This is a genomic window from Spirosoma endbachense, from assembly GCF_010233585.1.
Taxonomy (GTDB): domain Bacteria; phylum Bacteroidota; class Bacteroidia; order Cytophagales; family Spirosomataceae; genus Spirosoma; species Spirosoma endbachense.
The window spans coordinates 1222915-1280585 of record NZ_CP045997.1 but is presented as its reverse complement, the minus strand read 5'-3'; the positions used below and the strand labels follow the sequence as shown (position 1 = coordinate 1280585).

48 protein-coding genes (2 of these 48 only partly in view) are annotated in these 57671 nt (G+C 48.9%); 30 read left to right on the top strand and 18 right to left on the bottom strand.

The annotated features are described in order from the left end of the window. Positions 1–516, top strand: partial view of an acyl-ACP desaturase gene (locus tag GJR95_RS05130; protein ID WP_162384857.1) — the 3' portion only. 429 nt of this gene lie to the left of the window's left edge; only the last 516 of its 945 coding nucleotides appear in the window; the start codon falls outside the window, past its left edge; its stop codon occupies positions 514–516. Positions 517–519: 3 nt separating this feature from the next. After that, positions 520–1902, top strand: a complete 1383-nt coding sequence (locus tag GJR95_RS05125) for a sensor histidine kinase (RefSeq protein ID WP_162384856.1) — start codon at positions 520–522, stop codon at positions 1900–1902. 142 nt (positions 1903–2044) lie between these two features. Here GJR95_RS05125 and GJR95_RS05120 read toward each other — a convergent pair whose 3' ends face one another. The 3 genes from GJR95_RS05120 to GJR95_RS05110 all read right to left on the bottom strand — a co-directional run bounded on the left by GJR95_RS05120 (position 2045) and on the right by GJR95_RS05110 (position 8402). Next, entirely contained in the window at positions 2045–3427 is a 1383-nt protein-coding gene (locus GJR95_RS05120; protein WP_162384855.1) for a RagB/SusD family nutrient uptake outer membrane protein, read from the bottom strand. 7 nt (positions 3428–3434) lie between these two features. After that, positions 3435–6635 (bottom strand): SusC/RagA family TonB-linked outer membrane protein, encoded by a 3201-nt coding sequence (locus GJR95_RS05115; RefSeq protein WP_162384854.1) that lies wholly within the window; start codon positions 6633–6635, stop codon positions 3435–3437. 363 nt (positions 6636–6998) lie between these two features. Beyond that, entirely contained in the window at positions 6999–8402 is a 1404-nt protein-coding gene (locus GJR95_RS05110) for an MATE family efflux transporter (RefSeq protein WP_162384853.1), read from the bottom strand. Between the two features lie 115 nt (positions 8403–8517). Here GJR95_RS05110 and GJR95_RS05105 point away from each other — a divergent pair, with 115 nt between their 5' ends. The 3 genes from GJR95_RS05105 to GJR95_RS05095 all read left to right on the top strand — a co-directional run bounded on the left by GJR95_RS05105 (position 8518) and on the right by GJR95_RS05095 (position 11302). Further along, positions 8518–9327 (top strand): DUF4290 domain-containing protein, encoded by an 810-nt coding sequence (locus GJR95_RS05105; RefSeq protein ID WP_162384852.1) that lies wholly within the window; start codon positions 8518–8520, stop codon positions 9325–9327. Positions 9328–9412: 85 nt separating this feature from the next. Continuing rightward, on the top strand, positions 9413–10720 hold the full coding sequence (gene murA, locus GJR95_RS05100; protein ID WP_162384851.1) for a UDP-N-acetylglucosamine 1-carboxyvinyltransferase: 1308 nt from the start codon (positions 9413–9415) through the stop codon (positions 10718–10720). 126 nt (positions 10721–10846) lie between these two features. After that, positions 10847–11302 carry a ferritin-like domain-containing protein gene (locus GJR95_RS05095; protein ID WP_162384850.1) on the top strand — a complete coding sequence of 152 codons (456 nt, stop codon included), beginning with the start codon at positions 10847–10849 and terminating at the stop codon, positions 11300–11302. A 77-nt stretch (positions 11303–11379) separates the two neighbouring features. Here the strand turns inward: GJR95_RS05095 and GJR95_RS05090 are convergent, their stop codons facing one another. From GJR95_RS05090 to GJR95_RS05080, 3 genes are all read right to left on the bottom strand, one after another. Then, positions 11380–11727, bottom strand: a complete 348-nt coding sequence (locus GJR95_RS05090; RefSeq protein ID WP_162384849.1) for a hypothetical protein — start codon at positions 11725–11727, stop codon at positions 11380–11382. Between the two features lie 70 nt (positions 11728–11797). Continuing rightward, positions 11798–12658 carry an aldo/keto reductase gene (locus tag GJR95_RS05085; protein WP_162384848.1) on the bottom strand — a complete coding sequence of 287 codons (861 nt, stop codon included), beginning with the start codon at positions 12656–12658 and terminating at the stop codon, positions 11798–11800. A 145-nt stretch (positions 12659–12803) separates the two neighbouring features. Beyond that, a complete protein-coding gene (locus GJR95_RS05080) occupies positions 12804–13427 on the bottom strand; it encodes a TetR/AcrR family transcriptional regulator (RefSeq protein ID WP_162384847.1) in 624 nt (207 codons plus the stop codon). A gap of 69 nt (positions 13428–13496) precedes the next feature. Between GJR95_RS05080 and GJR95_RS05075 the strand changes: the two genes are divergently transcribed. Continuing rightward, positions 13497–14699, top strand: a complete 1203-nt coding sequence (locus GJR95_RS05075) for an FAD-dependent monooxygenase (RefSeq protein WP_162384846.1) — start codon at positions 13497–13499, stop codon at positions 14697–14699. Here the strand turns inward: GJR95_RS05075 and GJR95_RS05070 are convergent. The 4 genes from GJR95_RS05070 to GJR95_RS05055 form a co-directional block, all read right to left on the bottom strand. Next, positions 14662–15519, bottom strand: a complete 858-nt coding sequence (locus GJR95_RS05070) for a prephenate dehydrogenase (RefSeq protein WP_162384845.1) — start codon at positions 15517–15519, stop codon at positions 14662–14664. The two genes, GJR95_RS05075 and GJR95_RS05070, sit on opposite strands and share 38 nt — an antisense overlap. Continuing rightward, a complete protein-coding gene (locus GJR95_RS05065; protein ID WP_317167046.1) occupies positions 15516–15953 on the bottom strand; it encodes a GxxExxY protein in 438 nt (145 codons plus the stop codon). The genes GJR95_RS05070 and GJR95_RS05065 overlap by 4 nt, the downstream gene beginning before the upstream one ends. Before the next feature lie 121 nt (positions 15954–16074). Further along, entirely contained in the window at positions 16075–17232 is a 1158-nt protein-coding gene (locus tag GJR95_RS05060) for a pyridoxal phosphate-dependent aminotransferase (protein WP_162391582.1), read from the bottom strand. 123 nt (positions 17233–17355) lie between these two features. After that, complete coding sequence (locus GJR95_RS05055; protein WP_162384843.1) at positions 17356–17907, bottom strand: NUDIX hydrolase; 552 nt, start codon at positions 17905–17907, stop codon at positions 17356–17358. A 454-nt stretch (positions 17908–18361) separates the two neighbouring features. On the opposite strand from GJR95_RS05055, the gene GJR95_RS05050 reads away from it, so the two are divergent. Beyond that, complete coding sequence (locus GJR95_RS05050; protein ID WP_162384842.1) at positions 18362–18949, top strand: hypothetical protein; 588 nt, start codon at positions 18362–18364, stop codon at positions 18947–18949. 59 nt (positions 18950–19008) lie between these two features. On the opposite strand, the gene GJR95_RS05045 is transcribed toward GJR95_RS05050, so the two are convergent. Further along, the gene (locus GJR95_RS05045) at positions 19009–19947 is read right to left on the bottom strand and encodes a nucleoside hydrolase (RefSeq protein WP_162384841.1); all 939 of its coding nucleotides are present in this window, start codon (positions 19945–19947) and stop codon (positions 19009–19011) included. Between the two features lie 212 nt (positions 19948–20159). Between GJR95_RS05045 and GJR95_RS05040 the strand changes: the two genes are divergently transcribed. Beyond that, a complete protein-coding gene (locus GJR95_RS05040; protein ID WP_162384840.1) occupies positions 20160–21824 on the top strand; it encodes a M28 family metallopeptidase in 1665 nt (554 codons plus the stop codon). Positions 21825–21935: 111 nt separating this feature from the next. Here GJR95_RS05040 and GJR95_RS05035 read toward each other — a convergent pair whose 3' ends face one another. Then, complete coding sequence (locus GJR95_RS05035) at positions 21936–22556, bottom strand: thioredoxin family protein (RefSeq protein WP_174260188.1); 621 nt, start codon at positions 22554–22556, stop codon at positions 21936–21938. Between the two features lie 5 nt (positions 22557–22561). Next, positions 22562–23050, bottom strand: coding sequence for a TlpA disulfide reductase family protein (locus GJR95_RS05030; protein WP_162384839.1), 489 nt, complete (start codon positions 23048–23050; stop codon positions 22562–22564). 265 nt (positions 23051–23315) lie between these two features. Between GJR95_RS05030 and GJR95_RS05025 the strand changes: the two genes are divergently transcribed. The 10 genes from GJR95_RS05025 (at position 23316) to GJR95_RS04980 (ending at position 36961) form a co-directional block, all read left to right on the top strand. Beyond that, a complete protein-coding gene (locus tag GJR95_RS05025; RefSeq protein WP_162384838.1) occupies positions 23316–24656 on the top strand; it encodes a sigma-54-dependent transcriptional regulator in 1341 nt (446 codons plus the stop codon). Between the two features lie 284 nt (positions 24657–24940). Beyond that, positions 24941–25558: a hypothetical protein gene (locus tag GJR95_RS05020; protein ID WP_162384837.1), complete on the top strand. Its 618-nt coding sequence runs from the start codon at positions 24941–24943 to the stop codon at positions 25556–25558. Positions 25559–26157: 599 nt separating this feature from the next. Further along, a complete protein-coding gene (locus tag GJR95_RS42645) occupies positions 26158–26310 on the top strand; it encodes a potassium-transporting ATPase subunit F (protein ID WP_317167045.1) in 153 nt (50 codons plus the stop codon). Between the two features lie 41 nt (positions 26311–26351). Next, on the top strand, positions 26352–28070 hold the full coding sequence (gene kdpA, locus GJR95_RS05010; protein ID WP_162384836.1) for a potassium-transporting ATPase subunit KdpA: 1719 nt from the start codon (positions 26352–26354) through the stop codon (positions 28068–28070). Between the two features lie 72 nt (positions 28071–28142). After that, a complete protein-coding gene (kdpB, locus tag GJR95_RS05005) occupies positions 28143–30212 on the top strand; it encodes a potassium-transporting ATPase subunit KdpB (RefSeq protein WP_162384835.1) in 2070 nt (689 codons plus the stop codon). Positions 30213–30263: 51 nt separating this feature from the next. Then, entirely contained in the window at positions 30264–30827 is a 564-nt protein-coding gene (locus tag GJR95_RS05000; protein ID WP_162384834.1) for a K(+)-transporting ATPase subunit C, read from the top strand. Between the two features lie 61 nt (positions 30828–30888). Continuing rightward, complete coding sequence (locus GJR95_RS04995; RefSeq protein ID WP_162384833.1) at positions 30889–32016, top strand: porin; 1128 nt, start codon at positions 30889–30891, stop codon at positions 32014–32016. Positions 32017–32067: 51 nt separating this feature from the next. Continuing rightward, a complete protein-coding gene (locus GJR95_RS04990) occupies positions 32068–33192 on the top strand; it encodes a sensor protein KdpD (protein WP_162384832.1) in 1125 nt (374 codons plus the stop codon). Then, on the top strand, positions 33189–34982 hold the full coding sequence (locus tag GJR95_RS04985) for a sensor histidine kinase (protein ID WP_162384831.1): 1794 nt from the start codon (positions 33189–33191) through the stop codon (positions 34980–34982). The genes GJR95_RS04990 and GJR95_RS04985 overlap by 4 nt, the downstream gene beginning before the upstream one ends. A gap of 29 nt (positions 34983–35011) precedes the next feature. Next, on the top strand, positions 35012–36961 hold the full coding sequence (locus GJR95_RS04980) for a KUP/HAK/KT family potassium transporter (protein WP_162384830.1): 1950 nt from the start codon (positions 35012–35014) through the stop codon (positions 36959–36961). Positions 36962–37180: 219 nt separating this feature from the next. Here GJR95_RS04980 and GJR95_RS04975 read toward each other — a convergent pair whose 3' ends face one another. Then, the gene (locus tag GJR95_RS04975; RefSeq protein WP_162384829.1) at positions 37181–38350 is read right to left on the bottom strand and encodes a threonine aldolase family protein; all 1170 of its coding nucleotides are present in this window, start codon (positions 38348–38350) and stop codon (positions 37181–37183) included. Between the two features lie 258 nt (positions 38351–38608). Here GJR95_RS04975 and GJR95_RS04970 point away from each other — a divergent pair, with 258 nt between their 5' ends. The 4 genes from GJR95_RS04970 (at position 38609) to GJR95_RS04955 (ending at position 44842) form a co-directional block, all read left to right on the top strand. Beyond that, positions 38609–39781 carry a DUF4856 domain-containing protein gene (locus GJR95_RS04970; RefSeq protein ID WP_162384828.1) on the top strand — a complete coding sequence of 391 codons (1173 nt, stop codon included), beginning with the start codon at positions 38609–38611 and terminating at the stop codon, positions 39779–39781. Between the two features lie 72 nt (positions 39782–39853). Continuing rightward, positions 39854–41008, top strand: coding sequence for an imelysin family protein (locus tag GJR95_RS04965; protein ID WP_162384827.1), 1155 nt, complete (start codon positions 39854–39856; stop codon positions 41006–41008). A gap of 86 nt (positions 41009–41094) precedes the next feature. Continuing rightward, positions 41095–42444, top strand: a complete 1350-nt coding sequence (locus GJR95_RS04960) for an HTTM domain-containing protein (RefSeq protein ID WP_162384826.1) — start codon at positions 41095–41097, stop codon at positions 42442–42444. Beyond that, on the top strand, positions 42422–44842 hold the full coding sequence (locus GJR95_RS04955) for a TonB-dependent receptor domain-containing protein (RefSeq protein ID WP_162384825.1): 2421 nt from the start codon (positions 42422–42424) through the stop codon (positions 44840–44842). The genes GJR95_RS04960 and GJR95_RS04955 overlap by 23 nt, the downstream gene beginning before the upstream one ends. Before the next feature lie 89 nt (positions 44843–44931). Here GJR95_RS04955 and GJR95_RS04950 read toward each other — a convergent pair whose 3' ends face one another. The 4 genes from GJR95_RS04950 to GJR95_RS04935 all read right to left on the bottom strand — a co-directional run bounded on the left by GJR95_RS04950 (position 44932) and on the right by GJR95_RS04935 (position 49061). Beyond that, positions 44932–46551: a SulP family inorganic anion transporter gene (locus GJR95_RS04950; protein ID WP_162384824.1), complete on the bottom strand. Its 1620-nt coding sequence runs from the start codon at positions 46549–46551 to the stop codon at positions 44932–44934. Positions 46552–46592: 41 nt separating this feature from the next. Then, entirely contained in the window at positions 46593–46880 is a 288-nt protein-coding gene (locus GJR95_RS04945) for a hypothetical protein (protein WP_162384823.1), read from the bottom strand. A gap of 126 nt (positions 46881–47006) precedes the next feature. Continuing rightward, on the bottom strand, positions 47007–48374 hold the full coding sequence (locus tag GJR95_RS04940; RefSeq protein WP_162384822.1) for a HAMP domain-containing sensor histidine kinase: 1368 nt from the start codon (positions 48372–48374) through the stop codon (positions 47007–47009). A gap of 3 nt (positions 48375–48377) precedes the next feature. Next, complete coding sequence (locus GJR95_RS04935) at positions 48378–49061, bottom strand: response regulator transcription factor (RefSeq protein WP_162384821.1); 684 nt, start codon at positions 49059–49061, stop codon at positions 48378–48380. A 369-nt stretch (positions 49062–49430) separates the two neighbouring features. Between GJR95_RS04935 and GJR95_RS04930 the strand changes: the two genes are divergently transcribed. The 8 genes from GJR95_RS04930 to GJR95_RS04895 form a co-directional block, all read left to right on the top strand. Beyond that, positions 49431–52112: a M14 family zinc carboxypeptidase gene (locus GJR95_RS04930; protein ID WP_162384820.1), complete on the top strand. Its 2682-nt coding sequence runs from the start codon at positions 49431–49433 to the stop codon at positions 52110–52112. A gap of 67 nt (positions 52113–52179) precedes the next feature. After that, complete coding sequence (locus GJR95_RS04925) at positions 52180–53394, top strand: sterol desaturase family protein (RefSeq protein ID WP_162384819.1); 1215 nt, start codon at positions 52180–52182, stop codon at positions 53392–53394. Between the two features lie 87 nt (positions 53395–53481). After that, on the top strand, positions 53482–54450 hold the full coding sequence (locus tag GJR95_RS04920) for a DUF1684 domain-containing protein (RefSeq protein WP_232541086.1): 969 nt from the start codon (positions 53482–53484) through the stop codon (positions 54448–54450). 15 nt (positions 54451–54465) lie between these two features. After that, positions 54466–54741: a hypothetical protein gene (locus GJR95_RS04915; RefSeq protein ID WP_162384818.1), complete on the top strand. Its 276-nt coding sequence runs from the start codon at positions 54466–54468 to the stop codon at positions 54739–54741. Positions 54742–54762: 21 nt separating this feature from the next. Then, positions 54763–55923 (top strand): methionine aminotransferase, encoded by a 1161-nt coding sequence (locus tag GJR95_RS04910; RefSeq protein WP_162384817.1) that lies wholly within the window; start codon positions 54763–54765, stop codon positions 55921–55923. Between the two features lie 12 nt (positions 55924–55935). Further along, a complete protein-coding gene (locus GJR95_RS04905) occupies positions 55936–56421 on the top strand; it encodes a DUF4395 domain-containing protein (RefSeq protein WP_162384816.1) in 486 nt (161 codons plus the stop codon). A gap of 9 nt (positions 56422–56430) precedes the next feature. After that, positions 56431–56979 carry a carboxymuconolactone decarboxylase family protein gene (locus GJR95_RS04900; RefSeq protein ID WP_162384815.1) on the top strand — a complete coding sequence of 183 codons (549 nt, stop codon included), beginning with the start codon at positions 56431–56433 and terminating at the stop codon, positions 56977–56979. 3 nt (positions 56980–56982) lie between these two features. After that, positions 56983–57671: the 5' portion of a mycofactocin-coupled SDR family oxidoreductase gene (locus GJR95_RS04895; protein WP_162384814.1), read on the top strand. It continues 115 nt past the right edge of the window; 689 of the gene's 804 nt are visible here — the first part of the coding sequence; its start codon is at positions 56983–56985; its stop codon lies off the right edge, out of view.

Sequence of the window (57671 nt, the reverse complement as noted above, 5' to 3'; positions counted from 1 at the left end):
TACCGCAATTTTGTGTATACCTCGTTTCAGGAACTGGCAACCAATATATCGCACCGTCGAACTGCCACGTTGGCCAAGCAGACTGGCTGCCCCCAGTTGTCTAAAATATGTGGCGTGATTGCTTCCGACGAAATGCGTCATGCTAAAGCCTATAAGGCATTTGTCGGTCAGATTTTTGAAGTCGATCCGTCGGAAATGATGCTCGCATTTGAAGACATGATGCGCAAAAAGATTGTGATGCCTGCTCACTTCCTGCGCGAAACCGGCGTTAAAATTGGCCAGACGTTCAGTCACTTTTCCGATGCGGCTCAGCGGCTTGGGGTTTATACAACATACGATTATATCGATATTCTGGATAATTTGCTGACCGACTGGAATATTGGAGCTATCACGGATCTCGACGATGCTGGTCAACGTGCCCGTGATTACCTGATGGCGCTTCCTAATCGACTGCGCCGGATAGCAGAGCGGACCAAAGTACCTGCACTTGAGTACCCGTTCAGCTGGATTGCATAACTCATGGATCGTTTCGCCATAGGCATTGGCTGGCGCATTGTTGTCGTGGTCATTCTGACCGTTGCGCTTACTTATTTTTACCTTCAGGGTAGCAATGGTTTGTTGCTCTTCCCGTTGTTTATTGCCCATCTGGTCATAACCATAAACCTGTATCGATTCGTCACCAGCCTGAATCGTAAACTGACACGGTTTCTGGAATCGGTACGCTATTCTGATTTCGCAGTTGCCTTCAGGGCCGATAGTAATCTCGGCCCTTCTTTCCATGAGCTAAATGATCAGTTCAACGAGGTGCTGGACGCATTTCGGCAGGCAAGGGCAGAGAAAGAAGCGAATCTGCACTATGTGAATACCATTGTTCAGCATGTTAGTGTTGGCTTGCTAACGTTCGATGCCGCCGGACAGGTCGAGCTGGTGAACCAGACGGCCCTTCGGTTATTGGGTACGTATCGGCTTCGTACACTCAGCGATCTGAACGCAACCCATGCCGATCTGGTAAACGTACTTAAATCATCTACAGCTTCTTCTACACCCGTTTCGTATCAAACCGGTACTGACGGGGAATTGTCGGTACGCTGTACGGTCGTTCGATTACGGGGTCGGTTAGTGACAGTGGCATCCCTGCAAAATATTCGCACGGAGTTGCAACAGCGTGAACTTGATGCGTGGCAAAACCTGACCAAAGTGCTGCGTCACGAAATCATGAATTCAATTACGCCTATTGTGTCACTGGCAGGAACGATGCGTGATATTGTAGAGACCGATCTGGTACCCATTGTCGAAGCCGGAATGTCTTCAGGGGTCGATACAACTGAACTTCTTTCTTCATCGTTGTTTGCCTCCTCGGTTACTGATCTTCGGGATGCGCTAACCACGATCGAACAGCGCGGGGCGGGTGTTATGCGGTTTGTGGATGCTTATCGGCATTTTACAACGATTCCTCAACCAAGTTTTGCTGAAGTCCCGGTGGATCAGCTTATGAAGCACGTTGTTCAGCTTACACAGGCCAACAATCAGAAACAACCGGTCAAAATCACAACGAAGACTACGTTGCCCAATCTGGCCATCCGTGCCGATATTGACCAGATTGAAATGGTGCTTATCAATTTGCTCAAGAATGCCGTAGAAAGCTTAGAAAAAACCCCCAACCCAACGATTCATCTGGAGGCTATGGCCGATGGACCACGCGTGATCATCAGCGTGGCTGACAACGGCCCTGGTATTGAACCAGAAGCACTGGAGCAGATTTTTATTCCGTTTTATACGACAAAAAAAACGGGATCGGGCATTGGTTTAAGTTTATCCCGCCAAATTATGCAGTTGCACGGTGGTCAGTTAACTGCCACATCAACACCGGGTACCGGCAGCACATTTAATCTGGTATTTTGACGGCTACACGTATTTAGTTATCAAAATAAAATGCACTTATACTAACCTTTTAAGTCCTTAATCGAACATATATTCTATCAACCAAAACCCCCTGACTGAAGATAATTCCAGTCAGGGGGTTTCAGTTGATAGTTCCTTCAAATCAATAACCGTCGTTTTGAGGAAACGTGGTTTTATTGTTATACACATCAATTTCAGACTGGGGCACTGGATAGACCGTACGGTAAGGGGGCATCGTAATGCCGGTCACTTTTATAGCATCCACAGCGGCTCCTGTTCGAATCAGATCGAACCACCGGTCACTTTCCAGAGCTAGTTCCAGCCGCCGTTCATTGATAATGGCTGTCCGGAAAGCTTCTTTAGTTGCCAGTTGAGCAGCTGTATAGTTTGCCACGCCCGCCCGCGTGCGAACCCGATTTAGGGCTTTGAATGCATCACCGTCTGCCTGGTAACCTACCTCATTTAAGGCTTCGGCATAGAGCAGAATCACATCGGCAAACCGCAATACCGGGAAATCATTACCGACATCGTTTGTCCCTGACAGTTCATCGTAATACTTCCTCGGTACAGCGTTGATACTGGTAGGTACCGGAATCATAACCGTTAGTGGAAGTCGTTTATCGCCCGCCGGATAGGCGGTCCGCAACGACGGTTCAATGGGGTCGCCAATGCTGGTACCAAACCAAGAACCATGCCCTTCGCCCAATAAACCACCCTTCTTGAATTTTACAGCAAATAAAAGTTCTGCATTGTTTTTGTTCGTGACCAGAAACACATCGGCAATATTGGGCAGCAACTGATAGGTCGTTCCGTTCACCAGATCCCTTAGGAGAGGAACGGCCAGATCATATTTCTTTTCCGTCACATACACTTTACCCAGCAAGCCTTTAGCCGAACCCGTTGTTGCGCGGCCAATATCATTACCCGTATAGCTTACCGGCAAACCAGCGGCTGCGGCTGTCAAATCCTTTTCAATAGCGGCATAAATATCAGCTACTTCGTTGCGTGAAAAGGATCGGGCTTCGGTGGTTGTTCCGGCCGTTAAAACGAGTGGCACTTTACCCCACAACCGCACTAGATTGAAGTACGACAGAGCCCGGATAAACTGTGCTTCCCCTTTATAACGTGCCTTCAAAGTCGCGTCCATCGTTACACCGTCGATCTTATCCAGTATCAGGTTGCAACGATTGATGCCCGTATACAAACTCCCCCACGTATCGCGCAGAACTGTGTTTGTGGTTGGTTCAATGAAACGGTCTATGTTGTAACGCAGACCGGAACCCGAGGATGGGTCATTATCAAGTACATTATCGCCACGCGCTTCAATCAATGTATTGAAGTCGCCCCCATACTGATTGGCACTTTGCAACGCATCATAAGCACCATTGACAGCATTTCCAAAATCGTTTGCCGTTTTGTAGAAGTTGTCTACGTTTGGCTGCGACAAAGGTTTTAAGTCCAGAAAATCCTTCTGGCAAGCCGAGAGGCTAATTAGTGAAATAAAAAGTAAGGTTATCTTTTTCATGGCCATGTCAGAATGAGAGGTTAATACCAACCGATGTTGTGCGGGGTAATGGATAAGTTCCGTAATCTTCACCCGATGAAAGCGCACTGTCTGGACGGCTATTCACCTCTGGATTAAAGCCAAGGTATTTGGTAAATGTGAATGGATTCTGCGTTGTCACGTAGACACGCGCCCGGCTAACATGCAACCGATTCAGTAGCGTAGTGGGCAATGTATACCCCAGTGTAATGGTACGGATACGCACATACGAACCATCTTCAATATGCCAGGTCGAAATTTCCCCGTTCGAACCTGATGCCAGCCGATTGGCACGGTTAACCAACCCATTGCCGGGGTTCTCAGGCGACTGCCAGCGGTCCAGCGCTCCTTTAAACAGATTACCGTTTCCTTCCATATTGTAGATATACCGACGGATCAGGTTCAGAATTTTATGTCCCTGAACGCCCTGCACAGCAATGCCCAGATCAAATCCAGCATAAGCCAGATTCGTATTAAACCCAAACGTATATTTCGGAAAATAGCTGCCCGTAACGGCCCGGTCGCTGCTGAAGTCAATTTTACCGTCTTTATTCATATCGATGAATTTGAAATCGCCGGGGCGGGTCGTGGTCGTATGTGGATACGCATCGATCTCAGCCTGATTTTTAAACACACCATCGTAAATCATGGTATAGTATTCGCCAATCGGACGCCCGATTTGTGTGATGAACTGCGCTCCGGCCACACCACCCGCCACAATGATTGGATCACCGGCGGGTCCGAGTGCTTTCACCTTGTTTCGGTTAGCGGCAATGTTAGCACTGGCATCCCAGCGAAACCGACCGAACGTCTGATGTGTGCCGAGCGTAAATTCCAGCCCCTGATTATTTACTTTGCCAATGTTCTGCAATTCGGTGCTGAATCCCGACGCGCGTGGAACCGGCACATTGAGCAGCAGATCAGAGGTATTGGCATTGTAATAATCGACGGTCAGATTCAGCTTATTGCGAAAAAAGCTTGCATCGAACCCTATATCAAACATGGCTGTTTTCTCCCATCTCAGCTTGGGGTTCGCCGAATTACTGGGTGCCAGACCACTTACGATTGTTTCAGGCCCAAGAATGTAGTTTGAGTAGCTCAGCAAGCTGATCGACCCATAATTCGGAATCTGGAAATTACCCGTCAGCCCGTAGCTGGCGCGAAGTTTCAGATCACTCAACCACGTCGCCGATTTCAGGAACGACTCCTGCGACACGTTCCAGCCTCCAGAAACGGAAGGAAAATAACCCCAGCGATTGTCGCTTCCGAAACGGGAGGAACCATCAGCCCGGACAGCTGCCGACAACAGGTATTTTCCGTTGTAATCATATTGAACACGACCCAGATACGATAACAATGACCACTCCTGAATGTCGGAGCTACCCGACGACACTTGTCCTGCGTTGAGTGTGTAAACCAAATCGTTCGGATAGTTTGTGGCCGTCAGTTCATTGGCAACCCGGCGGTCTTTCTGCGATGTGAAACCCGCCAGTGCCGATACGTTATGCGCTCCGAAAGAATGGCTATAATTCAGGGTATTTTCGACGAGCCAATCCACAAAATTCTGCGCCCGCGAGAAACCTGTCGGTACAGACGCTCCCTTACGGTCGCGGATTTCCAGCGTCGATGGCCGGTAATAATCGCGCTGGAAGCTATTGATGTCGGTGCCAAGGCTGAGTCGATACGACAGGTCTTTTGTGATGTTGTATTGGGCGTAAACATTACCCAGCAGCCGCAACTGGCTCATTTTATCGCTAACCTGATTGGCTATAGCAACCGGATTCAGGATCGATGTAGCCCCGTATCCCCAGGCATTACCGCCCCAGTTATACGAGCCGTCGGCGTTGTAGACCGGGAAGATTGGCGGCATTTGCAAAGCCAGACCTATAACCCCCTCGCCCAGATATGGCCCTTCGGCCTTAATGAGATCATGGTATCCATAAGTCGGATTCAGATTGATTCCAGCCGTCAAATGACCGCTTTTTACTTCAACATTGGCTCGCGCACTGTAGCGTTTGTAGCCGGAGTTGATCACGACACCCCGCTGATTGAGGTAATTACCCGACACATAGAACCGAACATTGTCTTTACCCCCCGAGATGGAAAGTGTATGGTTCTGAATGGTTGCTGACCGGAAAATAGCATCCTGCCAGTCGGTGTTGGTCAATCCTGGCTGATTAGAGAGGTAAGGCACTATTTCAGGTTGAATAAGCGTACTTGGCGCACCTACTCCCTTGTTCCGAGTATCGTTAGAATCGGTTATTTTCCCCGTTGGATTTCGGTCGATATAGGCATTATTTTTTGCTTCAGCGCTTAATTGAGCGTACTCATAGGCGTTGATCATATCGATCTTTTTGGAAACCTGCTGCACCCCAACATAGGAATCATAACTAATGACTGTTTTGCCCTCCTTACCCCGTTTAGTGGTCAGCAACACAACGCCGTTGGAACCGCGCGATCCATAAATAGCTGCAGCCGAAGCATCTTTCAGCACTTCAATACTCTCAATATCATCGGTATTGATCGTGCTGAGTACATTAATAGGATTATCAGGAAACTGGGTATTGGTGCTGCCGGTGGCATATTTGGTATCGCGCGAAAGCGGAATTCCATCAATCACATACAACGGATCATTACCAGCACTGATCGATCCTGTGCCCCTGACCCGCACAGATAGAGCCGCCCCCGGCGCTCCCGATGTCTGTGTCACCTGCACACCCGCGATTTTGGCGGCCAGCGCCTGATCGAAACTGGCAACGGGCTGATTGGCGAGATCTCTTGCTTTTACGGAGCCGATCGCCGTCGTAATGTCACGTCGGTTCTGCACACCATAACCCACCACCACCACTTCGCTGAGTGCATTATCGGAATTGGTCAACTTCACATCAACGACGCTTCGGCTCCCAACTGTAACCTCGGTAGGCTGATACCCGATAAACGAGAATACAAGCACTTTTCCAGTGGCAGGCAGCGAAATCTGATACTGCCCTTTCGCATCGCTCGTTGCACCGACGTTGGTCCCTTTAACCTGAACTGTGGTTCCGGCCAGTACTTCACCGGTGCTTCCGTCGGTAACGGTTCCGGTGATGATTGTCTGAGCGTAGCCGACCGATGAGGCCAGCACAAGTAGGCTCAATAGCCACCACTGCCGAAGTCTTTTTCGCCCATGGTTGAGTAAATAAATAGTCATAGGAACTAGATTTAGAGGTACATGTATTGACTGAGGATTTGACGAAACTATCTACCTGAAAAAGAAAAGACACATTCATCAAATCGATGATGCACAATGATACCTACATCTTCCGATTTTCTAATTATAATGCTAATTCTACCTAGTACAATTCAAATAATATTCTATTTAATCTACCTATACTACCAATTAACTGCCAGACAATCAGAAATGTGTCTAGCTGACAATCACTTGATTATAGGCTTAATCCCTATCGACACTATATGCTATTATAAAATCTATTTACTTATTGGCAATCTTCGTACGGCCAGCAAAAATGCGCAGAGGCCCGATTTCAGAAGCTCGTAAACGGCCAGTTCGTGATCAGCTACTAATACCTCGTGGTATCGATTCAACGGGAACACCATAATTGATGCGGCCCAATCGCCGGAAAAATCGAATAGTCAGTAATATGGCCGCAATGCTCAGTCCTAATAATAGACCAATCCAGACCCCAATGGCATCCATATGAAGTGGGAAAGCCAGTACATAGCTCAAGGGTAAGGCTACTATCCAGTACGAAAAGAGCGTAATGACGGTCGGCACATTGACATCCGACAACCCACGCAAACTACCCAACGCTACTACCTGAATACCGTCGGAAAGTTGAAAGAAGCCGCCAATAATCACCAACGAAGCCGCTATCCGCATAACCTCTGGATTATCGCGGATATACAAAGATACAAGCCAGTCATTCGCCGTGAGAAACAGTACGGCGGCCAAACTCATGAAGCTGATTGACAGCATAAAAGCGGCAACGCCTGCGCGGAAAACGCCTTCACGACTCCCTCGTCCGACCGCTGCGCTCACCCGAATAGCCGCAGCCGATGAAATACCCGTAGCCATCATATACGTTACCGATGCCATATTGATGGCAATCTGGTGGGCAGCGAGTCGATCTTCTCCCAGCCAGCCAACAATTACGACCGCCAGTGAAAACGTAGCGACTTCAAAGAAAAACGTCAATCCTCCCGGTACGCCTAACGCAAGAATTGTCTTCACTTCCTCGCCAGAGGGTAAATGACGAAACGCCTTTTGTAAATAGGGCTGAAATCGGGCTGATCGAAAGATATAGGCAAGCATCGCTCCCGCCATAAACAGCCGGGAAAGTAAAGTAGCTGTTGCCGATCCCATTAGTCCTAATTCAGGAAATGGACCTACTCCCTTGATGAGTACATAATTGAAGAAAGCATTTAGGGCCAATGCCGACATGGTTATCGCCATGGCCACCCGAGGGTGACGTAATCCGTCGGCGAGTTGCCGGGCTGCCACGAATATCAGCAAAGGGAACAGCGACAGGCTCAGAATCAGCATAAAATCCCGCGCTAGTTTGGTCACCTCTGCCGTTTGTCCAAAAAGACTAAAGTTGAACGCTAACAAGGCCGATAGTCCTCCAAATACCAGGCTGAAAAGTATGGCAACACGCAAGCCACCCCGAAATAAACGGTTGATGGCAGCCGCATCATGCTGGCTATGCGCTTTCGATACCAAAGCAGCTACTACCGTCAGTCCGCCAACCCCAATACTCGACATCAGGAATGAGAGCGAATTGGCCAGCCCCGCGGCTCCCAATGGCACAGCCCCCAACAGCCGCCCAACAAACAGATTATCCGTAACGCCCATTAACACAACGCCTAACTGGGCAATGATAATTGGGACGCTTAATCGAAATGTATCAGCGAATTCGGGACGATAGATACCTGGCAAAGAGCGGATCGCAGCAAACATGGGGCGGAGTGCAATTGTCAACAAAGGTAATGCTTCTTTTCTACACTCCCCTGCCCTTTGCTCCCTGCCGCATTCTTTGTACTTTTGTTTTCTTTACACGAATCAGGCAAAGCCCTTGAAAGAATACGGAAGTAGTATCCAGAAGCTGGTTGACAATATGGTCAACATCGAAGATCGGGAAAAACGTACTCGTTACGCGCATATCCTGATTGAGTTGATGCGGCAAATTCACCCTAACATGAAGGATGGTCAGGACTACTACAACAAACTGTGGGATGACCTGTACATCATGTCAGATTTTACTTTAGACGTCGATAGCCCCTACCCACCCCCATCGGAAGAGGCTTTAGGCAAAAAGCCCCAGCGAGTTCCTTATAATACGCACCATCTGAAGTTCAAACACTTTGGCCGAAACGTCGATTTATTAATAGCGAAAGCCATTTCGGTTGAAGATCCTGAAGAAAAACGCGCTTTTGTGTCGTATCTGACCCGATTGATGCGCACTTTTTATCAAGCCTGGAATAAGGAATCTGTTGAGGATGAAACCATCTATCAGAGTCTGCTGGAGCTTTCGAATGGTAAACTCGCCGACGATATCAAGCTAATTCGGGAACAGGGACTGGTTGAGGCAACTCCCCGCGAACGCACCGGCGACCAAACACAACCCCAACGCGTCGGCGGCAACTTCGGTGGTAATCAGAATCGCAATAACCGGGGCGACGGACCAAATCAGGGACGTCAGAATAACCGGAATGAAGGCGGTAACCAGCGTAACTTCGGCCGTAACAACCGGAACGACGGACCTCCGGGTCGCCCCAATAACCGCAACGACGGCGGTAACCCGCGCAACTTTGGTAACCGTGGCGACGGTCAGAATCAGGGCGGGCGGCCAAACAATCGCAACAACGACCGTCGTAGACGCTAATTATCAGTACTCCTAAATGATGGATGATAAATGCCTGTTCGAAAAAGCATTTATTATTCATCATTTATAATTTATCCTCCAATCAATGGCTTCTTTTCAAATTACGGGTGGGCGCAAGCTCAAGGGTGAACTGATTCCTCAAGGGGCAAAAAACGAAGCCCTTCAAATTTTATGTGCCGTTTTGCTGACGAAAGAACCCGTCACAATCCATAACATTCCTAACATCCGCGATGTCAATCAGCTGATCGATCTGCTGGGCGATCTGGGTGTTTGGGTAACAAAAATTGGCGAAAATTCGTATCGTTTCGTTGCGTCAGATGTCAATCTGGATTATCTGGAAAGCGATACTTACAAGCGAAAAGCAGCCGCCCTTCGTGGTTCGGTTATGTTGTTAGGGCCCATGCTTGCCCGTTTCAAAAAAGGCCGGATTCCACGCCCTGGTGGTGATAAAATCGGCCGTCGGCGTCTGGATACTCACTTCCTGGGTTTTGAGAAACTCGGCGCTCAATTTAACTACGATGCCAATGATGGCGGCTATTATCAGGTTGACGCCAGCAACCTGCGCGGTACCTATATGCTGCTCGATGAAGCATCGGTGACGGGTACAGCCAACGTGCTGATGGCGGCCGTGATGGCTGAAGGAACGACCACAATCTACAATGCTGCCTGCGAACCTTACCTACAGCAATTGAGCAAGATGCTTAATTCGATGGGGGCAAAGATTTCTGGCGTTGGCTCCAATTTACTGACGATTGAAGGTGTTTCGGAACTTCAGGGCACCGAACATACGATGCTGCCTGATATGATCGAGATTGGCTCGTTCATTGGTTTGGCCGCTATGACCCAATCGGAAATAACGATCAAAAACTGCCGGATTCCAGAACTTGGGATTATTCCTGATCAATTTCGGCGGCTAGGTATTCAGGTCGACTTCCGGGGTGATGATATTTTTATTCCGGCTCAGGAGCGTTACCAGATCGAAACTTTTCTGGATGGCGGTATGATGACCGTTGCTGATTCGCCCTGGCCTGGCTTTACGCCCGATTTGCTCAGTATTGTGCTCGTTACAGCCGTACAGGCGCAGGGAACGTTGCTGATTCACCAGAAAATGTTTGAAAGTCGGTTGTTCTTCGTTGACAAACTGATCGATATGGGTGCTCAGATTATTCTCTGTGATCCACATCGGGCTACGGTTGTCGGCCTGAACCGCCAATTACCATTGAAAGGTATCCGCATGTCATCGCCCGATATTCGGGCAGGGGTTGCCTTACTCATTGCGGCCATGTCGGCGCAGGGAACCAGCATTATCGACAATATTGAGCAGATTGACCGGGGCTATCAACACATCGATACCCGGCTGAATGCGATCGGTGCGGAAATTATCCGTCTTTGATTAGTCTAAATCGGTTCAAACCGATAAGGTTTTTAAAACCTTATCGGTTTAGAAGTTTATTGATGAACAATTAACCCAAGTCGGGGTTATTAATTGGTAATCCATTAACTATCGAACTCATTTGTTATGATCACGAACAAAGAAATTGTTGATGACCTCAACGATCTGGTTAAAATCAACAACGACCGCATTCACGGCTACGAAGACGCCATTAAAGACAATGAAGATGCTCAGTTAAATGAGCTGTTTCGTCACATGGTTATCCAGAGTGAGCAGTTCCGTAGCCAGTTAGCCGACCATATTGTCCGGATTGATGGTTCGGGCGTGGCTGATATTGATTCAACCGACCTAACCAGCAAACTACACCGCGCCTGGATTGACATTAAATCGGCGGTAACCGGAAAAGAACGGTCAGCGATCCTGAGTTCTGTAGAATTCGGTGAAAACGCAGCCGTAGAAGCCTATGAGGATGCCATTGCGAAAGATCATATTCCAGCGTATATTAAAGAAGATCTGCAGAAGCAGTTGAGCGAGCTAAAGGGCGCTTATGATAAAATTAAGGGCCTGCACGAGACAGCTTAAGTTTAATTGAGCCGTAAAACGAAAAAGGGGAATGCTACAGAGCATTCCCCTTTTTCGTTTTACGAACATGAACCGTACTAACGCGACTGAGCGACTCTGGCCGACAGGTCGTCGAGAACTTCGGCGAGTTGGAGAAGCTGACCTACTAAACCAATATCCGACGACTCATTAGCTGCTCGCCTGGTCAGTTTACTAAGTGTATGCAGCGATCCAGCAATTTTAGGGGCCTTTCCTTCCGTCAGGGCCCGTTTTAGAGAAAACAGTTCATCGGCAACATTTTCCAACGTCTGATTTCCTTCGCCAAGGGCGTTACTCCACTCACTAATCAACTCGTCGACCGGGCTAATATGTTCTGCTCCCTGTTGCAACCGTTGCAAAGTTGTTGCCAGCAGCTGCCCCGTGTCCTGGTTCGTTTGTAGTGCCATGATCGTTTTATTTACGGATTCAGTATTCGATTTACGGTTTATGAATGCTCAGTAAAACCAATTTCAAAGCTTATTTCGGTAACGGCATATCCTGCAAATCTTCGTCAGTTAACCTGATCGTTGCAGCCTGTACATTTTCTTCCAGATGTTTCACCGAAGACGTACCCGCAATGGGCAACATAACAGGTGAAGCAGCCAGTAGCCAGGCGAGTGCAATCTGATACTCAGAGGCATTGTGTCGTTCGGCCACTTTTTTGATCGCTTTTTGAGCCGATATATTACCCGCATTGAGCGGGAACCACGGAATGAAAGCAATATTGTTCTGCTCACAATAACTCAGCACATTATTCCATCGCTGCTCACCAAAATTATACATATTCTGCACAGAAACGACCTCAAAATACTGCTTTGCTTCTTCGATTTGTTTGATACTCACCTCCGATAAACCAATGTGTTTGATTTTTCCCTGCTGCTGAGCTTCCTGCAAAAAGCCCAGGAATTCTTCTGATGGCACTTTGCTATCGAAGCGGTGGAGTTGGTAGAGATCAATCTGATCAAGTTTCAGGCGCTTGAGGCTGCCATTCAACGCTTCTTCCAGGTGTTTCCGGCTCCCATCCACCGGCCATTGATTCGGACCAGTCCGCAGTAATCCGCCTTTGGTGGCAATGACCAACCCTTCCGGATAAGGATAAAGTGCTTCTGCGATTAACTCTTCTGCAACATGAGGACCATAACTATCGGCAGTATCGATGAAGTTGATACCAAGATCGAGGGTACGTTTTAACACACGAATACACTCGTCATGGTCTTTAGGGGGGCCCCAGATACCATCGCCGGTTAGGCGCATAGCTCCATAGGCCATTCGATTGACGGTTAAATCACCAATGGTAATCGTACCAGCCTGTGAGGCTGGCGTTTCTGTAACTTGCATACGTGCTTCTGGTTGTTTGTTTCAAAACAGGATGACAGATCGTGTCCTGTATCCTACTCATAAACCAACAGAAACACTTTTTGTATAAACGCAGTCACGAAGTTTTCCATTTTTGAGGCATGTGCTTACGCAAAGCGTTGAAATTTTAGGGCATTGGCTCAATCGACCGCCACTCAGCCATTCCTTTTTCGGTCAACAATGGAATCAGGAGCGCCAGAAAGATGCGCTGATAGTGACTAAGCTTCTCCTCAATAGGCCCATCCTGAAAAATAGTAGCACTGGATAGCCAGAAATCGCCGACAATGAACAACTGATCCAGCAAATCGTCATCGTGACCCGGATATAGTTCTGCCCGCATTCTGCCCGACGCTCTCAGCTGAATCAGGATTTGCCGGAACACGACCTTGCGTTTTACCACCAAAGCCCGGTGTTTCTCGCGTAGTTCCGGTATTCGACGCATAATACCAGCGAAATCCAGCATCAAAAAACGATAGTCATGCAGGATTGCCATGCTTGCTTTAGCCGATGCGATGAGAATTTCCATTTCCTGATCAGTAGTCGCATAAACAGCCCCGATCCGGACGCTTAGCTGATCGACTAATTGATCATAAAGGTGGCTGATTATGATGTCGGTATTCGGGAAATGATAACACAAATTCCCGTGGCTGATGCCTACCTCTTTGGCAATATGCCGAACCGTAATAACATCTACCCCCTGCTCATTAAATAATTTTAGAGCCGCCTGTAAAATTTTAGCTTTTGTGTCCACCGATAAATAGAACGTTTGTTCTAAATATAAATTCCATTAGTACATTTGTCCTAAATATAACAAATAACAATGGAACAAACAGGAATAATCATCGGAGGAGGTATTGGAGGGCTGGTCACGGCCCTAGCCCTGAACCAGCAGGGCATTCGGTCAACTATCTATGAAAAGGCAATCCTTCTACAGGAAGTAGGGGCAGGGTTGGTTTTATCGTCTAATGCACTTTTTGTATTCGATCAATTAGGGCTTTTGGAAGCGCTTACTACGATTAGCTGGCCGCTTACAAAAGGGTTGATTACCGACCCTAATGGCCGAATAGTACAGAAATTAGACGTCCAGGCACTGACAAAGCAATACGGCTATGGAACGCTTGTTGTAAACCGGGGGAAACTTCAACGGTTATTGCTGGATTCTCTAAATCCGGATCAGATTCATACAGGCAAGCAACTAGCCGACCTCCATGACGATGGCCGACAGGTGCACGCCCGATTTACGGATGGTTCTACAGCAGATGGCTCGTTTTTGATTGGGACGGATGGCATCCGATCAGCCGTTCGTACCCAGCTATTCGGTGAGCTGCCCCTGCATTATTCGGGACAATCCTGCTGGCGCACCATCATCAACTATCCTATACCCGTTGACGGGCAATCAACATCTATTGAATATTGGGGCCGTTCAGCCGGTCTGCGCGTTGGCCTGGTACCATGTGGACTCAACCAGCTTTATGCTTACATCACCGTGGCGACGCCGGCCAATGGGCATGATGTACCAGGCAACATTATGCCCTACCTACAGTCTTTAGGTCAGCACTTTCCGCCGAATGTTTCACAGATACTCGAAGCCGCCGAAGAAGGGCGAATTCACCGCGCCGATCTCTATGACTTACCGACCTTACGAACCTGGTCGCGCGGTCGATGCACCTTACTGGGTGATGCTGCCCACGCCACCACGCCTAACGTTGGCCAGGGAGCCTGTCAGGCAATTGAAGACGCTTTTGTTGTAAGCGCCTGTCTGGCGCTTACAACGACTAAGGCTGAGGCTTTCCGCCAGTATGAATCAATCCGTAAGGAAAAAGCCGACCGTATTGTAAAACTTTCACGCCAGATTGGGCAGGTTGTCAATTTACCCGGATGGCTCAAGCCGCTTGCCTTCACAGCCATGCGGGCCATGCCAAAATCGGCCAGCAAACAGCAATTTGACGGGATTTATAATATGGACTATGCCCGAAAACTGGCAATCAACGCTTCTCGATCCCATCCAGCACCCGTCGAATGACATTGGCCCGCTGCATGAAATCAAGGGAGGTTTTTACATCCTGATCGTCGATAACCTGCTTAAACTGTTGCAGGAACTCGATATAAGCCGACAGCGCATCGGAAACATTGATCCGATTCTGGTCAAAAATAGGTGCCCACATCTGCGGAGAGCTCTTGGCTAGCCGTACGGTCGAGCTAAAGCCGGTGCTCGCCATATCGAAGATGGCCTGTTCATCTTTTTCCTTTTCCAATACCGTCAGGCCAAGTGCGAAGGCGCTGATATGACTCAGGTGCGAGACATAGGCCAGATGAAGATCATGCTCTTGTGGAGTCATGTAGAACAATTTCATACCGGCATCCCGGAATAGGCTTTCGGTCAGCGTCAGGCTATCGGGATTGCTTTTCTCGCGGTCGCAGATGATCAGATTTTTGCCAGGTAGCAGTTCCTTAAAGGCAGCGCTGGGGCCAGAATTTTCGGTCCCAGCCATCGGGTGAGCAGCCACAAACTGCGCCCGTTTTGAATGTGCATCAGCAATACCGCAAATCAGCTCTTTTGTCGATCCTAGATCAACAACAGTTGCGCCGGGTGGCAATAAATCCAGAACCTTAGGCAACAGATCGATAATAATATTAACGGGTGTTGCCATCACGACCAACGTGCTTTGTGCTACAGCTTCATCCAATGGAAGAACTTCATCGACAATGCCTTTGGCCAGTGCCAACTGGCCATTGACCGTTGATGTATCGACACCGACGAAGCGTATTTTGGGGTATTTTTCGCGTATGGCCAGGGCGAACGATCCGCCTAATAAGCCTATTCCAACGATAGAAACGGTCATCTGAACCGGGATTTAACAGATTTATGGATAAAACGGATTTTGTTATCCATCTTATTTTCAGATTTGGCATGGAACCGCCGAAAGTGCGGATTGAGCACACGTTTAAACGTTAAACTAATGGACCCAAAGTTTATCAATAAGCCAATCTCCAGATTGTAAGCCTCTAAATAATTAATTGCTTGTGCCAGATGTACGTCTTCCAGTTTAATGATCGCTTCTAGTTCAACGAGCACTTTATCTTCGACAAGGAAATCGTCCCGGCGTGTACCCATCAATAATCCTTTATAAAAAATTGACATTTCGACTTCACGAGCAAAGCTTATGCTGAATAGGTCAAGCTCATGAGCCAATGCCCGTTGATAAATTACTTCCTGAACATCATTCCCTAAAACACGATGCACTTCCATCGAACAGCCGATAATACAACGTATCAACTCGCCCAATTAATAATCTTATTGCATCAGTTACCATAGTTACTTTCTTATCCGAATTCAGACAATTAAATCCAGCTAAATTAAGTAAACAAAAGTACACATTTCAGCAACAAAATCTGTTTTATCCTAAAATCCGTTGAATCGCGGTTTCAATCCGTTCTTTAGGCATACACAACGACACTCGTATGTAGCGATCACCTTTGGGCCCAAAAATGAAGCCCGGCGCAATGAAAACGTGTTTATTCAGGAGTAAGTCATCCACCAGTTTTTCGGCCGATTCTATTGCATCGGGGAGTTTTGCCCAGATAAACAGCCCTTCCTGATCCGTCGTATACGTACAGTTGAGCGCATCCAGAAAAGCGTGAACGGCATCTAACCGCCCCTGATACACGGCATTACGCTCACGGTGCCAGTCGTCGGAGTTGGTTAGGGCTTCGGCAGCAGCATCCATCAAAGGCTTGAACTGTCCCGAGTCGACATTACTTTTGATGGTCAATACGGCATCTACATAGGCTTTGGCCGCAGCCATCCAGCCGATACGCCAGCCCGCCATGTTGTGCGACTTACTCAACGAATTCAACTCGATAGCTACCTCTTTCGCTCCGTCAACGGATAGCAGACTAATAGGTGGTTTCTTATTCAGAATCAGGCTATAAGGGTTATCGTGACACAACAATATCCGATGGTCGTGGGCAAACCGTACGGCCCGCTCAAATAAAGCACGTGTTGCGGGTGCACCGGTCGGCATATGCGGATAATTGAGCCAGATAAGTTTGGTCGTATCGGTCAGCAAATCGGCCATAGCCTCCCAATCGGGTTGCCACCCACCATATTCCAACAAAGGATATTCGCGAACATCAGCGCCAATCATACGGCTCACAGCCCGGTAAGCCGGATAACCCAGTTCAGGAACGAGAACGCCATCGCCGTCATTCAGGAACGTCAGCGAAATATGGGTAATACCTTCCTTTGAGCCAATTAATGGTAGAATTTCGGTATCGGCATCAAGCGTAACTCCGTAGGTATGGGCATAAAACTGAGTGATGGCCTGCCGCAAGCCTGGCGTACCTTTATAGGGTTGATACCCATGCGATGCTGGCTGTTGCGCCGACTTGATGAGCGCATCCAGCGTGTTGGCAGACGGCATCAGGTCAGGATTGCCGATACCAAGGTTAATAACATCATGTCCAGCCGCCTGAAGGCGACGGACTTCGGCCAATTTCACCGAAAAATAGTATTCCTGCGTTTGATCAGCGCGGTGGGCAAGAGGGATTATCATTCCAAACTGTGCTTCTTCTGGTTTGGCCGATCTCATTGATTTTTGTGTAAATCAGCCTTCATTACGATAACAAACCGCAAAGATACCGGGAAATAAATCCTGCTGTTCAGCAAAACAGAATAATCATCGTTCAGCGAGGTATTTCAGCAATGGAGCCAGATGCAATGCCTGCATCATCTCGCCCTTATTGATGATGTCCCATGCCCGTTCGGGCGATACAATATGAACGGTTATTTCTTCGGTCGATTCGAGGTGCTGCGCCTGTTTGGGTTCTACCCCGATCGCCAAAAATGAATGCGTCAGGTTTGCATGCGTTCCCGGATTCGCCGAGAGTGTCATCAGTGGTGTCCACTGGCCACCCCCAAACCCAGTTTCTTCCAGAAGTTCACGCTGAGCCGCCACGAGTGGCTCTTCGCCGGGGTCGACAACACCCGCGCATAGTTCGTAGTGAACACCGGCAATACCATGCCGATATTGGCGGATCAGCACAACCTGTCCTTCGGTCGTTATAGCCACAACATTGATCCAGTCGGGGTACTCCAGGACGAAGTAATTGGGAATAGTGCCACCATTCTGCATTCGGATGGCATCTTTGCGAACCGTAAACCACGGCAATTGATGGAGGTATTCGGAGCTTTCGACCGACCAGGGCCGAGGGTCATTATCTGGAGTCATAGTCACAAAGGTAGGCAGGACTACCGGACTAATTCATCCGCAAACCGCAAGTATTGTTCCCAATCGTAGTTCGTTACGTCATGTTTGCCGGTTCGGACATGATAACGAACCTTTGACCAACGGGTTGATTAATGGCAGGAAATGTGATCGCACATTCGTACCAACTTTGGCTTTATCGTACTTATAAACTGGTTCAGCAGTTTGCCCATTGGCAAGGCTAACAACGAAAAGACTCAATGGCAGCCAACCTGGAATACGATTCATAAACAGAGCAGAAAACAGGGTTTATGAACCAAAGAAAAGGTCCCTAATCCACTTACGTATCTGGCTTACTTTCAGTAATACCAGCGGCTATTTAGTCGACTTTTTTATCCAAATCATATCAAACAGCCTTTTCAGTTCGTTGTAAAGGGAAATTTTGCATCCGCAATTTCCGATCGTACAACACAACCTGATGAAAAATATCGCTGTCGTTTTCGTTGCTGCGTTATGTCTTTTCTTTTCGTCCTGCCACCGGCCCGTCGCCTATTTCCAACGAACTCCTCATCCAGCAGCGACCAGACTCTCTACAAATCAGTCGGTTGCTCCTACTCAGGTCGTAATTCCTGATTCTGTTTCAGCAATTGAACAACCCGTTGCCATCGCTTTGGAAACAGCGACTCCGGCGGTTGTCAGTCGGGGAAATACGCCGGACCAATTGGTTACGAATCGGGTAGAACGCCGGATGCAGCGCATTCAGTCGTTGTTAACGCATTCAACCGAAGTCATTGATAAACAACCGAAGCCAAAACCTAAACCCAAGAGTCAACTTCGGCTTGGCAACAAAATTCGCCAGGGGCTGGGTTTACCATTGCGCGAGGAGCTGAACTGGTGGCAACGAATCAGCTGGAAGCTTAAAGCATCGATAATTATACTATTGGTGGCTGTGTTATTCGCCATTCTGCACATCACGATACTGGCAATTATTTTCGGTGTCGTCGGCGCATTCCTGATGATCAGTGGCCTGAAAAAGTCATTCAAGGTCAAGCGACCGTGGTTCTGATGCTAACGAAAGCCAATTTCTAGCAGACAGCAAAACGCTCATTTGGCGACAAATGGTATTTAAGGTAAATTCTGGATCGAGTCGTAAATCAATTTGATGTACTTCTTTCTATCGATGTCATACACAAAATCGACATTCGGTTTCTTTTTCAATACATCGAAAAAATCGACTACGGTAGTGCCCAGCGTTAGCTTGCCCGTCAGTTCTACATCTACGTAACAGGCTTTCGATTGAAACATGGATGGATCGATCAACCAGGCAATAGCACAGGGATCGTGTAATGCGGCTCCCCCATTCAATTCTGTCCGCTCTTTCCGGTAAAAGATGGAAAAGAAATCCATCAATTCAGCGATCACTTTGCCCGTTTTATTCCCAACAGCTCTGAACAGTTCTATATCTTCCTGAAAAACCAATGCCTTGTGCGTAACGTCCAGACCGCACATGGTAATCGGAACACCGGCGTTGAACACAACAGCAGCGGCTTCGGGATCGACATAGATATTGAACTCGGCCGTAGGTGTCATATTGCCCCGAAAAGCGCCACCGCCCATCAGCGAAATCCGCTCAATTTTCGACTTCAGATGCGGATAGGCCAGCAAAAAAGTGGCAATGTTGGTTAGTGGTCCGGTCGGCACAAGGGTGACCTTCTCCGGGCTATCGGTCAGAATTTTGGCAATGGCTTCGATGGCCGGTAACGGTTCGGCTTCAATAACAGGCTCAGGCAGAATAGGACCATCCATTCCCATCTCGCCATGCACGTAATCAGCAATAATGAGTTCACGAAAAAGGGGCTTGTCGCAACCTTTATAAATGGGAATATCAACATCCAGCAAAGCCTTAAGCTTCAGGGCATTTTTCAGCGTTTTCGCCTGCGTCTGGTTTCCGGCCGATGTAGTGATTGCTTTAATATCAAATAAGCCACTGCCAACCGCCAGCATCAACATCACGGCATCATCGTGACCGGGGTCACAGTCAATAATTACGGGTAATTTCTTCATTCGTTGGTGGTTTTCATCGCATTCCGGCTACCGTATGCTTGGGTGTACTCGGCTATAAACAGCCAATATACTACGAGTCCTGAAGAACCTGAATTCCCGGCTTTGACAAAGTTTAGAACCCCGTCGATGGTTAATGAGAATCCATGTCAAATTTGATCTACAGAAATCGTCGGCTATCTTAGTCAATTGTTTTTGTATTCCAGCGTTGTCCTATGCGTTTTTCTACCTCTTTTCCGCTCGCTCTGCTCATCAGTCTAACTGGCGTGACGGTGTCTTTGGCTCAGTCGGGCAGTATTCCTACCGAGGCACAAACCATTGCTAAAACCGTCCGCCCTGAAGCGATCCGGGCAGCCATGCGTTTTCTGGCCGATGATGCGCTCGAAGGCCGTAAACCCGGCACACGAGGCTTTGCGCTGGCCGCCAATTACATGCAAACCCAGCTCGAAGCACTGGGGCTACAACCTGCCGGAGAAAACAATACGTATCGCCAGGCCGTACCCCTCCGCCGGTGGCAGGTTCGGGAAAAGACCAGTTTTCTGACGCTTTCCTTTAAAGATGGCGAAAAGACACTGCTTTATGGACAACAGTTTATTCTGAACCCAAACCCCGATCATGCCACCAGCGATGTCAGCGCACCCGTTGTATTTGTCGGCTATGGGGTGTCGGCACCGGAGTTGGGATACGATGATTATGCGAACATTGATGTGAAAGGCAAAATTGTGGCCTACGTAAACGGAGCGCCAACCATTTTTCCGTCAAATCAGCGGGCTTATTATTCGTCGGCGAAGGCCGAGATCGCTGCGGCACACGGCGCAGTCGGTGTGCTCTCTTTTAGTTTACCAACCGACTTGCGCAACCGCATCGAAACAGCCGCTCCCCGAACCCGGCAAGGCATTTATCGCTGGCTCGATAAGCGTGGAAAGCCACAACGCACGTTTCCGGCGATCAAAGGCTCCGCTTCCTTAAGTGATTCGACTGCCAGGTTGATTTTTACGAATTCGGCCACTTCATTCAGCGATGCGGTAGCCGCTGTTATGAAAAACCGCTCTCAGGCATTTCCGCTCAATATTTCGGCTCAGATGCATACCCAGACCGATGCGGTAGAAGACGTAGCCGGACAAAACGTTGTAGCCGTGCTACCTGGCTCTGATCCTGTTCTGAAAAACGAATACATCGTATATGTTGCTCACCTCGATCATTTAGGCATTGGCAGACCGGTAAAAGGTGACTCGATCTACAACGGTGCGCACGATAACGCTTCGGGGGTAGCTATCAATCTCGAAACGGCCCGGCTATTCGCGTCCCTGCCCAAAGCTCCGCGACGATCACTAGTGTTTGTGGGCGTAACGGGAGAGGAAATGGGCCTGCTTGGTTCCGATTATTTTGCCAGCAACCCAACCGTGCCAAAAGACAAAATCGTTGCTAATTTCTGCCTTGATATGCCGTTTTTCTTCCACCCATTGCTCGATATTGTGCCCTATGGTGCCGAACATTCAAGTCTGGGCCATGAAACAGAACTGGCAGCTGCGTTTGTGGGCGTTCAGATCAGCCCGGACCCAATACCGGAACAAACTGTTTTTATGCGAAGCGACCACTTCAGCTTTGTTCGGCAGGGAATTCCGGCGATCTATATCAAAAGTGGCTCCCAAACGGGAAACCCCAACCTCGATGGAACCAAACTCAACCTCGATTGGCGGGCGACAATTTACCACTCCCCACAGGATGATATCAACCAGCCATTCGATTTCAACGCTGCGGCTAAACATGTACAACTGCAATTCCTGATCGGCTACCTAGCGGCCCAGGCCGACAGCCGCCCTACCTGGAACAAGGGGGATTTTTTCGGAACGAAGTTTTTAAAACCCGCTACGCCCTAAAAATGAACGAGCGGCAAGCCCTATTCACAATGAATAGGGCTTGCCGCTCGTTCTACTTCCAATCAGTCCCGAAGGGAATAGCCTATGTATTCTCTTCGGGACTGATTTTGGTTAAGCGTTTTTCCACTTAATACCGCAACCAACGGCTCTGGCCGATGTTGTGGTTACCGACTTGCCCGACAGCAACGCATTGACAGCTTCTTCAACGTATTTTTTATCGGCAGCCGATGCGTCGCGCTGATTATTATCAATGGCCCCGATGTAAGCAATCTTATACTGACCACCGTCTTTTTTGACGACGAACATATGGGGGGTGTTCGTCGCACCAAATGTTCGGGCAACAGCCTGGCTCTCATCGTGCAGATAAGGAAACGCGTATTTTTTTGATTTGGCCCGCTCCTGCATGGCAGCATAGGAATCGCCGGGCGACTGTTCAGCATCATTGGCCTGGATCGCCAGAACAGGATACCCTTTGGACGCAAACTCGTCGTTCAGTGCCATAATCCGGCTCTCATACGCCTTCGCCACCGGACAGGTATTGCAGGTAAAGGCGATAATGTAGCCTTTTGCATCTTTTTTGTCAGCCAGAGAAACCGTTTTCCCATCTACGTTTTTCAGTTTAAAATCCTGAACCGTATCCCCTACCTTATACCCATCCGACAAACTCCGGGTACTCATCAACGCTACTGTCAGTAGCAGTGCCAACATTGACAAAAAAGCGGTCTTTTTCATGATGATTATAGTTTGTATTGATCAATTATGGTTGTAAGTTCTCCTTCCTTCACGGGTTTGCCAATGTACTGCCTGATTTTCCGTTGTTTATTGATAATCAGCGTCATTGGCAACGCTCCCGACCACTCCGGGGCTATTTTATCAATCCACGTATTCAGGTCAGTTTCATCCAGCAAGACGACTCGCGAGCGAATTTTCCGGTTTCGAACGAAAGGGTTTACCTTCCTGGTCAGGTCGCTCTTATCATCCAGACTTACCAGCAGAACAGCCAATTTTTTATCGGAATAGGCTTGCCTCACCGCTTCGAACTGAGGTAACTCCTTGACGCATGGTGCACACCAGGTAGCCCAGAAATTCACGACATAAAGCGTGTCATTCGGCTGATTGACCAGTTGATTCAACTGATTAAACTTAATGACCTTCACCGACTGACTTTGTGCTGATTTAGCGCCAGCCAGTAGTAGTATCAAAAATAAGCCAAAAATTGATTTCATGTTCATAATCAACAAAATAGCTATTTAATAGCAAAAACGCGAGTGTAGCCAATTCAGTATAAAAGTGTCGGTTGTCTATTCTGATTGTAGGTGAGAGTAGGCGTGGCACGGTTCATAACTGTGGCACACCTACTCTCACTTACAACCAGAATAAAATAATTTATTCAACTCTTCTGGCTAAAAACGGCAACAGCTTTCCCATCTTTACCGCACGAATTCATCTGCATCCGTACTCCTCACTTCGCCGGAACGTCAATCAACAACTATGCCTGGCACCATCCTACTCATCGACGACGAACCCAAACTTCGCCAGCTATTGGCCCGAATCCTGACTCTGGAAGATTATCAGGTACTGGAGGCCGATGACGCCCGAAGTGGCTTACGAACACTGGAACGAACAGAAATTCAGTTGGTTATCAGCGATGTAAAACTCCCCGACGGTAATGGTATTGACCTGACAGCCCAGGTAAAAAAAATCCAGCCTGCCACTGAAGTCATTGTACTAACCGCTTATGGGACCATTGCCGACGGCGTAAAAGCGATCAAAAATGGTGCTTTCGACTACATAACCAAGGGCGACGATAACGATAAGATTATTCCGCTGGTGAGTCGGGCAATCGAGAAAGCGCAGTTACAGTTTCGGATTAAACGGCTCGAAGAACAGGTTCAACAGAAATACGGGTTCGAGAAGATTATCGGGCAATCCAAAACCATTCAGCAAGCCATCGATCTGGCCCGCAGAGTCGCGGTGACCGATACGACTGTGCTGCTGACCGGCGAAACGGGCACGGGTAAAGAAGTTTTCGCGCAGGCTATCCACCAGGCGAGTCCACGCCGGGCGGGGTCGTTTGTGGCTGTCAACTGTAGCGCTCTGGGTAAAGAAATTCTGGAAAGCGAACTCTTCGGGCATCGTGCCGGGGCATTCACAGGAGCCACACGCGACAAAAAAGGGCTGTTTGAGGAAGCCAATAAAGGCACTATTTTTTTGGACGAAATCGGTGAAATGGCCCTTGATTTACAAGCTAAATTACTGCGTGTGCTCGAAACGCACGAGTTTATGCGCGTAGGCGATACAAAGCCAACCAAAACCGATGTGCGCGTTGTTGCCGCTACCAATCGTGATCTGAAGCAGGACGCCGAAACTGGTCATTTCCGGTCTGACTTATATTACCGGCTCTCTGTTTTTTCCATCGAACTCCCTCCCTTGCGCGACCGGCGCGACGACATTCCGGTCCTTGCCGAAGTGCTGGCTCAGCAGGAAGCGGCCAAAATTGGGAAAAAGCAGATGACGCTGAGTCCGGCATTTATCGACGCGCTAACCCGCTACAGTTGGAAAGGCAACATCCGCGAATTGAAAAACGTCATCGAACGGTCGGTTATCCTCAGCGATGGGCAAACCTTATTGCCAGCCTATCTACCGCTGGATGTTCAATCCCCTTCCAGTCAGCCTGCTGCCTTTTCGTACGACCTGGCGACCGTCGAGAAAAACCATATTGAACGTGTATTGCAACATACGAACGGTAACAAAGCAGAATCCGCCCGGCTGCTCGGCATTAGCCTGAGTACGCTGTATCGAAAATACGACGAATATCAGTTGGGGCAATGAGTTGCTTGCTGGGCAGTCGATGTGGTGTGAATTGTGGTGTCGGTTTCTTAAAACCGACATGGCGAGGGATTCATCGTTGCACGGTTCTCCGCTGCGATCAAAGCGAAAAGCCATCTCGTCAACTTTACGGAGTTAACCAGCCATCACTAAGCCTACAGAAACGTAGAGTCCATATCATTTTTCGCCCCATAAATCAACTTAATTGAATTTCAGTTGCATATTTATTACAAAAGCCTCTGCAACAGTTTAGTGATCGAAAACGCAGGGTGTTCTTATAGACAACTATGAAAAAACTTATTCTTATTCTGGTTTTACTAGCGAATTGCCACCTGGCTGTTAGTCAGGATGGTATGCGTAGTAGCGTCAAAGCGGGGGTTACTTATATTCTTTTTGGTTCAGGTGATCTGAGTGGTTTGAATTACTACAACGAATATAACCGCAGCATAAATCGATTCCTGACGTTTGCTCCGTCGTTGCACATAGGCTACGGATCGAAATCGACTTTGATTAGCAGCAGTGGTATGACTGAAGGATTGCGCTTTACCAAAGCTTCTGTCGCTCTCGATGCGAACCTTTTCTTTTCTCCCATGCGATTTGAACGGAGTAAAGTTAGATTAGGTGTAGGGCCATCACTTCGCTTCTTATCCGATTCTCATCCTAGCAGCTTCGGTGTTTCGTACCAGGGACCTTCGCCTAATCTACCGCCGGGCAACGACTATGTATTAAATCCATTTGTCTATACTAATCCTCAAAATTATTTGACTGTAGGCTATACGGTAATTTTAGAGGGGGAGTTAAACGCTGGGCCTCGATGGATTGCGGGCGCGAGAGCATCTTTTCAAAACTATGCAAGTGGAGAGACCGCAGCGAACATAGGGGTAAACGTAGGCTATCGCTTTTAAACCTCCTATAACCAGGACTTTGGCTTCGAGCCGTAGAGCCGGGCCACCGCACGGCGGACCGTGGTTTGTTTGCGCATTAGTAGTAACCGTGGCCCGGCTCTACGGCTCGAAGCCAAAGTCCTACTAACATAAGTAACGTAAAATGCCTGGCTGCGCTTTGTGTGTAGCCAGGCATTTTACATTTAAGGGGCTCCGCTCGACAAAGGCTGAACTAAGTCGGTGGGTTATTCGGTCGGTTCCTGCCGACACAAGCCAATATAAGGTGGTGTCAGTTCTGACACTCCGGTTCATAAGCCCCATTCCCGTCTTTTCAATCCATTCCTAAAATGAGAATTGACCTTGTCAAATTGAGAAGGTTGCCGCATTCATTTTCCATCGCAGAAAACAAAATCAAGAATTAATCAACTGGTTATCAACAAAATAACTAACAATCCCCTCTTACAATCAAGCCTGGAATGCTTTTTGGCACACCCTGTTCAAACCAAACAGAATTGCTTTTTATGGAAATCATCCTTCTGGTTATAACTGCCCTGCTCTGCTTCACATTCTTCTACAAATCCATAGAGTGGTTTGAACACATTTAAAGAGTGAAAGAATAAATGAGCGAAAGGTCGAATCAAGCTAATTCACTCTTTCACTCATTTACCCTTTCACTCATTTACTCTTTTACCATGCTCACAGGCTTATTCATCATCTCGCTGATGGTTTTCGCGTACATGCTGTACGTGCTGATAAAACCAGAAAAATTTTAACCCGAACGTCTCTCCCGGTATGGGAGTAACACACATTCACCATGTCAACTGAATTAATAGGCGTTATAGCCATGTACGGAATAACCGTTCTGCTGGCCATTCCGCTGGGCAAATACATTGCCAACGTCTTTAAACCTGAATCGGCCAACGGACCGCTGGAACGCTTTATCTATCGCATAGGAGGTATCGATCCAACCCGCGAAATGAGTTGGAAAGAAAACCTCGTTGCCTTGCTAACAATCAACGCCGTATGGCTGGTCTTTGCCTTTACGCTGCTTATGCTGCAAGGCATTCTTCCGCTTAACCCGGACGGCAATCCATCCATGACCCCTGATCTGGCGTTTAATACGGCCATCAGCTTTATGGTCAACTGCGATTTGCAGCACTATTCAGGCGAATCGGGGGCAACCTACCTGACACAGTTGTTCGTTATGAACTTCCTGATGTTTACGTCTGCGGCAACAGGTATTGCATCACTGCTGCTCGTTGTGCGGTCGTTTCTGCCTAAAGTAGTAGACACCGTCGGCAACTTCTACGTATTTTTCGTAAAGTCGATCACTCGAATTTTACTGCCAATTTCCTTCATCGTGGCTCTGCTCCTGGCATTTAATGGAACACCGGCCAGCTTCGATGGGAAAGACAGCATCATAACCATGCAGGGCGATACGGTTGGCGTTTCCCGCGGACCAGCGGCTGGTATGATCGCCATCAAACACGTCGGCACCAACGGCGGTGGCTGGTTCGGTGCAAACTCGGCTCACCCACTCGAAAACCCAAGCTATTTCACCAACATGGTCGAAATGGTAGCGCAGGTGCTGATTCCAATTGCAATGCTTTTTGCGCTCGGCTTCCTGATCAACCGCCGTCGGTTTACCTGGGTGATCTATGGCGTTATGACACTCGGCATGCTCTGTCTGCTGATTCCGACACTGGTAACCGAAGTTCATGGTAACCCGGCCATTGCCCATATGGGAATGAGCCAGCCTACAGGCGCTATGGAAGGGAAAGAGGTCCGGTTTGGACCACTGGCATCTGCTTACTGGAGCATCGTAACGACCATTATTTCAACGGGTTCGGTCAACTCCATGCACGATTCGTCAATGGCCCTCTCGGGCACTATGGAACTGCTGGGTATGATGACCAATGCCTTCTATGGCGGCTGTGGCGTGGGCTTTCTGAATTATTACTACTACCTGATTATCGCCGTGTTTATTTCCGGACTGATGGTCGGACGAACACCCGAGCTATTCGGTCGAAAGGTAGAAGCCCGTGAGATTAAGATTGCATCCATCGTAGCACTGCTGAGTACATTACTGGTGAAAGGCGGTACGGCTTTGGCGACCTGGTTTTTTGTTAAGTCCTCCAATGCTGCCGGGGTCGCGTCCGACTGGGTCGTTAAGCCCTCCGCCTGGCTCAACAATCCTGCAAACCACGGCTTCTCGGAAATATTGTACGAGTTCACCTCGGCCAACGCCAACAACGGATCGGGCTTTGAAGGCCTGGGCGACAACAACTTTTTCTGGAACTACGCAACGGGTATTGTCCTGATTCTGGGTCGGTTTATTCCGATCATTGGCCCGGTGGCAATTGCGGGACTGCTGGCGAAGAAAAAATATGTTCCTGAATCGTCGGGGACTTTGCCTACCGACACGGCTACATTCGGCCTCATGACCTTCGCTGTTATCATCATCATCACAGCACTTTCGTTCTTCCCGGCACTGGCCCTTGGACCACTAGCCGAATATTTCTCACTCAAGTAATTCGACCGGTGATTTCTCTGATTTCCAAGTATAGTCGATTGGCAGAATCACCGATCCAGACAACATAAAAAAATGGCAAAGCAAAATTCATCCCCTTCTCTGTTCCAGCGCGAGCTCGTTGGAACAGCAATCCGGGAGTCGTTTGTCAAATTAAGTCCTTCGATTCTGATTAAAAACCCCGTCATGTTTACGGTCGAAATCGGCACCATCGTTATGGTACTGGTAACGGCCTACATCGCCACCACGGGCGATACATCGCAGGGGTCGCTGGGCTATAACATCGCTATCACGGCGATTCTTTTACTGACCATTCTGTTCGCCAACTTCGCCGAAGCCATTGCCGAAGCGCGGGGGAAAGCACAGGCCGAATCGCTGCGTAAAACACGGCAGGAAACGCCAGCCAAGGTCATTCGGCCAGTAGGCAACATGTACACCAACGAAGTGCAGATTATTTCATCGGCACAACTCGTTAAAGGCGACGTTTTTGTATGCGAACCAGGCGACATTATCCCATCCGATGGTGAAATCATTGAAGGCTTGGCCACCATCGACGAATCGGCCATTACGGGCGAATCGGCGCCGGTCATTCGCGAAGCAGGAGGAGATAAATCATCGGTAACGGGCGGAACGAAAGTGCTGTCTGACCGCATCAAAGTGCAGGTGACTACGCAGCCCGGTGAGTCGTTCCTTGATAAAATGATTGCACTGGTAGAAGGAGCCAGTCGGCAAAAAACGCCGAATGAAATCGCATTGACGATTCTCCTGGCTGGTTTTACGCTCATTTTCATTATTGTCTGTGTAGCACTGAAACCCTTTGCCGACTACGCAAACACCCCGATTACGATCGCGGCTCTGATTTCACTCTTTGTCTGTCTGATTCCAACAACCATCGGCGGGCTGCTGTCAGCCATCGGGATTGCCGGTATGGATCGTGCCTTACGGGCAAATGTAATTGCCAAATCAGGACGGGCCGTTGAAACAGCGGGCGATATCGACACGCTGCTGCTCGACAAAACCGGAACGATTACGATTGGCAACCGGAAAGCCACCAATTTTTACCCGGCTCCGGGTATCTCTGAAGACGATATGATCCGGGCTTCGGCGCTCAGCTCACTGGCCGACGAAACACCAGAAGGCAAATCCATCGTAGAGCTGGCAGGGCCAAAAGTGACGAATAAACTCTCTACGGATGGCGCTACACTCATTAAGTTTACCGCCGAAACACGCTCGTCGGGCATCGACATGCCTACGGGGAACAATGGATCGATTCTACGCATCCGTAAAGGGGCCACGGATTCGATTCGGAACATCGTTACGCGGGCTGGCAATCCATTTCCCAAAGAAACAGACGATCAGGCCAAAAAGATTGCTGCCAACGGTGGAACACCACTGGTCGTATCCGAAAATGATCTTATTAAAGGTGTTATTGAATTACAGGACATCATTAAACCGGGTATTTCGGAGCGCTTTGAACGGCTACGAAAAATGGGCGTAAAAACGGTCATGGTAACTGGCGATAACCCACTGACAGCGAAGTTTATCGCCGAAAAAGCGGGCGTAGATGATTACATCGCCGAAGCCAAACCGGAAGACAAAATGAACTACATCCGTCATGAGCAGACCGGTGGTAAACTGGTCGCAATGATGGGCGATGGCACGAACGATGCGCCTGCTCTAGCCCAGGCCGACGTTGGTGTAGCGATGAACTCGGGGACACAGGCGGCCAAAGAAGCTGGTAACATGGTGGATCTGGATAACGACCCAACCAAACTGATTGAAGTGGTTGAAATTGGAAAGCAGTTGCTGATTACGCGCGGTACGCTTACAACGTTTTCGATTGCCAACGACGTAGCCAAATACTTTGCCATTGTTCCTGCTCTTTTCGTGGTGTCGATTCCGGCCTTACAGGCTATCAATATCATGAAATTACACAGTTCAGAATCGGCCATTTTATCGGCGGTGATCTTCAACGCCATCATTATCCCGATGCTCATTCCGCTGGCCCTGCGTGGTGTCGAATACAAACCAATTGGCGCATCGGCCCTGCTCCGCCGGAACCTGTTCATCTATGGATTGGGTGGCATTATTGCTCCGTTTATCGGCATTAAATTGATTGACCTGGTCGTGGGATTGTTTGTGTAACCACAACTATACCCCACGGCGGACCAGGCTCCACAACTAAAAATAGTAACCATGAAAAATCACATTGGACCAGCCATTCGGCTTACGCTCGTTCTGCTGGTCATCCTTTCGGTTCTTTATCCACTCGTGATCGCTGGCGTCGGCCGGTTTGCGCCGGGTGGCGGTAAAGGGGAAACCGTCACCGTAAACGGTAAGGTAGTTGGCTACGCACTGGTAGGCCAGAAATTTACCGAAGACCGCTATTTTAACGGACGTCCTTCTGCGGTTGACTACAATGCAGCCGGTTCGGCCGGATCGAATAAAGGCCCATCGAACCCCGATTACCTGAAAGCCGTTCAGGTCCGTATCGATACATTTCTGGTTCATAATCCCGGAATTCGTAAAGAAGACATTCCTGCCGAGTTGGTAACCGCATCAGGCTCAGGTCTGGACCCCGATCTGTCGCCCGCAGCGGCTAAGATTCAGGTGGCACGGATTGCGAAAACTCGTGGCATCAGTGCCGATCGGTTGAATCAATTGGTCGATGAGCAAATTAAAGGCCCGTTAATAGGCCTGTTTGGCCCGTCTGCGGTAAACGTTCTAAAGCTGAATGTTGCCCTGGATGCTCTAAAATGAAGCCATTACCCGAACAGACTGTGTCTGTTCGGGTAAGTTTATTGAGTACAACAAAACAACCATGAAACAGACAGTTTACATCTTGCTGACCTTAGCCTGGTCGGCATTCAGTACACCTTTACTGGCACAAATATCCGCAGATACGACCGCCAGCAAGAGTTCAGCCACATTAACGTTCAGCGGTTATGTAGAAGCGTACTATACGCATGATTTTACCGCTCCGAAAACCAGCCAGGAACGGCCCGGATTTTTGTATAATCATAAGCGAAACCGCGAAATCAACGTAAATCTGGCTTTTATCAAAGCGGCCTATTCCAGTGAGCGGGTTCGCGGCAATCTGGCCATTCAGGCAGGTACTTATGCGCAATACAACTACGCGGCTGAGCAACCATTGCTCCGGAATATCTTCGAAGCCAATGCTGGGGTGAAACTCAGCAAAACACGCGATTTATGGCTGGATGCAGGCATTTTTACATCGCACATCGGTTTTGAAAGCGCGATCTCGAAAGATTGCTGGACATTGACCCGGAGCCTGCTGGCCGAAAATTCGCCCTATTATCTGTCGGGTGCCAAACTGACCTACAATGCCCCAAATGGTAAGTGGACACTGCTGGGATCGGTGGTCAATGGCTGGCAGCGGATTGCAAAACTACCGGGTTACACGGGACCGGCAATCAGCACGCAGGTGCAGTATAAACCCAATGCCAGCGTTCTTCTAAACTGGAGTACGTTCATCGGTAGTGATCGTCCTGATTCGCTGAAGCAGTCGCGTTTTTTCAACAATTTCTACGCGATTCTGAACCCGAACGGAAAAATCAGCACCATTCTTGGTTTCGATATTGGTGCTGACCGCAAACCCATTGTCTCGGGTGATCATCGGGCCGGAAGTGGCAGCTATGTCTGGTATTCGCCGGTTGCGATTGTACGCTATTCGATCAGCGATGCCGTGAAACTGGCCGGACGGGTTGAGTATTATGACGATAAAAATGGCGTAATCATTGCCACCGGAACCCCGAATGGCTTTAAAACCTGGGGGTATTCCGTAAATTTTGACTATTTCATTCTGCCTAATGCCGTCTTCCGGATTGAAGGTAAAGTGTATACTAGTCAGGATGCTATCTTTGAATCGGTCAGCGGGATGAGTAAAACAAACACAGCCCTCACAACGAGTCTGGCCGTAAGTTTCTAATTCATTGTTGTCATTCCTCCTTTGTCGAGAGGACAACATTATTTAGCTTCCATGACAACCAACGACCAGAATGCCGAACATTTTTTGAATCTCCTCCGTCAGTCAAGGCGGGGGAAGTTCAAGATTTATATTGGTATGAGTGCCGGCGTTGGAAAAACGTACCGGATGTTGCAGGAAGCCCATGCGCTATTGCGGGGAGGCATCGATGTCAGAATTGGGTTTGTCGAAACGCACAACCGGGCCGAAACACGGGCTCTGGTCGATGGTTTGCCCGTTATTGCCCGGCGTCGGCTCTTTTATAAAGGGCGCGAACTGGACGAGATGGATCTACAGGCAGTCATCAACCTGCATCCCGAACTGGTCATTGTTGACGAACTGGCCCATACGAACATTCCTGGGTCTAAAAATGAGAAGCGGTGGCAGGATGTGCTGGAGATTCTGGATGCTGGCATCAACGTGATCAGCGCCGTCAATATTCAGCACATCGAAAGTCTTTATCTGTCGGTACGGCAAATTACGGGCATCGATGTAGCCGAGCGTGTACCGGATCGGATTCTGCAAATGGCCGACGAAGTTGTCAATATTGACCTCACCGCCGACGAGCTGATTACGCGCCTGAAAGATGGTAAAATCTATGATCGGGCAAAGGTTGAAACGGCCCTGAGCAATTTTTTCCAGCCCGATAAGATTCTACAACTCCGCGAACTGGCTCTCAAAGAGGTGGCCACCGCTGTGGAACGTAAGATTGAAACGCAGGTTGCGCCCGGAACACAGTTAAAGCCAGAACGATTTCTGGCTGCCATTAGCAGTAATCATGAAGTAGCCCGACGGGTTATCCGCAAAACGTCGCGACTGGCGAGTTATTACCAGTCGCGCTGGTTTGTCCTTTATGTTCAGACACCCGCCGAAGACTCCAATCGGATTAAGCTGGATGTACAGCGGCATTTAATCAATAACTTTAAACTGGCTACCGAACTGGGTGCTGAAGTCATTCAGGTTAAAAGTAAAAATATCGTCAGTGCCATTGCCGAAACAGCTGAGGAGCGTAAAATTACGACGGTATGTATCGGCAAGCCACACATAAACTTGATTCAGGTCATTTTACGCACCAACGCCTTTAACCAGTTGCTGAATAAGTTATCCGATTCGGCTACCGACCTGATTATTCTATCATGACGATTAAATCAAAACTATCGCTCGGTTTAGCCTTCATGTTCGCCATTATTCTCGGATTGGGCGGGCTGGGTGTTTATTACCTGAACGAACTGGCCAACGATTCGCAGGCTATTCTGAAGGATAATTACATTTCCCTTCAGTACGTCAGTGATATGCAGAAAGCCCTGCTTGTGCGGACTTCTGACCCCGATGCATTCCAGCAGTTCGACGAGAATCTGCACAAACAGGAAGCCAACGTTACTGAAGAGGGCGAGCAGGAAATTACGGCCGCTTTACGACGCGATTTCAATCGGTTAAAGGCGATACCCACAGACACCGCAGCAACGAAACGATTGCAATCCAACCTGTTGCAACTCGATGACATTAACCGGCAGGCTATGTTTCGCAAGAATGGTACTGCCGAAAAAACTGCAACGGATGCCCTCCTGCTCCTGGCGGTCGTGGGCACCTTTTGTTTTTTGATCGTCCTGTCGTTCGTCGTTAACTTCCCCAGCTACATTGCCCGGCCAGTACGCGAGCTAACGCGCGGCATTCGGGAAATAACCAGTCGTAATTTCGAAGAACGGTTGCACTTCCGCTCTAGTGACGAATTTGGCGAATTAGCCCGGTCATTCAACTCGATGGCGCAGAAACTGGATGAATATGAACACTCGAACCTGGCTAAACTGCTGTTCGAGAAAAAGCGTATCGATACCCTGATCCAGCTCATGAGCGATGGCATTATCGGACTGGATGAGAACAAAAAGGTTCTGTTTGCAAACCCGGTCGCCTGTCGACTGCTCGGCATGGACGAAGCGAAACTGATCGGGCGGTACGCTCCCGACATCGCTTCGGTCAATGACCTCATGCGAACGCTGATTCAGGATCTGATGACCGAACATTGGCCCGAAACCACACCCAGACCTGAGCACAATGGGCTGCTAAAAATTTATGACCCCGCCCCCACCAGTCCGGGCCTATCAGGGATTGGCTCGGATGGAAAAGGCAAGGAGAGTTATTTTAACAAGCAAATTCACGCCGTTACGGTAGCTCCAACGGGCGAAGGTGTGGCTCGACCGGCTGGCTGGGTAATTATGCTGGAAAATATTACCTCATTTAAAGAACTCGATCAGGCCAAAACAAACTTCATTGCCACAGTATCGCATGAGCTGAAAACGCCAATCAGCAGCATCAAACTCAGCCTGAAATTGCTGGACGACTCCCGAATTGGCCAGCTGAATGAGGAGCAGAAACAACTCGTTGGCCATGTGCGTGATGATGCCGAACGGCTGCTCAGCATTACGGGCGAACTGGTTAATATGGCGCAGGTAGAATCGGGGCAGATCCAGTTAAAGATCGAAACCGTTGCTCCGGCCGATATTGTCCGGTACGCCACCAATGCGCTTCAGGTATCAGCCAACCAAAAGCGCATTCGTTTCGATGTAAACGCCCCTCCTGACTTGCCAACGGTTAAGGCCGATCCGGATAAAGCGTCGTGGGTATTGGTCAATTTTCTCTCGAATGCCGTTCGGCATAGTCCCGAAGATAACCGGATCGATGTATCCGTTTATCCAGTCGGAAACCAGGTGGAGTTTCTGGTTCGCGACTATGGAGCAGGCATCCGGGCCGAGCATCGCGACCGTATTTTCGAACGCTATTTCAGAGCACCAGGTAATAATGGTCAATCAAGTGGTACGGGTTTAGGGCTGGCAATCTCCAAGGAATTTATCGAATCGATGGGTGGTGAAATTGGGCTAAAATCAGATCTGCCCGATGGTGCAGCCTTCTATTTTAGACTACCTGGTAGTTGAGACTTTAACGAATTGAGTTACTTTGCGGTATGAACTCATCTACCCATTCGCAACTGAATAAAGTTTCTCTCTCCGGTTTGCTGATTTCCATTGGTATCGTCTTTGGCGACATCGGCACATCACCACTTTACACCTACAAAGCCATTTTTGGCAATCGTATCCTGACCGAGAACCTCGTGCTGGGGTCATTCTCCGCCGTTTTCTGGACACTGACGTTTCAGACTACACTGAAGTATGTCATTATCACCCTCAACGCCGATAACAAGGGGGAAGGTGGTATTTTTTCGCTGTACACACTGATCCGCCGATACACGGGCAAGTGGATGCTCTATCCGGCAATTATCGGTGGTAGTTTTCTGCTGGCCGACGGCATCATTACACCGCCAATTTCGGTCTCATCGGCTATTGAAGGTCTGCTCATTTACTACCCAAAGCTGGATACAGTACCTATCGTGCTCGCTATTATCATCTTGCTTTTTATTACTCAGCAATTTGGTACGCAGTGGCTTGGTCGTCTTTTTGGCCCAGTCATGGTGGTCTGGTTTACATTTATCGGCGTGATGGGATTACTATCGCTGGTGCAACATCCAGGCGTATTACGAGCTTTAAATCCGTGGCATGTTGTTACGCTTCTCCGCGATTATCCGGGCGGGTTCTGGCTGTTGGGTGGAGTTTTCCTCTGTACAACGGGAGCCGAAGCCCTCTACTCCGATATGGGTCACTGCGGTCGGGGAAACATTCGGGTCAGTTGGGGATTTGTCAAGCTCATGCTGCTCCTTTCCTATGCTGGTCAATCGGCCTGGCTGATGCAGCATTTGGGCAAGCAACTTGGTCCAACGAGTTCATTCTACGAAATTGTTCCCCCGTCAATACTGGGGTTTGCCATCGGAATTGCCACATTGGCGACCATTATTGCCAGTCAGGCGCTCATTAGCGGTTCATTTACGCTCATTGGTGAAGCCATTCGTCTTCACCTCTGGCCACGGCAGCGCGTCATTTACCCGACCGATTTCCGGGGTCAGTTATACATTCCACAAATCAACTGGCTACTGATGGCGGGTTGTATCGGGGTTGTATTACACTTTCAGGAGTCGAAAAACATGGAAGCGGCTTTTGGGCTGGCCGTTACGCTTACCATGCTCATGTCTACGGTGCTCATGAATGCCTATCTGCGCATAAAACGCGTAAATGCGCTCCTGACGGTGGTTATAACGGCCCTCTTTCTGTCGATCGAAATCTCATTCCTGGTTGCCAACCTGATCAAGTTTGAAGAAGGTGGCTGGATCTCGATTGTGCTGGGTCTGCTGCTCATAACCGTAATGACCCTATGGCATAAAGGCAAAGATCTCAAGCGAAGTTTCGTTCAGTTCGAGCCACTGCCTCCGTTTATCGAAACCCTCAAAGAACTCAGCAACGATACTACTGTTCCCAAATATGCTACACACCTTGTCTATCTGACAGGCTCCGAGACCTCGGCAAAAATTGAGTCCGAAACGATTGAATCCATTTTATACCGAACGCCCAAACGGGCCGATGTGTACTGGCTCCTTCATGTTCATGTTGAAGATGAGCCCTTTACGATGCGCTACAAAGTCGAGACGCTGGCCGAACAGGACGTTTACTACATCACGTTCTACCTCGGTTTCCGTATCGAACCCCGGCTCAACCTGTTCTTCCGATTAGCTGTTGAAGACATGGTAAAATGCAATGAGGTCGAAATTACGAGTCGCTACCGATCGCTGAGCCAAAAAAATCTGATGGGTGATTTCCGGTTCGTGGTTTTTAAGAATTTCCTGTCGTACGAAAATGAGTTGCCGCTGATCCAGAAAATCATCATGAACAGTTATTTCCTGATCCGACGAACGGCCCTGCATGAAGATTCGGCCTACGGTCTGGACACAAACAATGTGGTTGTAGAAGATGTACCCTTACTCTTTTCTCATCCTAAGAACATCAATCTGAGCCGGGAACGAAATTGATCAAAAGGATTTTACCTCTTGGCTGGCCTTTGGATACGCTTAAGAATCTGGTTGCGTTAGCACACTGTGACTGTCAGGAGCAGATTAATGCAACCAGATTCTTACGCTATACCTGGTGTCGACCAATTTAAACCTATAAGGTTTTTGAAACCTTATAGGTTTGTAATTACGTATAACCTAGAAATTGAAAGAGTACTAGTGGTCCGTTGACTGCTTATTTTACGCTTTTGCCAATGCCAGCGCATCCTTGAAAGCGGCCACGATCTGGTTGTTATCGCGACTTAACAGGCTGTCGTTCACCATTAGTTTCATTTCGCCGTTAGGGTTAATTCCCGGTAAAGCAATACGATATTTATCCCACAGTATTTCACCCAGTTTGTAGGCATTCACGGTTGGGGCTAACTGAGCATTTGAAATATTGGTGCCCTTATCAATCGCCATTATTGTAAGGCCCGGCAATTGGTTGAGCAAGGCAAATAGTTGTTTCGACTGGGTTGCAACCCGTTTGAAACGATCCTCTATCCCATTCAGGTGGTGCAACGCCATGGCAGCATTTGCCCAGTTCATAAAAATAACACCACCGTGGATTTTGGCTAAATGATCCATCCGGTCAATAATTTCTTTGGGCCCACACAGAATGGCCCCGCCAGCCGCTCCCAGGTATTTATAAAGCGAGATGTAAACGGTATCGAAGTAAGACGCATACTCGGCAACCGATGTACCCGCATAGGCAGAAGCCAGGTAAATCCGGGCACCATCCAGATGTAGTTTATAGCCTTTCTCCCGACAAAAAGCCGATATTCTCTTGATTTCATCGAGGGGAACGAATGTTCCATCGCATCGCCTGACCGGATTTTCGATCGACACAGCACCGATGCCACTTTTGAAAGCCTCGCCCTGCGAATGCTCCTCAATGGATTTTTGAAGTTCTTCCAGCGTGAAATAGGTTTTCCCCGCTGCTAGTGGGATTAACCGCTTGCCGTAAACTGATTGAGCGGCATCAGCTTCATCGCGATACACATGGCTGGTTTCCTGAACGAAGACTTTGGTATTTTCGCCACTTAGCACCGAAATAGCCAGCTGGTTGGCCAGTGTACCAGAAGCCAGATAAATAGCAGCCTCTTTGCCGGTCAGCGCCGTAAATTTTTTGGTGAGCTCATCAATGCTCCCTCCTTTCCCGTAAAAATCCCACTTAATGGATTGTGCCTTGCTTATTTCCTGCAGCTTAGCGATGAACTGATCGGGCTGATACATGGGCCCATCGCCACTAAATCGCACAAAATCGGAGGGAGGGTCGGCCGAGAATTGAGCAGCAAACTGGTCTAATGGCGCGATGGCTGGAACGGCGGACAGGCCAGATACGCGCAGGAAATTTCGTCGGGAAAACATGCAGTTAATTGATGAACGTGAGAGTTGCCTGAACTGAAATCGTATTAACAGAAACGTAGATTCAAAAGTAAAGCAATCGCCGTCAGTTAGGATGACTATGCGGTTTTCTCAGCAAAATATGTTGAATCGATTACTGAAAATGAGAATACTCACTTTCAGGAGATTAAAAAAAACTTAAAAATTTTTACTCGCGATAATTAGACTTAATCTAAATAGTACATACATTTGCCAACGATTTGAAATAATACGCTACTGATAATGTTCAAACCTATCTCACTACTTTGCTTCGCTCCTGCGATAATTCTGGTTGCTGGATTAGCCTCCTGCGACAAAAAGGACAATCCGGATACCGTTGCCCCGCAGCTTCGCAAATCTATCGATTACGCGAAACTGAGCGATACAACGACTTACGCGAACTTCTTCGTGGATAATGCAGGCGCCAAAACCGTTGACCTCTCGAACGGTGCCAATCGGCTACTTATGTTCCGGGCCATCAATACCTACAACGGTACGGCTGTAGGAACAGGTGCTACGCTGGATGCTAACGTCCTGAAAAACATGTTTGCCAATACGAGCAGTCCTTATTCAGGTACGCTTGCTTCGTTAAATACATCGGGCGTTCAGTTGCGGAGCGTAACAGCTTCGTCGCTGGCAGCTGCTGATGCGGAAAAAGAACGGCAGACTATCGAAGCTGGTTTTACGGCCATCGCTACGGCCAGCAAATCGGTTTCGGCCACGGCTTCGGAAGGGAAAGCGGGTAAATTAGGAACGTATCTGGTCGACGAAAAAGGCATCGAATACGGTCAGATTATTCAGAAAGGTCTGATTGGAGCATTCCAGTTAGACTATATCAGTAATGTTCTGCTGAGCGATAAAAGCCTTGCCGCTGACAACACCACGCTGGTAGCCGGTAAGAAATATACGCAGCTGGAGCAGAACTGGGACGAGATTTATGGCATTCTAACGGCCAATCCGATTTATGGGGCAAAAGCTACGGCAACCTCATCGGGCGAAAGCTTCATTGGTTCGTATATCTGGGAATACAATAAAGAGGATTTCCCGAAAATTCATCCAGCCCTGTTAAAAGGTCGTGCGGCCATCGTGAACAACGACGCGACAACATTGAAAGCACAAGTTGCCATTCTTCGGGCGGCTATGGAGAAAGCAGTTGCTAATGCTGCTTTAGGATACCTGGGCAAATGGAAAACCGCCGGTACCAATACAGCCGCAGCTGCTCACGCTATGGGCGAAGGACTGGGCTTTATCTATAGCCTGCGTTATGCTAAACTAAACGGGGGCGATGCTGCCTTCTCCGACGGAATTCTTACCAATCTGATTTACTCAGCACCTAATGGTTTTTGGGGTCTAACAAACGCCAAGATCGACGCAGCCAGCACAGCGATCAAAACAAAATTTAACATTGCCGGCTAACGAGCGACCAAAACTAACTAGTTAAGTTTACAGAGCGGTACGTCGTGTACCGCTCTGTCTCTGTTTTACAACATGATACAGTTTAGCTGGAAAAAAATCGGAATTGCCTGCGCTCTGATGGGCGTATTATGGGCTTGTTCAAAGACAGGTGACCCGGATTCGCCCACACCAACCACGCCCACCGATCAGGCCAGTAGTGACCGGAAGGCCATGCTGACCAACATCGCCGACAACATTATTTTGCCCAGCTATGCCAACTTCAAGGTTAAACTGGATGCTATGCTGGCAAAATCGGACGCCTTTGCGGCCAAGCCCGACAAAGCAGCTTTAACCGATTTACGGCAGGCATGGGCCGATGCCTATACCGAATGGCAGAAAGTCGAATTGTTTGATGTCGGGCCAGGTGAAAAGTACACGATTCGCAATTTTTTCAATATCTACCCGACCAATGTTACGGGTATTGAAGAATACATTGCCGCTGGGACTGGTACATTCGAAACACCGGTATCCTACCCCAAACAGGGCTTTCCGGCTCTAGATTACATGATCAATGGCCTGGGCGCCACCGACGATGCCATTCTGGCCCGTTACACGACTGCTGCTGACGCAGCCAAACGCATCGCCTACCTAAAGCGGTTAACGACCCAGATGAACACAACCTTTACAACGGTATATGGCGAATGGACGGGTGGTTACCGCGACACATTCATCAACTGCACCGGGCTGGACGCGGGTTGTTCGACCTCCAAACTGGTTAATGGGTACGTATTGCATTACGAACGGTACATCCGCTCGGGGAAAATAGGAATTCCATCCGGAGCAATGACGAACGGAACACCCAACGCTGAAACCGTCGAGGCCCTTTACAAAAAAGACCTGTCGCTGACACTGGCCAAAACGGCGCATCAGGCTATTGTCGATTTTTTCAACGGAAAAAGTGTCAAAACAGGTCAGGAAGGGCCAAGTCTGAAGACCTATCTGAATGGGCTTGGGGCTAAAGACAGCCGCACCGGAACCTCGCTGACAGACATCATCAATCAGCAGTTCACGGCCTCTACGGCCCAGCTCAACGGGCTGCAACCGATTCTGTACGATGCCATCAAGACCAACAATGCAAGTGTGGTTCTGGTATATACCGAAATGCAGAAAGCCGTTCGGATGCTCAAGGTTGATATGACAACGGCCATGAGCATTACCATCACCTACACCGACAACGACGGCGATTAACAGCAGTCTTCAGTCCTCAGTCTACAGCGCGAAAAAGACTGTTTCGCGCTGTAGACTGAGGACTGACCGTTGAAAACTTCCTCCCTATGCAGGCGTATTTTCACAGAACGACTTCTGCCGCTCCACTGGCCGTTTTCCGGATGGCGTTCGGATTGATGCTCCTGGGGAGCATTGTTCGTTTCTGGAGCAAAGGATGGATCATTGATTTATACATCAAACCGCGTTTTTTCTTTTCGTTTTACGGGTTCGAATTCGTCAAACCGCTGGGACCGTACACGTACATGCTCTTTGCGGTTTGTGGCATATCGGCCCTGTTCGTTGCATTGGGGCTGTATTATCGGGTGGCGATTGTGAGTCTGTTTCTAAGCTTTACGTACATCGAACTAATCGATAAGAGCACCTACCTAAACCATTACTACTTCGTGAGTATGGTTTGTCTGCTCCTGATCGTTCTGCCCGCCCATACCTATTTTTCAGTGGATGCTTACCGCAATCGTACCTTACCTGCCGACCAGATTCCGGCCTGGTGTATCGATTCGCTGAAACTATTTGTATCGGTGCTTTATTTCTTTGCCGGTCTGGCCAAGCTCAACAGCGACTGGCTGCTGCATGCCCAACCGCTACGTATCTGGTTGCCTGCCCACAATGACATGCCATTGATTGGCTTTCTGTTTAATTATAGTTGGACGCCCTATGTGTTTAGCTGGTTTGGCTGCCTCTATGATCTGAGTATACCGTTTCTACTCTGGAACCGCCAAACGCGCCCCTGGGCCTACGTAGCGGTGGTGGTTTTTCATGGACTGACAGCCGTACTTTTTCCGATCGGCATGTTTCCGTACATTATGATCGTAACGGCGCTGATCTTTTTCTCCGCCGACTTTCACCAGTCGCTGCTCAGCCAGATTGCCCGATTGTGTTCAGTGTCGACTACGTTTCTGAGCCCGCATCGTACCTTTGTATTTCAGCCAGTGGTGGGTCGGTCGATACGTGGGTTTCTGGCTGTTTTTCTGGTTGTTCAGCTCCTGTTTCCGTTCCGTTATCTGCTCTATCCCGGTGAATTGTTCTGGACGGAGCAGGGTTACCGGTTTTCGTGGCGGGTTATGCTCATGGAAAAAGCAGGCTATGCCCAGTTTACGGTGAAGGACAATGCAGGTCATCGCACAATTGTCAACAATACCCAATTCCTGACGCCCTTGCAGGAAAAAATGATGTCCACCCAACCGGATATGCTGTTGCAGTTTGCGCACATCCTCCGGGATTATTACGCTCAACATGGTTTTCAATCGCCCCAGGTCTATGTCGACTCGTACGTTGCCCTCAATGGCCGTTTAGGAAAACCCCTGATTGACCCCACAATTGATCTGGCCAGCAAACAGGAGTCGTTTGCGGCCAAACCATGGATTACTTCTTTCGATGATACGATTTACGGTTTTTAGTCTCTTTTTCCTTTGCACTGGCACAAGCGTTCTGGGTCAGTATCGGCTCACCGGGACGGTTCAGAGTCGCCACGATAGTACGTCAATTAATGGCTGCACGATTTACCTGAACGACGGTAAACGCACGGCCATAACGGACAAAACAGGGCAATTTGTCTTTCAGAATCTACCCAGCGGTAGCCATGTACTGCAAACCAGTTGCCCCGATTTCAAAGTAGCCAAACAAACCATAGCCATTACCGGACAGGATCAGCACGTAATAATCTGGCTCAATAGCCGCGACGAAACCCTGAGCGAAGTTGTGGTGACCGATAAGCAGTCCGATTTCGGCTTCACCCGAATGCGGGGCGTCGAAAGTATGGGGATTTACGAGGGTAAAAAATCAGAGGTGATCATTCCCGAACAACTCGTTGCCAATCTGTCGACTAACAATGCACGCCAGATTTACGCACGCGTTGCCGGGCTGAACATCTGGGAGAACGAAGGCGCGGGCCTGCAACTCAGCATCGGCGGACGCGGTCTCGACCCGAATCGAAGTTCTAATTTTAACGTACGGCAGAACGGCTACGACATCAGTGCCGATGCGCTGGGTTATCCCGAGAGTTATTATACGCCACCTACCGAAGCTGTTGGCCGGATTCAGGTGATCCGGGGAGCCGCTTCGCTGCAATATGGTACGCAGTTTGGCGGGTTGCTCAACTTTGTCATGAAAAAACCCGTGACCGACCGAAAAATTGAACTGGTTGCCCGGCAAAGCGTTGGCTCATTCGGTTTTTATAATGCGTTCACGAGTTTGAGCGGAACCGTGGGAAAGCTGAGTTATTATACCTTTTTTCAGTACAAGCAGGGCAACGGCTGGCGCCCAAACACGCACTTCACCAACTATACGGCTTATGCCGACGTCGATTATCATTTCTCGGAGAAAACGACGCTCGGCTTCGATATTACCCAGATGAGCTACCTGGCGCAGCAACCAGGCGGCCTCACCGACGAGATGTTTCGGGCCAATCCCCGGCAAAGTAATCGGGAACGAAACTGGTTTAAGGTAAACTGGACGATGCCTGCGCTGCATTTCGACCATAAATTCAACGCCCTCAATGAATTCAATGTCAGGCTGTTCGGGCTTTATGCGTATCGATATTCACTGGGATTCCGGCCGAATCGCGTCGCTAGTGTAGACGATAACAGCGAACGCGATCTGATTAAAGGCGATTTTCAGAACTGGGGAGCCGAAGCACGATACTTAAAACGGTATTATCTGGGTAAGAAACAGGCGGTTTTGCTGCTGGGTAGTCGTTATTATCATGGCTACAACCATAGCATACAGGGCTTGGGAAGCACTGGCCGGGATGCCAATTTTACGTTCATCGACGACAAACAGGCGATTTCGTCCGATTACCAGTTTCCGAACCGCAACGTGTCGGTCTTTGCCGAAAACATCCTGTATGTTGGCGAAAAATTGTCGATTACGCCCGGCGTTCGCTTCGAGTACATTCACACCACCGCCGACGGTTTCTACGGCACGGTTACGCGCGATCTGGCCGGTAATATTATCAGTTCGACCCGTACGAACGAATACCGCACCAATGGTCGGCAGTTCGTAATCGGTGGAATCGGGATAAGCTACAAGCCAACGCCCCAACTCGACATCTACGGCAATCTATCGCAGAACTATCGCTCCATTACCTTCAGCGACATGCGGATTGCGAACCCGTCGTCGGTCATTGATCCGAATTTACAGGACGAAAAAGGTTACTCCCTCGACCTGGGTATACGAAGTGCCCAAACGACGCTGTATAATTTTGACGTGAGTGGGTTTTACCTCAATTACAACAACCGCATTGGCGAAGTACAGTTCTATGACGAAAACGACCGGGTTCTCCGGCGTCGGGGCAATATTGGGCAGGCCATCATCATGGGTATCGAATCCTACGCGGAGGCTGATTTTCTGCGATTGGCCAATCCAGTAAATCAGGATTTAAGTGGGGTATTATTCGCGAATGTCGCCCTGATTCATTCGGAATATAACGCCAGCGAGATTGCCGGAGTAGCGGGTAAGCAGGTTGAATTTGTGCCGGATGTGAACCTGAAAAGTGGGATTCGGCTGGGGTACAAAAACCTAAAAGCGTCGTTTCAGTACACGTACCTCTCCGACCAGTTTTCCGACGCGACCAACGCCCGCGATGGCGGTGTTTCGGCAGTTATTGGCCTGATTCCTGCCTACAGCATCATGGATGCCAGTTTGTCTTATCAGTTGAGTAAGTTCCGGATCGAGACCAGTCTGAACAATCTGGCCGACCGCGCTTATTTCACCCGACGGGCCACGGGCTATCCGGGGCCTGGTATTCTCCCCTCCGATGGCCGTAGTGTTTACGTGACGTTGCAGGTAAAGCTATAAAGAGTCAGGGGCTGACTGAACCATACGCTATATCCCAACGATATAATGCCTGGTTTGGTCAACCCCGACTGCTAACTCACTTACTTCTTTCACTCAAACACTTCCATTTTCAATTCTGAACGAGCGTAATTAGATTGAAACTCCTTATTTGTATTCTCCAGGAAAATAAGCTGGATATTCCGTTGGCGGGCTACGGCGCCAAAATTTCGAATAGCCGTCACAACATCGCTGTCAATATAGGATGAGGCTGTTCCATCAATTTCGAGAATTGAGTTAGCCGGTACATTCTTCAGCATTTTCAACAGGCGGGCTTTACTGAGAAACGACACGTGATCGCCAAGTTTGACGTAGATGCGGGTTCGATCTTCACCACTATCCCAGTCGGTGCGAACACGGTGCGCATTGAGGTAATGATCGCGCAGAATGAAAAAGATGCCCGTCACCATTCCAATAGCAATTCCACTCAGCAGGTCGGTTAGCAAAATAGCCATTACCGTGACGACAAACGGAATAAACTTCGAAACACCTTCGGCAAAAACAGCTTTAACGATCTCTATTCGTGCCAGTTTATAGCCCGTCACCAGCAAAATAGCCGCCAGAGCCGCCCACGGCATCTTATTCAGCAAGGTAGGGAGCGTGACTACACACACAAGAAGCAGGGTACCATGGATCAGCGCAGCCAGCTTGGTACGAGCGCCCGAATTGATGCTTACAGAACTCCGTACAATAACCGATGTGAGCGGTATTCCCCCAATCAAGCCACTCACCAGATTACCGATGCCCTGCGCTTTCAATTCATGGTTAGTTGGCGTTTTGCGTTTTAGCGGATCGAGTTCATCCGAGGCTTCGATAGCCAGCAGAGCTTCCAGGCTAGCCACCAGTGCAATGGCAATCGCCGATGTATAGACCAGCGGGTTGTTCCACTGCGAAAAATCGGGAAAGGTAAATAAGTTCAGAAATTCGGCAGCATTATCCGGTACTGGCAGTTGCACCAGATGATTCCCCTGTAAGGCCCATTGCGGATTGATCATCCGAACCAGTTCGTTGGTACAGATCCCAAGTATAACCACAACCAGCGCAGCGGGTATGTTGCGGATAATTTTATGTTGCCTGAAGGCTGGTTGCTCCCACAGATAAAAGATTATCAGGGAAATCACCGAAATCAGAATAGCTCCACCACGAAACTGCCCAAGCGCCATGTGCAGTTGCTCAATGATGTTGAAACCACCTGGCTGAAACAGGGCAAATCCTTCGGCAGCATCGGCATCATAGCCAACAAGGTGCGGCAATTGCTTTATAATCAAAATAATACCAATACCGGCCAGCATTCCTTTAATGACCGACGACGGAAAAAAATTACTGATCATACCCGCTCTGGCGAAGCCCAGTCCAATCTGAATTATCCCTGCCAGGCAGGTAGCCAGCAAAAAAGCCGGAAATGACCCCAGCGATTCAATAGCGCCCAGGGTTACGATGATTAACCCGGCTTCGGGTCCCGAAATACTCAGTGCCGAACGGCTAACCGCCCCAACGACCAAACCACCTACAATACCCGCAATAATACCGGCGAAAAGTGGAGCGCCCGATGCCAGAGCAATGCCAAGGCATAAAGGCACGGCCACCAGGAATGAAATTGCCCCTCCCCGAATGTCGCCCTGCACGTTGCTTAAATCAATTCCCAGGTGTGTATTTTTTTTTATTGTTTCCATCAGGTTCCGTTGAGATTTATACTGCTGCGGCTGGTTGCTTTTCACAACGCATTAGCCACCGCTACTTTTTGTTGACTATTCCCTTGTCGAATCACCGACACGCCCTGACTGGTCGTGTTCTCCAGCTCGCGAAGGCGCTGTTCCAGGCGTTTCTTTTCGACGAGAAGGGAGTCGGCCCGCCGGCTTTCGGCGTTATATTGTGCACGATACTCCTGCCGTTGGTGTCGATAATCGACGTACTTGTTAAAGGCAATGCAGGCAATGATGAACCCCCAAACGGTAATCCAGTTGATCAGCTTTCCGGTCTTTCTGTTAACGTTGTCGTACATAGCTCAAGGCGGTTAATGAGTGTACCAAAAATTTTGCGCAACAAAGATAGACCAGCCAATAACTGCTGTCATTAGGGATCAGTTAGAAGGTGATGAGAAACCAATTAGAAACCGATTAGAAATCGATTAGAGGTTTTTGGGCAGCTGAATGGTGAAGGTTGTTCCGCGATTAATCTGTGAAAAAACCCTGATCTGGCCGTGGTGAAGCTGAATGATTCGGTAGGTGAGCGGAAGGCCAACGCCGTGTCCGTGAATGCGTTTGACGTTCTCGGCCCGAAAAAAGGGTTCGTAGATGCTCTTGATGTCAGTTTCCAGAATGCCGATTCCTTCATCCTTAAACTGAACCGTTACCCAGCGTTCGGTGGCGCCCAGTATGACCTCTACCCGCTTGTTTTCGGAAAACTTACAGCCATTTTCCATCAGATTGAAAAAGGCCGAATACAGGAGTGACTTGTTGCCCTCAATGGTTAGTGAAGGCTGAATTGTTTCGATCTGGCCATCAAATGAGAACACAACCGAATAGTCTGGCTGGCGATTCATAAGCATCTGGGAAGCCTGAAAAATAACTTCATCAATCGATACCTCACTGAATTTCAACGGCGTAGCCTCCAGACTCACCAGAGTCAGATCCAGCAGATTATTCGTCAGTTTGTTCATCCGCTGAATTACCTCCAGCACCGCTTTCCATTTGGCTTCGTGCTCTTCGACCGTACGTCGTTTTATCAGTGTCACTTCAATCTGGCCCGTAATGATCGTCAGGGGTGTACGTAACTCGTGGGATGCATTGGAAACAAAGTTCCGCTGCATCTCAAAAGCTTCCTGTACCCGGTCGAGCATCAGATTGAACGTATGCGCAAGCTGGGCTAGTTCGTCATGATCATTCCCGGCATTGACGCGTTGGTTCAGGTTAGACGCGGTAATCCGGTCCACCTGCCGAATCACGTCGGAAATAGGCCTTAAGGAACGTCCGGCATAGGCCCAGCCCACTGCCCCCATCAGAGCCAGACTGCATAGCAAACCCACGCCCATGATGGTTCCCAGGTGTTGCATTTCCTCCCGACCATACTGGTCATAGGCTGATGCGATCAGGATATACTCCTGTGTGTTATGTTGGTGAATGAAGCCGACGATTTCTTTTCCATGATGGCGAAAGAAAACTTCTTTCTTTTTCCGAATAAGATTCAGAATCTCAGGCTTTACGATTGCGCTGTCCCGTGTGGCATACAGCATTCGGTTGCTCCGATCATAAATATTGATTTGCTCTTCGGGGAGAGCGGTTAAATTATTTTGCTCGATGATCCGTAGCAGACGCGTCGTGATCTCATCTTCATCAAGGAGCAATCGGGCCGTAGTTCTTGCTTTGTCGCTCAGTCGCAGGTAAAAGTCGCGCTGCCGGAAATACTCTGCCGTGGCATAAACCACGAACGAAAAAAGCAGTAGAATAGCCGCAACAATTCCGACAAACGTAAACGATAGGCGAGTCCGTATTTTCATGAGTTAGTCGTCGGTGTCCTGCATAATGTATCCAATACCACTCAGGGTATGGATTAGCTTGAGTGGAAAATCCTTGTCTATTTTCTTGCGTAAATAATTGACGTACACATCCACTACATTGGTGCCCGTATCGAAATTAAGATCCCAGACATGCTCGATAATTTCGTTACGGGTCAGGGCACGATTTTGGTTTTTCAGAAAAAACTCAAGTAAAGCCAATTCCCTGGCTGTCAGCATGATTTTCTGATTTCCGCGTTTTACCGTTTTACTCTGCTGGTTCAGTTCCAGATCCGCAATTTTAAGAACCGGCAAGTCAGTTGACTGGACAGAGTTTCGCCGGGTAAGTGCCCGCAACCGGGCAACGAGTTCGCGAAATTCGAACGGTTTCACCAGGTAATCATCCGCACCCGCATCGAATCCATCCAGTTTGCTCGTCGTGCTCCCAAACGCAGTCAACATCAGAATTGGCAGGGTTTCAAAGCGGTTCCGAATCATCCGGCACAAATCAAATCCGCTGATGATGGGCAAATTCACATCAAGAATAACAATATCATAGTCCCGTTCAGCCAGCCTTTGTTGAGCTTCCATAGCATCGCCCGCTATTGTTGCCTCGAAGCCATACTCTTCTAAACCCGTTTTGATGAGCGCTGCGACTTCCCCTTCATCTTCAACGATCAAAATTCGCATAATATCCAGTATTGAGTAAACCCTTCCCGAAGAATCCAGGCCAGGCAGTTAATAAGATCAACTTAGTACTGGTAAAGTAACAGTGTTAGTGGGTCGATCAAGTTCCGAATCAATCACGCAATTTGAATTAATTCCGCCAATGCCCTAAAGAAACTGACTAACTGGCTTTGATACTAAGTACTAAAATCAAGCTTGTATCAGGCAATAACCTACTGCCTGATACAAGCTTGGCACCTCGTCAATCTAATGTCCAATATTTTACTTCCCAAAATCCTATCGGTCGGTAAATCAGACGAATAGCGTCAAAAAAAGCAGATGAACTATTTTTTCATATTGAAAAACCCATAAGTTTGTAAAAAAACGCCCATCATGCACAAACTAAATCTACTATACCTATCGACTATATTATTTATAGCTCTTTCTCCACCCCTGTTCGCTCAGAACACGTACTATTTTTCTGGCTACAAACCCACCTTCGACCCCACGATTCCAACCCCCGAGCAGTTTCTGGGCTACCCAATTGGTTCTCACTACACACGATACGATCAAATTGTAGCTTATCTCAAAGAGCTCGATCGGCTATCCGACAAGGTCAGTCTGATCAACATTGGCAAAACGTATGAAGAACGCCCTCAGGTCATCGCGTTCTTTACATCGGTTGCTAATCAGAAGAATCTGGAGCAGATCCGTAAAGACCATCTGCAACTGGCAGATCCAAAAATTCCGGCACCCGACTACGGTAAGTTACCGGTTGTTGTTCATCTGGCCTATACCGTTCATGGCAATGAAAACTCCAGCAGCGAAGCGGCCCTGTTGACAGCTTACTACCTGACGGCTTCGACCGACGCCGAAACAGGCCGGTGGCTCAATGAAGCTGTTGTAACACTTGATCCAGCCGAAAACCCCGATGGTCGCGATCGCGCCGTGCAATGGTTCAATCAGCATAAATCATTCCCACCGGTTACTGATCCGCTCGACCGCGAACATAACGAGCTCTGGCCCGGTGGACGTTTTAACCATTACCTGAACGACCTCAACCGCGACTGGCTTCCGCTGGCTCATATCGAGAGTCGCAACCGGATGAAGTTTCACCATGACTGGTATCCAAACGTGATGATCGATTTTCACGAGATGGGCACCAATAGTACCTACTATTTTGAGCCATCGAAACCCTACAGCACCGAAAACGACCTGATTCCGCGCGCTACCTACGATGTGCTGAATGTGAAACTGGCGAAATATTTTGCCAAAGCTCTGGATAATCTCGGCACGTTTTACTGGACCAAAGAGCAGTTCGATAACCTCTCTCCCATCTATGGGTCTACCTATCCCGATTTTACCGGGGGCGTTGGCGTGACATTTGAAGTGGGTAGCTCACGCGGACTGGCGCAGGAGGGCACCAACGGAGTCGTGACATTCCCGTTCACGATTCGGAACCATGTAGCAACCGGTTTAGCCGCCATAAAAGGAGCCGTTGAGGAAAAAGACGTTTACCTGAAACACCAGAAAGACTTCTTCGCATCAGCCCTGACCGACGCACAGAAATTTCCGACCAAAGCCTACGTATTTGGCAGCGCTACGGACGATAATCTGACCAATCGTTTCCTGGAAACACTCCTGCAACACCACATTCAGGTGTATGAGCTACCTCAGCGCGCTACCGTCGAGAACAAGACCTTTACACCAGGCAAAGCCTATGTCGTTCCGACTGCACAGCCCAATTACCGAATTGTTCATTCACTTTTTGAGGAAGTGACGGCCTTTCACGACAGTGTTTTTTACGACGTAACCGGTTGGTCGCTGGTGCATGGTTATGGACTTCCGTATGCCAAACTGAAAGATGCGGCTCTGGTGAAAGGCAGTCCGATTTCGGCGGCAAAGCCAATAACAGGAGGCATTCTTAACGGCCCATCGACCTACGCCTATGTGCTGAACTGGGCCGACTATCACGCATCGACGGCCCTATCAGCGCTGCAACAGGCAGGCGTTCAGGCCAAAGTAGCGCTGAAGCCGTTTCAGGTGAATACAGTGGCTCGTTCCAGCTCAGGTCCGCAAAGCATTAATCCCGTAAAAGACGACCCAAATCGTGATTTCGGATACGGTTCCATTGTGATCCCGGTAGCCGTTCAATCTATCAGCGCCGATTCGCTCTACAAACTAGTCAACGCGATCAGTAAACAGGCTGGCGTAACATTTACGGGTGTTTCAACGGGCTTCAATGCAGGGGGCATCGATCTGGGCAGCAACAACATCCGTACACTGAAAAAGCCCGAAGCCGCTTTACTGGTTGGCCAGGGCGTTAACCCATCCGAAGCAGGTGAAGTCTGGTTTTTGCTGAGTGAACACCTGAAACTACCGCTCACAAAAATCGAAATCAGTAACGCCGGACGGGCGAATTGGAGCCGTTACAACACCGTGATTCTGGTGGGCGGTCAGTACGCATCGCTCGACAAAGCGGTTGTTGCCCGACTGAAAAACTGGGTTGAAGAGGGCGGTACGCTAATCACCCTCAAAAACGCATCGGAATGGGCAATCAAACAGGGTCTGGTTAAAGAAAACCTACTGGCTCCAACTGCCATCGTGAAGGCAGATACGGGCAAATCGGCAGCATCCCGCCCGAACGATCGTATCGACTTTGTCAATATTGCGGCCAAAGAAGGGCCTCGTGCCGTGGCTGGCTCGATTTATACGGCCGATCTGGACATTACAAACCCACTTGGATTTGGTTTTTCTGACCGTAAAATCTTTGTGTTCCGCAACGGAACGACCATTCTCAAGCCGAGCAGCAGTCCCTACGGCACGGTGGTAAAATACACCGCGTCGCCCTATGTGAGCGGGTTTGTCTCGAAAGAAAATCTGAAGAAAATCAGCAATTCGGCGGCTGTGGTTGTGAGTCCGGAAGGAGCCGGGCGGGTCGTGCTGTTCGCCGATAACCCGAACTTCCGCAGTTACTGGCATGGCACCTCGAAAGTGTTCCTGAATGCGCTGTTGTTCGGCCAGCATCTGACGGTTCCGGCTACCCAATTGTCGAACGGTCAGGAAGAGAATTAGCATGGTGTCGCCAAAGCGAACGATGGTCTTTGGCGACAATTTTATAAATAAGTAGTAGCGAATACCTATGCAGATTAACTGGATTGCCTTTGCCGTTCCCTTGTTCCTGTTTTTTATGGGGGTGGAATACCTCGTTGCCAGATGGCAGAAGAAAAAGTACTTTTCATTTAACAATTCGGTTGCCAACCTGAACGTGGGCATCGCCGAACGGCTGATCGATAGTTTTACAGTCGGCGCGTTTTATTTCGTGTACGATTATTTACATCGACACTATGCCCTGTTCGACATTAAAACCAATGCCCTGACCTGGATAGCTTTGCTCATCGCCACCGATTTTGTCTGGTACTGGTATCATCGACTGGCTCATGAAATCAATGTATTCTGGGCCGTTCATGTAGTGCATCATCAGAGCGAAGATTTCAATTACACCGTTTCGGCCCGCATTACGGTCTTTCAGGCCGTGGTACGCACGGGTTTCTGGTCGATTTTGCCGATCATCGGTTTTCCCCCCGAAATGATCACAACCATGCTGCTGGTTCACGGGCTCTATCCATTTTTTATTCATACCCGCACAATAGGCAAGCTGGGATGGCTCGAGTATGTGTTCGTGACGCCTTCGCACCACCGTGTTCACCACGCGAGCAATCCCGGCTATCTGGACAAGAACTATGGTGACGTCTTTATTTTCTGGGACAAACTGTTTGGCACCTTTGCCGAAGAACAGGAAGAGCCCGTTTATGGCTTAACCAAACAGCTCGACAGCCATAGCTTTCTCTGGCAGCATTTTCATTTTCTGCTTGAGTTAGTTGAACACGCCCGTCGAACACCGGGATTCAGGGCTAAAATCAAGCTTCTTTTCGACAAACCCGATGCCGTTGACCCGACGATTCGCGAGGGATTAGAAAATCAGTTGTTGTTGCGCTCATCCGTACGGGCTACAAGCCGACGATTTCGGGGCTATGTCGTTGGGCAACTGACAGGTATCCTGTTGATCTTATTTACCTACCTGTTGTTTGATGGCTATGTATCTATACCCGTAAAGATCCTGACCACCCTCTTTATTTTGCTGACAGTAATTAATTGCGGAGCACTGCTGGAACAACGGCAATGGGTACTGTACCCTGAAATTGGCCGATTGATCGTGTTATGGCTTGGTTTATACCTGACCCTGGGCTATCCGATGCTGGTCATTCTGGCCTATATCGGTAGTCTGTCGATTTGGGCTTATTTTTCTTTGATTCAAAAACGTTATTTCCGGCTCGTGTATGGAGCCGTGGGATAAGATCAGGCTTACGGCTTGCCGACGTTTTTACAACGACATACTATAAATCACTGGATTACCTTCATTACTAACTACAACCTGAATTTTATGCGACACAAACTCGAAAACAATCTAATGGCGTTCCGGGACAATAAGATGGCCCGGAAATCATCATCATTGACGGTGTACTCACGCTGGTTTATGGCCCTCTGTCTGCTATTGACGCTTGTGGTATCAGGGTTTCGTATTGCCGACGATCCGGCTTACCGGGAAAAAATCGATCAATGGCATCAGAAACGTGTCGTTTCGTTAAAGAGCGAAAATGGCTGGCTCAATCTGGCTGGCCTATTCTGGCTGAAAGAGGGTAAAAACTCACTCGGTCGGGGTTCTGATTTTGATATTGCTTTCCCGGTAGCCGATGCCCCCGCCGATCTGGGCCAGCTTTATCTGGAAAAAGGAGACGTTCGTTTTGTTCCGAACAAAGGAGCAACCGTATCGGCCAATGAGAAGCCCCTAACTGAATCTACCGTCGTTTTTAGTCCAAATCAAAAGCCCCTAACCCTGGCTCATGGCTCGCTGCGGTGGTTTATCATTAAACGGGGCAATCAATATGGCATTCGCTTACGCGATCTCAATAGCCCTTATGTAAGCGAATTTCACGGTGTCGAGCGTTTTCCGGTCGAAGAGAGCTGGCAGGTTAAAGCGCGGGTGGAAACCCCATCGGTTCCAAAAACCATTCCGATTCTGGACGTACTCGGCCTGACATCACAACAACCGTTAGTGGGTACTCTTGTCTTCGAGCGAGCGGGCAAAACCTACCGGCTCGATGCGGTTGGTGAAGGACAAAAGTTATTTATCCTGTTTGGTGACGCCACCAATACCCACGAAACCTACGGGTCGGGGCGGTTCCTGTACGCTGACAAGCCAGGCCCCGATGGCACAACCACACTCGACTTTAATCAGGCCATAAACCCACCCTGCGCGTTTACTCCCTATGCAACCTGTCCGCTGCCGCCGAAACAAAACAAGCTGGTATTGGCAGTTACGGCCGGAGAAAAACGTTACGGAGATCATTGATGGATTAGTTATCGTATGCAAAGCGACCGAAATCAGAACAGAGCGGCTCATTTCCAGGAACTGACTTATCAGGGCCAGTTGGACACGGTTTGGCGACAGGGGAAATCACTGCAGATCCGGCGAATTCCGGGCTACTGGATTCACCTCTACGCCGTTGATGCTCTTTTTGTGGAAATGTGGATCTGTCAGCGACAATATGATGTTATGCTATTGCGCGTGCTGGACAGTATCGATGAATTAGAACCCTATCTGCATACGATTCAACTGTCGCTGCAAGAACTCCTGCCGTAACACGTTTTAAACACAATTTTCATGAATACGACATTAGGCACTGGCCTCCAATCGAAATTACCCCATGTTGGCACCACCATTTTTACGGTCATGTCGAAGCTGGCAGCCGAAACCGGGGCCATCAATCTCTCACAGGGATTTCCGGGATTCGATTGTTCGCCCGAACTGGTGTCGCTGGTTGAGCGCTATCTGCGAAAGGGATTTAATCAATACGCGCCTATGACGGGTGTTCCTGCCCTGCGGGAAGCACTGGCTCAGAAAGCGTTCGATCAATACCGGGTTGCTTATGACCCCGACACTGAAGTAACGGTTACGTCGGGAGCTACCGAAGCTCTTTTTGCGGCCATTACGGCGGTGATTCGGCCGGGCGACGAGGTTATCGTATTCGAACCCGCCTACGATAGTTACGTTCCTGCCATCGAATTGAACGGCGGGGTTCCGGTTTATGTGACGCTGACACCACCCGATTATCAAATCGACTGGCAGGAAGTAAGTCAGAAAATTACCGACAAAACCCGGCTGATTTTAGTCAATACACCCCATAACCCTACCGGACGGGTCTGGACAACGGATGACCTTCAGCAACTAGCCGATCTGATTCAGGATCGCGACATCTGGATCGTGAGCGATGAGGTCTACGAGCATATTCTGTTCGATCATCGGACACACCTGTCGCTGATGACGCATCCGGTCTTACAGGAGCGTACGTTTGTCGTTGGCTCCTTTGGCAAGACATTTCACATTACAGGCTGGAAAATAGGGTACTGTCTGGCACCGAAGGAATTAAGCGCTGAATTTCGAAAAATCCACCAGTACCTGACATTCAGTACGGTTACGCCTATTCAGTATGCGCTGGCCGATTATTTAAACGATCCGGATCACTATCGGCAACTACCGGATTTCTACCAACGAAAGCGTGATCTGTTTCTGGCTGGACTGAGCCAGTCACGGTTCAGCTTCAAACCGGCAGAAGGTAGTTTTTTTCAGACGGTTTCGTACGTCAATATCACCGACGAGCCAGACTACGATCTGGCCGTGCGGCTTACAAAAGAAATTGGCGTAGCGTCGATTCCCGTTTCTGTTTTTTATCAGCAGAAAAATGATTACCAAATGCTGCGGTTCTGCTTTGCCAAAGAAGACGCAATTTTGCAGGAAGCTGCTCAACGACTTAGTCAATTATAAACGTAACGATCAATGAAAAACGTAACTATTCAGAAGCCCCAGAATCAACTGGCTGGTTTTCGTCAATCGGAACTGGATTGCCCGGTCGATGGGGTGAAAGTCAATGAAAATAAAGTGCGGACGGTCGCTTTCTTTGTACTGCTGATCGCAATCGCCTATATATTTAGCCGTTTCTGGCTGCTGCCGGTTGTACTCCTGGTTGATTTTGCACTCCGGGCGTTCGATTACGGAAAGTTTAGCCCATTAGCCCGACTAAGCGATAACGTGGTAAAAGCACTGCACTTTCCGGTTCGCCCGATCGATCAGGCCCCTAAACGCTTTGCGGCTGGTGTCGGTATGATGTTTGCTGCTTCTATTCTGACAATAGATCTGCTGGGTGGCAATCCGCTCGTTCTGACCATTACATTAGCCCTTTTTGCGGCTCTTGAATCACTGGCAGGCATTTGCGCTGGTTGTTATGTCTATACGATTCTGAAACGCAGCAAAATCATCAACTAGCCATTTCCTATGCCCCGGATAACACCCCTTCCCTCTGGCGACGTTACGCCCGACGTACAGACGGCTTTCGACGCCCATGTTACCGATTATCCAGGTAGTCGAATCACGAACATGAAAGCAACGCTTGGCCGATCGTTGCTTTCATTCCAGATTTATATGCAATGGTACCCGCTGTATGAAGAAGTGAAGAAAACGCTCGGCGACCGGCTGGCTTATCTGTTTGCCCACGCCATTTCGGAAGGATCGAACTGCCCGCTGTGCACCACTTTTTTCCGGCGAATCATTATTGACAATGGCGAACGCCCCGAAGACCTACAGCTCAGTACACACGAGCAGGCCGTTATCAACTTCGGAAGTGCAATTGCGCAACATAAGGGAGAGATTCCTGACGAACTCTACGAACCCATTGCCGAACGCTATACCGATCAGCAGATTGTGGTACTGGTTGCCTTTGCTGGGCAGATGATTGCCACAAACGTGTTTAACAATGTGCTCGACGTTACTATTGACGATTACCTCTATCCCTATTTGCCCCTGACCCAACAACACCAACCGTAACCAATGGCTGATTTACAGAAAAAAGTAGCGTTCATTACCGGAGCGGCTCATGGTCAGGGCCGGGCTGTAGCTCTTGCTTTAGCCAAAGAGGGAACCCATATTGTTGCTTTTGATCTGGCCAAACCCCTGGCCTATCCCGGTTATAAACTCGGCTCCGAATCAGAGCTCGAATCGTTGCAGCGCGAGGTAGAAGCGTTGGGGGTCGGGTGTCTTACCGTTCAGGGAGATGTTCGACGCAATGATGATGTAAAACAGGCCGTTGACGCAGCCGTTGCCGATTTTGGCCGAATCGATATTCTCTTCAATAATGCGGGCATCTGTGCCTACGGATTGGCGCACGAACTTCCCGAAGAAGAATGGGACGCCATGCTCGACATCAATCTGAAGGGTGCCTGGCTGGTAGCCAAGCATGTGATTCCGGTTATGATCAGGCAAAAGAGTGGTGTTATCATCAACAATTCGTCCATTGCCGGGCTACGGGGTATGAATCGCCTGAGTCATTACGCAGCCTCAAAATGGGGATTGGTTGGCTTAACCAAATCGTGGGCCATTGAACTGGCTCCGCATAACATTCGGGTCAACTCGATCCACCCAACCGGCGTCAATACGCCCATGAACGATGGCCTGGCCGAACTCGAAGGTACTACCACACAGGCGATTGCTGAACGGTCGGCAGGCAATCTACTTCCCGT

Coding starts and splice junctions, on each gene's coding strand:
- GJR95_RS05125 (WP_162384856.1), top strand. CDS start 520: ATGGATCGTTTCGCCATAGGCATTGGCTGGCGCATTGTTGTCGTGGTC.
- GJR95_RS05120 (WP_162384855.1), bottom strand. CDS start 3,427: ATGAAAAAGATAACCTTACTTTTTATTTCACTAATTAGCCTCTCGGCT.
- GJR95_RS05115 (WP_162384854.1), bottom strand. CDS start 6,635: ATGACTATTTATTTACTCAACCATGGGCGAAAAAGACTTCGGCAGTGG.
- GJR95_RS05110 (WP_162384853.1), bottom strand. CDS start 8,402: ATGTTTGCTGCGATCCGCTCTTTGCCAGGTATCTATCGTCCCGAATTC.
- murA (WP_162384851.1), top strand. CDS start 9,413: ATGGCTTCTTTTCAAATTACGGGTGGGCGCAAGCTCAAGGGTGAACTG.
- GJR95_RS05095 (WP_162384850.1), top strand. CDS start 10,847: ATGATCACGAACAAAGAAATTGTTGATGACCTCAACGATCTGGTTAAA.
- GJR95_RS05090 (WP_162384849.1), bottom strand. CDS start 11,727: ATGGCACTACAAACGAACCAGGACACGGGGCAGCTGCTGGCAACAACT.
- GJR95_RS05085 (WP_162384848.1), bottom strand. CDS start 12,658: ATGCAAGTTACAGAAACGCCAGCCTCACAGGCTGGTACGATTACCATT.
- GJR95_RS05075 (WP_162384846.1), top strand. CDS start 13,497: ATGGAACAAACAGGAATAATCATCGGAGGAGGTATTGGAGGGCTGGTC.
- GJR95_RS05070 (WP_162384845.1), bottom strand. CDS start 15,519: ATGACCGTTTCTATCGTTGGAATAGGCTTATTAGGCGGATCGTTCGCC.
- GJR95_RS05060 (WP_162391582.1), bottom strand. CDS start 17,232: ATGATAATCCCTCTTGCCCACCGCGCTGATCAAACGCAGGAATACTAT.
- GJR95_RS05055 (WP_162384843.1), bottom strand. CDS start 17,907: ATGACTCCAGATAATGACCCTCGGCCCTGGTCGGTCGAAAGCTCCGAA.
- GJR95_RS05050 (WP_162384842.1), top strand. CDS start 18,362: ATGAAAAATATCGCTGTCGTTTTCGTTGCTGCGTTATGTCTTTTCTTT.
- GJR95_RS05045 (WP_162384841.1), bottom strand. CDS start 19,947: ATGAAGAAATTACCCGTAATTATTGACTGTGACCCCGGTCACGATGAT.
- GJR95_RS05040 (WP_162384840.1), top strand. CDS start 20,160: ATGCGTTTTTCTACCTCTTTTCCGCTCGCTCTGCTCATCAGTCTAACT.
- GJR95_RS05035 (WP_174260188.1), bottom strand. CDS start 22,556: ATGAAAAAGACCGCTTTTTTGTCAATGTTGGCACTGCTACTGACAGTA.
- GJR95_RS05030 (WP_162384839.1), bottom strand. CDS start 23,050: ATGAAATCAATTTTTGGCTTATTTTTGATACTACTACTGGCTGGCGCT.
- GJR95_RS05025 (WP_162384838.1), top strand. CDS start 23,316: ATGCCTGGCACCATCCTACTCATCGACGACGAACCCAAACTTCGCCAG.
- GJR95_RS05020 (WP_162384837.1), top strand. CDS start 24,941: ATGAAAAAACTTATTCTTATTCTGGTTTTACTAGCGAATTGCCACCTG.
- GJR95_RS42645 (WP_317167045.1), top strand. CDS start 26,158: ATGAGCGAAAGGTCGAATCAAGCTAATTCACTCTTTCACTCATTTACC.
- kdpA (WP_162384836.1), top strand. CDS start 26,352: ATGTCAACTGAATTAATAGGCGTTATAGCCATGTACGGAATAACCGTT.
- kdpB (WP_162384835.1), top strand. CDS start 28,143: ATGGCAAAGCAAAATTCATCCCCTTCTCTGTTCCAGCGCGAGCTCGTT.
- GJR95_RS05000 (WP_162384834.1), top strand. CDS start 30,264: ATGAAAAATCACATTGGACCAGCCATTCGGCTTACGCTCGTTCTGCTG.
- GJR95_RS04995 (WP_162384833.1), top strand. CDS start 30,889: ATGAAACAGACAGTTTACATCTTGCTGACCTTAGCCTGGTCGGCATTC.
- GJR95_RS04990 (WP_162384832.1), top strand. CDS start 32,068: ATGACAACCAACGACCAGAATGCCGAACATTTTTTGAATCTCCTCCGT.
- GJR95_RS04985 (WP_162384831.1), top strand. CDS start 33,189: ATGACGATTAAATCAAAACTATCGCTCGGTTTAGCCTTCATGTTCGCC.
- GJR95_RS04980 (WP_162384830.1), top strand. CDS start 35,012: ATGAACTCATCTACCCATTCGCAACTGAATAAAGTTTCTCTCTCCGGT.
- GJR95_RS04975 (WP_162384829.1), bottom strand. CDS start 38,350: ATGTTTTCCCGACGAAATTTCCTGCGCGTATCTGGCCTGTCCGCCGTT.
- GJR95_RS04970 (WP_162384828.1), top strand. CDS start 38,609: ATGTTCAAACCTATCTCACTACTTTGCTTCGCTCCTGCGATAATTCTG.
- GJR95_RS04965 (WP_162384827.1), top strand. CDS start 39,854: ATGATACAGTTTAGCTGGAAAAAAATCGGAATTGCCTGCGCTCTGATG.
- GJR95_RS04960 (WP_162384826.1), top strand. CDS start 41,095: ATGCAGGCGTATTTTCACAGAACGACTTCTGCCGCTCCACTGGCCGTT.
- GJR95_RS04955 (WP_162384825.1), top strand. CDS start 42,422: ATGATACGATTTACGGTTTTTAGTCTCTTTTTCCTTTGCACTGGCACA.
- GJR95_RS04950 (WP_162384824.1), bottom strand. CDS start 46,551: ATGGAAACAATAAAAAAAAATACACACCTGGGAATTGATTTAAGCAAC.
- GJR95_RS04945 (WP_162384823.1), bottom strand. CDS start 46,880: ATGTACGACAACGTTAACAGAAAGACCGGAAAGCTGATCAACTGGATT.
- GJR95_RS04940 (WP_162384822.1), bottom strand. CDS start 48,374: ATGAAAATACGGACTCGCCTATCGTTTACGTTTGTCGGAATTGTTGCG.
- GJR95_RS04935 (WP_162384821.1), bottom strand. CDS start 49,061: ATGCGAATTTTGATCGTTGAAGATGAAGGGGAAGTCGCAGCGCTCATC.
- GJR95_RS04930 (WP_162384820.1), top strand. CDS start 49,431: ATGCACAAACTAAATCTACTATACCTATCGACTATATTATTTATAGCT.
- GJR95_RS04925 (WP_162384819.1), top strand. CDS start 52,180: ATGCAGATTAACTGGATTGCCTTTGCCGTTCCCTTGTTCCTGTTTTTT.
- GJR95_RS04920 (WP_232541086.1), top strand. CDS start 53,482: ATGCGACACAAACTCGAAAACAATCTAATGGCGTTCCGGGACAATAAG.
- GJR95_RS04915 (WP_162384818.1), top strand. CDS start 54,466: ATGCAAAGCGACCGAAATCAGAACAGAGCGGCTCATTTCCAGGAACTG.
- GJR95_RS04910 (WP_162384817.1), top strand. CDS start 54,763: ATGAATACGACATTAGGCACTGGCCTCCAATCGAAATTACCCCATGTT.
- GJR95_RS04905 (WP_162384816.1), top strand. CDS start 55,936: ATGAAAAACGTAACTATTCAGAAGCCCCAGAATCAACTGGCTGGTTTT.
- GJR95_RS04900 (WP_162384815.1), top strand. CDS start 56,431: ATGCCCCGGATAACACCCCTTCCCTCTGGCGACGTTACGCCCGACGTA.